This window comes from Flavobacterium sp. GCM10023249 (genome assembly GCF_042653365.1).
Lineage (GTDB): Bacteria > Bacteroidota > Bacteroidia > Flavobacteriales > Flavobacteriaceae > Flavobacterium.
Window position 1 is genome coordinate 173015 of sequence record NZ_JBHSHZ010000002.1, and the last position, 40389, is coordinate 213403.

A 40389-nucleotide genomic window follows, 5' to 3' on the forward strand; every position below is an offset into this window, starting at 1 on the left:
GCGCCAATTGAGTTACGAACAGAAACTACTTTGGATAAAATCGGTAAAAAAGTGGAAGAACTTTATCCAGATGCCTATGGTTATTCATTGGATTTTGGTCACAAACATATTGATGATCATGAACATCCCAATTATTCCGTTTTTGTGAAACAATTATCCTATTCCTATCATATTAATCACAGTCTCATTTTTGATGAAAATACCGGTGAATTACTACACATACATGATCACAAAGACAAAAATTTAGGAGAAAAAGCAATAGCAGCTAATTACGACACTCATATAGGCGCTATTTTAGGACTTCCGGGGAAAATTTTGGCCTTCGTTTTAAGTTTGGTTTGTGCTTCACTACCGGTAACAGGATTTTTAATTTGGCGCGGAAGAAGAAACAAAAAATAGCAAACACCATGAAATGCAACCATGTATTATTAAAAGAAACCGAAAACGGTCAGTTGGTCTACATAAAAAAAGAAGATCGTTATCAATTATCCTACAAGAACTTAAACTTCAGCTTGAGTCATCTTGAATTGGACACATTGTACAATTATTTAATATGCATAGATGCGGAATATTGGGAAGAAGAATATAAAAATTCGATTTACAAGCGTAAAATACCAATTCCAACCACACAAAAAAACTTTATCATTCTACTCGATCAGTTTGAACTTATAGAATTACAGTATTTATTGAGTATTGTAATTAAAGCTGAAACTGGAAGAAAGATTGTTATTAATCTGCCCTTTTTCTGGAATTGAAAATAGCCATACTATTATTTCGGTTTAGTTATATATAAAAAAAGCGACCAAATGGTCGCTTTTTTTATCTTGCTTTAAAATATTCTTCCAAATTTTCACAATTCGAAAGATCATTGTAAAATTCTGGATATTTAGAACGCAATTTAGCAAAGCCGTTACCTTCGTGCGAATAAAAATCCATCATCCTAACACATAACGCTTTAAACTTATCCGTTTTAGCATTTTCATACGCCAATTGATAATACTGTTGTGCCAATTTGCATTTATAGTACTCTGCTTCGTCCGCATAAGAATAATCTAAAATGGCATCATCATAATAGGAACTCGCTTCAAAACGTCGCATCATCCAAGAATGACCGGATTGTGTCATATTTGCATAGCAATTTGCTACTAGAAAATAATAATAATCCCTGTCTTTTGTTTTTGGATCATTCGCCAACTTTAAATACTTGATTAAATGCTGTGTTACCGAAAGTTTGGTCACCAAATACTTTTCATGATGTGGAATGAAACTTTCCGTATGTTTAAAATCATAAAACGGATTTTCTTCAAAGCTGTAACTTTCCCCATATACATCTCGCTCCCAGGCATTGTAATTCTCTTGCCAGTATTTCTCTCCTATCGAACGGAACGCTAATTCAGCAGCTATCAATCGGTTTTCGCGAATATATTTGGTACCCAGTAAATCCGTTAATTGATTTTTATCCTTTACCAATTGAGAATAGATTACTTTTTCAAAAGGATCGCGAACTTTTTTATTCTGATTGAGTGTATTGATTACTACCTGCATTTCTTTGGCACTATATACAAAGTCCAAATAATCGAAATACTTGTAAAAATATTTTAGATTTCCTGAATCTTTGATTCGATTTCCTTGCCATTCCACACCCGATGATCCTTCAAAGTCCAAATAATGCTTTGGCATACTGTTCCCTAAAGCAATCAAAGCCACACCATCAGCGATATTCCCTCTAAATTCCAATTCTCTTCCTACTGAAAACAAAAAGCGCTCGTCATGTTTATACTTTAGTAGTATAGGTTTGATTTCATTCTTAATAATCGCATTTCCAAAACTTTGGTCTGCTGTAATGCACAATGCTTTAAGTCTTTCGATTAAGGGAAGCACTTTAGTTTTGGAATGTTTTTTTTCAAATTCACCAATTTTACTTAGGCATTCACCATAGTTTTTGGTTGTAAAAAGCAGTTGAATTTGCGCAGCTTTCCATAAAACCGGATCTTTCACTTTGGTCAAATCTACTGTATTCACAAAATCTAAAACTTGCTTTGCATACAATCGGTCTTTCTCTGAACGATTCCGTAAGGCATTAGTAGATTCTGCATCCTTTTCATTGTACCAGCTATTCGCAAATGTAATAGATGGCAGATAATTTGTATAATACGGTGTAAATACCCAATCTTCAATTTTATTGATTTCACGCAATAATAAAAAATCCAATATTCTAGACTTATAACTATTCTCGTAAATTTTAACTAACGATTCTAAGTTCGGACTTATTTTCTGCACGGAAGCATACGCATAAACATTGGCAATTTCCTGTTTGGTTTTTGCCTTAGCCAATGCTTTTTGCAAGTTGAAATCATTGTGGAAATAATAGTAAACGGCATACTTTTTTTCTGGAGAATACGCCATTATATTGGCAATATCAACACTTTTATCGCCTTCATTAAAAGTATTGAAATACAAACTCCAATAATACAAATAGTCTTTTTTCCCGTTTTTAAAATAGTCATTAAACAGTTTAGTGATCGATTCAGCGTTCCCAGTATAATAACTCGTTCTAATGGCAAGGAATGCATATTTGCGTTTTAGATAATTGCTTTTCTCGTTCACTATGGTTTGGTTTAATTTTTTCAAGAAAGCGAGTTCGTGTGCGTTATTTTGTTTTGCACCTCTTTCCCAAACATCTTCATAAACAACCGAATTGATATCTTCGCAAAGCTTGGCCATTTTCAGATAATTGATTACGCCATCCATTTTATTCTGATACAAATAATGAACAAATCCATTTTCAGAGTTAGGATTAATATCTGAAAATGCCAAACCCATGCATTCACTAATTTCGTCAAGTGTTACTTTCTTATTTGTAAAATAATACCAATCATAAATATTGGAATCATAAGCAGGATCATACTCGTAATCAAATCCAAATAAAGAGCAATTATAATGGAACGCTTTAAAATCATTGTAATTAAAATACTCAGGTAAAAACATCGAATACCTGATATCTTCGCCATATGGAGAATAGCCACAGGCGAATGTTTTACTAAAACTACTTAGTAAAACTGCTGTAAAAACCAGAAATTTCTTCATCAGTGTAGTGTTTAAAAGTATTTTCATCCAAATCAAATAAGCTTATGGTTGTAGAAGCATCCAGGTCAACGTACTTTTTAATTAGTGTGATCGCTTCATTAATCTCTGATGCTTTCACCTCTTCACATTTTACCTGATCTCCCACTTTCAAATAGGTTTCACCATAGTTAAAACTAGTGTCTTTTTCGACTTGATACCAAAGGGGTTCTGTACTTTTGGCAAATGATTGAATATCGTTTGCGTTTAAATCCAATAATCCTGCAAAACGATTATTCTGATACAATTGTGTCCAGTAAAAAGCCGGTAATGCTACATCGATGTGCACTGGGTAAGATTTTCTTTCGGTAAGATACTTTTTCAGTTCATCAATATCCAAAATAGAATTCTTGGTTTTCTTGGTCAATGGTTTGATCAAGTTGTAGCACATCAGTGTTACTTTATCAACTGGTGGAACACCCATAATTTCAGGATACTTATACGGATACAATCGAAGCGTACAACTAAGTTCTTTTCCAGAAAGCGATTTGATTTTCTTTAGTAAATAGAAATACTTGTCTTTGGTTGTTTTCGTCCAATCACAATCGATTTGAATCTCTTTATAATCAAATATGTTATTCTTCTCATTGTATTCACTCTTACTGTATTTATCAATTAAGAAAACAATATTGTCTGCTAACTGATCCAACGATTTTTCATCATTGTATTGAAAGATGCTGTTCTTGATAAAAATAGTAGGAACAACTGTCACTGAATCAAGATCATCGAAAGTATAATGACTAAGTCTGTTCTTCTCATAAGGAAAATTGCCTCTGGTTTCTGTATAATCAACTTCAAATAATTTGACGTATAATTTCCTGACTTCTTGATCTTTTAGATGTTTAGCCTCCTCAGTACTGATGGAGTTATTGCTTTTCCAAAAATAGAAAGCACGTTCAACATGTTCAACCTTAGCGTCGTTGTTGCACGAAATAAGGGATAATACGCTTATCATCCCCAAAAAAATACGTTTCATAAAAGAAAGGAATTAAGTGAAGTTTTCTACGATAAAGCTATCAAAAATTATGCCTTATTTAACAAGAAAAATCCATTTATTGCTAAATGGATTTTTATTTTTTGTATTCCTTTAAAATTTAGGTAGAAATGGACTAGTTCAATGGTTTTTCCATGACGTAATCATCCATCACATACCCTTGACCAATATCAATAACTTCCTCATATGCTATGATAAATCCTTTAGCTTTATAGAATTCCTGAGCATTGTTGTATTTATTTACATTCAGGAATAAATGCGTATTCTGAGCGGCTTTGGCTCGGTTTTCCACTTCTGTTAAAAGCAATTTACCTAGTCCTTTACCTTGTGTTTGAGGCAAAACATAAATTTTATGCAATTTGGTTTTACCGGAATCTTTACAATTCACTTCATAAGCAGCAAAACCCAAATTTACGCCTTCATCTTGTATCAATAAGAAAACATGGCCATTGTTTATTTGTTCTTCCAAGGAAGAAATAGCATAAAAATTATCTAGCATGTATTCGAGTTGCTCTTTGGAAAGAATTTCTCCATAAGTAGCTGGCCAAATTGCATAGGCTAAATCACGAACAATTGCCAGTTGTTCTTTAGTAGCTTCAATTAATTGCATTCGTTATTTTTTTACTCTTTTTTGCTCTCTTGCCAACAACGTATTTTTAAGTAACATCGCAATTGTCATTGGTCCAACTCCACCAGGAACCGGGGTAATATGAGACGCTTTTTTTGATACATTTTCAAAGTCAACATCACCGGTAATGATATACCCTTTAGGATTGGTTTCATCCGCCACACGGGTAATACCAACATCAATCACAACCACATCGTCTTTCACCATTTCCGCTTTCAAATAATTCGGCACCCCTAATGCAGTAATAATAATATCAGCCTGTGAGGTAATCTGGTTGATGTTTTTAGTATGACTGTGTGTTAATGTTACCGTAGAATTCCCAGGAAATCCTTTACGTCCCATCAAAATACTCATAGGACGTCCTACAATATGACTACGACCGATTACAACAGTATGTTTTCCTTTGGTTTCTACATTATATCTTTCCAATAATTCCAGGATACCGAAAGGAGTTGCAGGAATAAACGTACTCATATCCAACGCCATCTTACCGAAGTTTTCCGGATGGAAACCGTCCACGTCTTTACTAGGATCGATAGCCATTAAAACCTCTTGCGTATCGATTTGATCAGGTAACGGAAGCTGAACAATAAATCCGTCTATGTTGTCATCTTCATTTAATTCTTTGATTTTTTTCAGTAATTCGGTTTCAGAAGTCGTGCTTGGCATTTTGATCAAAGTCGACTCAAAACCAACGCGCTCGCAAGCTTTTACTTTACTCCCTACATAGGTTAAACTTGCACCATCATTTCCTACAATTATCGCAGCCAAATGAGGTACTTTTTCGCCGTTGTCTTTCATTCGTTGAACTTCAGCAGCGATTTCATTTTTAATGTCTTCCGAAACTTTCTTCCCGTCTAAAATTTGCATTGTTTTTTTACTGTTTAAAGTTTAAAGTTTTTTAAAGTTTAAAGTTGTGTTGCAGTTCTTTACACTTTAAATTCATATATAAAAAAAGGCGCGTAACCACGCACCTTATCTATTCTTATCTCATTCCAGGCATTCCTTTCATTCCGCCCATCATTTTCATTAAATTCTTTCCGCCAGGACCTTGCATCATTTTCATCATTTTGCTCATTTGGTCGAATTGTTTCATCAACTGATTTACTTCTTCGATTTTACGTCCTGATCCTTTTGCAATACGTGTTTTACGTTTTACATCGATAATTGAAGGTTTGCTTCTTTCTGCAGGTGTCATTGAGAAAATAATAGCTTCCACATGTTTGAATGCATCATCTGGAATATCTACATCTTTCAATGCTTTTCCGGCACCCGGTATCATTCCAACCAAGTCCTTCATGTTACCCATTTTCTTCACTTGTTGGATTTGCGTTAAGAAGTCGTCAAAACCGAATTCATTTTTAGCAATCTTCTTTTGCAATTTGCGCGCTTCCTCTTCGTCGTATTGTGCTTGTGCACGCTCCACCAAGGAAACTACGTCACCCATACCTAAGATACGATCGGCCATACGATCCGGGTAGAACACATCAATCGCGTCCATCTTTTCACCTGTACCGATGAATTTGATTGGTTTATTTACAACAGATTTGATCGAAATAGCAGCTCCACCACGTGTATCACCATCTAACTTCGTTAGGATAACTCCGTCGAAATTCAATCTATCGTTAAAGGCTTTAGCAGTATTCACTGCATCCTGACCTGTCATGGCATCCACAACGAATAGGGTTTCGTTAGGTTGAATGGCTTTATGAACGTTTGCGATTTCGGTCATCATTTCCTCATCCACCGCTAAACGACCAGCAGTATCGACGATTACAACATTGAATCCGTTTGCTTTTGCGTGTTTAATCGCATTTTCAGCGATAGCCACTGCATTTTTATTTTCTGGTTCAGAATATACTTCTACACCAATTTGTCCTCCCACGACATGCAACTGATTTATCGCTGCAGGACGATAGATATCACAGGCAACCAATAATGGTTTTTTGTTCTTTTTGTCTTTTAAGAAGTTAGCCAACTTACCAGAGAAGGTCGTTTTACCAGAACCTTGCAAACCAGACATCAAAATAACAGTTGGATTTCCTGATAAATTCACACCAGAAACATCACCACCCATTAATTCGGTTAGTTCATCCTTAACGATTTTGATTAAAAGCTGACCTGGCTGTAAGTTAGTTAATACATCCTGTCCCATTGCTTTTTCTTTCACACGAGTGGTAAAATCTTTCGCAATTTTAAAGTTAACATCGGCATCAAGCAAGGCACGACGTACTTCTTTAAGGGTATCGGCAACGTTTACTTCGGTAATTTTACCGTGCCCTTTTAATATATGGAACGCTTTATCTAGCTTTTCGGATAAATTATTGAACATAGTTCTTCTTTTTTATGAAGTCGCAAAGATAGTGTAAAGTTTGAAAGTTGCAAAGACTTGTTAATGATGAATTATGGGTTATGAATTATAAGTTATGAGTTATGAATGATTAGTGGAAAGTAAATAATGATTAGTACCATTAAAAGAGTGTTTGGCACCCTACATTGAGTTCTTAGTACCACTTCAATAATCTTCGGTACCATTTAAAAAGTCATCAGTACCACCTAAAAAGTCTTCAGTACCACTTAAATAATCATCAGTACCACCTAAAAAGTCTTCAGTACCACTTAAATAATCTTCAGTACCACCTAAAAAGTCTTCGGTACCACTTAAATAATCTTCGGTACCACCTAAAAAGTCTTCGGTACCACCTAAAAAGTCTTCGGTACCACTTAAATAATCTTCGGTACCACTTAAAAAGTCATCGGTACCACTTAAAAAGTCATCGGTACCACTTAAATAATCTTCGGTACCAGTCAAAAAGAAGTCGGTAATGATTAGTTCCTAAACGAATAAACTGCAGGTTCCCTAAAAAATACTGGCATTCAAACACCTTTATAATTTCCTACTGCTTACCCGTCTTGACCTAGGACTCAAGGCCAACTAAAGGTCCTAATCATACCACTTCTCCCGCTTTATTGTACTTTAACTGCCTTTTTATTTTCATCGATAGCCACAAACGTAAATTCGCCCGTAATGGCTTTTTCTCGTGAGTTACTATACATTTCTTCAATAAAAATATCGACCCTAACCTTTAAACTTGTGGTTCCCAAATAAGTTACTTTTCCAATCAATTCGATTATGGTACCGTGCGGTATTGGTCTTTTAAAATCGATGCGATCACTACTAACCGTTACCATTTTTTGTCGGCTGTATCGAGTTGCGGTAATAAAAGCCACTTCATCCATGAATTGCATGGCGGTGCCACCGAAAAGCGTATCATAATGATTGGTTGTATTAGGGAAAACCGCTTTAAACACTCGGGTTATTGAATCGTTTATTTTTTCTTCTTGTGTTTTCATTGCGTTAGGATGCTATTCTTTCGAAAGCGATATAGTTTAAAAATGTTCCATTGCTACTGAATTTTGGGAAAGCCTCAATTTCACAGAAATAAGTCGAACCGTCTTTTTTGTAATTGAGAAGTACTTCTTTGAACGGTTTATGTTGCTTCATTGCATTTTTGATTGTTGCTTTCACCTCCTCTGATGTCAATTCTCCTTGAAACATTCTGGGGGATTTTCCAATAAGTTCATTGGATTCATAGCCGTTCATTTGTACAATGCCTTCAGAAGCAAATACAATTTCAAATTCAGCATTGGTAATAATGACTTCGCGTTGCTGAACAGTAACAATTTGATATAAATTTTCCTTCACCTTCCAATTTTTCTGAATCAATTCAAAAGCATTGGTTTCGATGGAAGCAAAAGAAAATTGGCCCCAAGAAACAATTGGTAAAAACCTAGTTCTTAGACCTTCTTGGTATTTTGCCCAGCTGGCATCAAATTCGTGTAACATGCGATTCCTGTCATATTCGTTTGTAAGTGAAGAAAGTGAATACAACAATAGTTTCATTCTTTTAAAATGAAACTTATCCCTGTTTGAGCACTTTCGTGATGCTTAAACAAAATCAATTCTATGTATCTGACTCATTTCCTTTTTAGGAAAAACACAGTTGCACGACAGTTCAGGATTTTCACCTGATTCCACATTAGAAGAAAATCTTCCGGAATTGATTTTACCATTAAGTGTTGCGAAGATACAACAAAGAATAATGCAAATAAAAAAAGTAACCCATTAGAGTTACTTTTTTTCTACTTTTTATATAGAATTAATTTTTCTCAAAAGTCAGATAGTCCGTTCCGCCATCACCGCCACTTACGTGTACCAATCGGATTTTAGTATCGGTTCTCTCTAAAATATTCCAATCTTCGGTTAATTCTGCAAAATTGGAAGGAGCGCTAAAAGCCATATTAAAATCCAAATCTTCAGTTGGACTATCATCACCACTACTATCATTTGTTACAGACCATGTTCCTGTATAGGTATTCGCTCCATTGGAAGCAGTCAATACCGCCGAATCTGCAAAAGTAAAATTATAACCTGTAAAATTTGAAGTCTCATTAGTTCCTGAATCCTCAAAAAAAGTGATTCTCCATGTGCCTGCTTTCACTGTATTAATTACGACGGTAGCATCCATCGACGGGTAGCTAGAATCATTATCATCACTACACATACCTGCGATATTGAACAAAGAGGCAAAAATCAGAATTCTAACAACAATTTTTTTCATATAGGCCTGATTTTAAGATTAATAAACACTAAAATTACTAAGTAAATTTACAACATTAAAATCAAGATAAAAAAAAATCCGCTTCTTAAAAAAAGCGGATTCGGTATTACATTCTTTCTGGAACATTAATTCCTAAGAGACTAAAAGCATTTTTGATCGTTTCTCCAACTTTCTTAGACAATTGGACTCTAAATACCTTCTTATTAGCATCTTCTTCTCCTAAAATTGAAACCGATTGATAAAATGAATTGTATTCTTTCACCAAATCGTAAGTATAGTTTGCGATTAATGCCGGGCTATGATTGTGAGCCGCATTCTGAATTACATCCGGGAATTGCGCAATTTGCTTCACTAATTCTTTTTCCTTTTCGTGAAGTTCCTCCACCGCTACTGAAGCTGTACTATCAAAATCCGCTTTTCTCAAAATCGATTGAATACGCGCATACGTATATTGAATGAACGGACCCGTATTTCCATTAAAATCTACCGATTCCTTAGGATCAAACATCATGGTTTTCTTCGGATCCACTTTCAACATATAATATTTCAATGCACCTAAGCCGATAATTTTATACAATGCTGCTTTTTCAGCATCGGAATAGCCTTCCAATTTTCCTAATTCTTCTGAAATTGATTGCGCAGTAGTTGTCATTTCCGCCATTAAATCATCTGCATCTACTACTGTTCCTTCACGCGATTTCATTTTACCTGAAGGCAATTCTACCATTCCATACGACAAATGGAACAAATCAGCTGCCCAATCGAAACCTAATTTCTTTAGGATTAAAAACAATACTTTAAAGTGATAATCTTGTTCATTACCCACCGTATAAACCATTCCTCCAACATCCGGATTATCCTTTACACGTTGGATTGCTGTTCCTATATCCTGCGTCATATAAACTGCAGTACCATCGGAACGCAAAACGATTTTTCGATCCAAGCCATCTTCTGTCAAATCAATCCAAACCGAACCGTCCGGATCTTTTTCGAAAATTCCTTTTTCTAACCCGAACTGCACCACTTCTTTACCTAACAAATACGTATTACTTTCGTAGTAATAGGAATCAAAATTCACCCCAAGATTTGTATAGGTTTGTTCGAAACCGTCATAAACCCACTGGTTCATTGTTTTCCAAAGCGCCACAGTTGCTTCATCGCCTGCCTCCCATTTACGCAACATTTCCTGCGCCTCAAGAATAGACGGCGCCAGTTTTTTCGCTTCATCTTCGGTTTTGCCTTCTTCCATTAAGGTTTTGATTTCTGCTTTGTAAGCTTTATCAAACTCTACATAAAAGTTTCCGACCAATTTATCACCTTTTAAACCAGTTGATTCCGGTGTTTGTCCGTTTCCGAATTTCTGCCAAGCCAACATTGACTTACAAATATGGATACCACGGTCGTTGATGATTTGAGTTTTGTATACTTTTTTACCCGAAGCTTTTATAATTTCGGCTACAGAATACCCCAATAAATTATTACGGATATGCCCCAAATGCAATGGCTTATTGGTATTAGGTGATGAATATTCGACCATAATAGCTTTTTCACCAGCTACAGGATTGACAAATCCGAAAGATGTATTACTTTGAATATCTTTAAAGAAGTTGACATAGTATGCATCCGAAATTACGATGTTCAAAAATCCCTGAACCACATTAAATTTCTCAACTTCCTGAACATTTTCAACCAAATAGTTTCCAATCTTAGTTCCAATTTCGGCTGGGTTTCCTTTAACCAATTTTAGGATTGGAAAAACCACCATAGTTATATCACCTTCAAATTCCCTACGAGTTGCTTGATATTCTACTTTATCAAGTGAAATAGCAAACAATGCCTGAACAGCTTCCTGGATTTTTGGCGTAAGAATTTGTGTAAGTGTCATAATTAATGATTTTTTAAAGGCGCAAAGATACTATTTTAAAAGAAATTTTTAGTAAATTTATAGAGATACAATTATCGTCCAATTCCTGAGGTTTTGCAATAAAAACCTACTTAATTACGGGATATCAAGTAGTTTGTCGGTATTTTTTTTGTGTAACTGAGATAAAGAATATTTTTGCAGACCCATGACAAAATCTATGAAAAAAAAACTACTTCTAACGCTGTTTTTGATTAACAGCTTTTTTATTTTCTCACAATCAATAACAGTAAACACGACTACTTACAACGATTTCGGTCTAGTCAACAGTGTATTAGTCAACAGTCCTTGCGTAAATATTACCAATGTAAGTTCTCGAACAGGTACTAATTTCGGTTCCACTAACGGAATAGGCTATTTTGAAAATACCAACCCGGCCTTTCCTTTTACTAATGGTGTACTCTTAACCACGGGAAATGTACTTAATGCACCCGGACCCAACACTTCCGATTTAAGCGATGGAAGTTCAGCTTGGCCAGGCGACGCTAATTTAGAAACAATTTTGGCGGCATCGGGCATCAACATGAGTTCTAGAAACGCTACAGTTTTAGAATTTGATTTCACATCGTACTCCAACTACTTTAATTTTCAATTTTTATTTGCTTCCGAAGAATACGGAACCTATCAATGTCAATCAACTGATGGCTTTGCATTTTTACTCACTGATTCAGGTGGAGTAACCGAAAATCTTGCTATTATTCCAAGCACTACTATTCCTATTTCCGTACAAACTATACGAGATAATCTTTACAATTCGGGATGTACTCCGGAAAACGTAGGGTATTTTGGTCAGTTCAATGGAGGATCAGCTGCAGCAGCATCTCCAACCAACTTTAACGGCCAAACCGTTTTGATGAATGCTACTAAAAACAATTTGATTCCTGGTCAAACTTACCACATTAAGATTGTTATTGCGGATGGTATTGACGAGCGTTTTGATTCGGCTTTATTTTTAGGCGGAAGTAGTTTTGATTTTAGTCAAGATGTACTTGGTCCCGACATTGTGGGATTATGCAATAATAATGGCGTTAATGAAAGTTACACTATAACTTCAGGTTTAGATCCCAATTTCTTTGATTTTGTTTGGAAAGATGCCAATGGAAATCCTATTCCGGGCGAAACTGGTCCAGATTTGACTGTCAATCAATCCGGCACCTACCAACTAACCTATTACATACAAGCAACTAATTGTGAAGTAGCTACCAATGATATTGTCATATCTTACCAACCTGCTATCACAGTACCCGATCCAGTCGATTTGTACAAATGTAACAATGCTTCGGCAAATTATACTTTTGAATTAGCTTACAACTCACCAATAGTTAATCCGTCAGGACAATACCAATTAAGCTATCATGAATCTTTGGCGGATGCACAGGGAAATACCAATCCATTAATATTAAGCCATAGTGTAGCTTCAGCAAGTTTACCCAAACAAATCTGGATTAGAGTTGTTGATCCAAGCACTGGTTGTTATACCATAGAAACTTTCTTTTTACGTTTAACTCCATCTCCGATAGCCAATAACCCCGGGGATTTAACCCGTTGTGAAACTACAGCCGGTTCAGGTTCAGGAGAGTTTGATTTAGCACTATTAACCAATACTGTTTTAAGTGGGCAATCCTCAAGTATTTACAATGTTAGTTATCATCTATCACAAGCGGATGCAGACAACAACGTAAACCCAATTGACACTAACTCCTCTTTAATATCATCAAATACAGTTGTTTATATCCGAATTGAAAACAACACTGACACCGCCTGTTATAACACAACAAGTATCAATCTAATTGTCAAACCGAGACCTATTTTAGACAATTTACAGGACCAATTTGTTTGCGCTCAATACATTTTACCCACACTCACAAATCCGGGCACCTATTATACAGGCCCTAATCAAACTGGATCAATACTAGCACCGGGAACCGTCATCACAACCGACACGACCATCTACATTTACCACGAAACAGGTGGCACACCAAGTTGTCCTTCAGAGCGTAGTTTTAATGTATTTATTATCGAACAATTAGACATTACACCAATTGATGTAATTAGCTGCGACAGTTACATTATACAACCCTATGCCTACAATGGGATGCAGTATTTTACACAACCAGGTGGACCAACTACTCCTGGAAATACAGAGGTTTTCCCTGGAGATATAATTTCAACTTTAGGCACTACAACACTTTATGTGTACTTTACCTTTACGGATCCAACTTGTTCACCTATTGCAAGCGACTTCGACATTACCATTTACCAAACACCAACCGTTAGCAATACATTTACCAATATTTTTGATTGTAATCCGGTAAATTCACTTCCAGTCATTATTACCAACGTAGGCACGGCCAACTATTATACATACGACGCAGCAACAGATACTTATACACCTCTAACATTCCCGATAACTACGACTACTGAAGTTCATGCTTTTGCAGAAAACAATAATTGTCGTTCAACAATTTCAACTTTCTCGGTATATATTGGGAGTTTAAACTTAGCCAATGTAGATATTTGTTCGGGTCCATATCAATTGAACGCTCCTCCGGTTGGTGAATTCAGAGATGCACCCAATGGAGGAGGTAATAGTATCAACACACCAATTGATATTAACCAAAACACTACTATTTATCATTATGTTCCCGGGGCAGCATGTACTAACGATGATTTCTTCAACATTACATTCCATCAACCAGCGCTAACTGCACCTATTCCCGTAGCAGCATGTGAAACCTATACTTTACCAACAAATCCAGACGGAGGAAGGTATTTTGTACAGCAAGGAGGGCCGGCAACAACCGGAAATATTGAATTGCTACCAGGAGATGCGATAACTTCAACCAATACGATATGGATATACAAGGAATCAACAATGGCATTGACTCCGGTGTGTTACAATGAAACGCCTTGGACAATTACGATCAATCAAAGACCAATAATTGATTCCAGAGGACGTCAAGAAGTCTGTTATAGTTATACCTTGACACCTTTGGCTAACGGTAATTATTATGATGATCCCAACGGTCAAAACCTAATCACAGATTTTGTGATTGACGCCACTGATTTAAATGCTAATGATGACATGACCAACCTTATCAAAACCATTTATATTTATGCCGTAAATCCAAACGATCCTAATTGTTTCAGTGAAAATTCATTCGAAATTGATTTTGACAGCTTCCGAGCCACTGTGTTTCAAAATCAAGTACACTGTGATAGCTATACTTTACCAGCTTTACCCGCGAACAATTTCTATTATGATGCACCAATGGATCCGAATCCCAATAATCCACATCCAGGTAATATAATTCCCGCTGGAACAGTTTATACTTCCGCAAATGTGGTTTCACCGCTTTACATTTATACCGAAACCAATGTGCGTTTCAGCTGTAGAGATGAAAGTACTTTTACTATTACGATTAATGATACTCCTGTCTTGGATTCTTCATTACCAACAGCATTTAATTTTTGCGACAGTTTTACATTACCTACTTTGAGTGTAGGTACTTATTACAACCAATCCATTACCAATCCTGATGGAAGAGTTGTAGTTCCAATTACAACTTATGATAATAATAATGTACCTCCTGTTTCAATTTTTGTATATGCCGAAACAGGAACTAATCCGAATTGTTTTATAGAAAGAGAAATTCCGATTAATCTATATAATGTCACCGAACTACCAGACGTACCAAATACTTGTAGCAGTTATCAATTAAACCCAGCTAGTCTGGGTGCAGGAGAAAACTATTACGACAATACTGGAAATGTATTGGTCTCTAATGCAACAATCACGACTCCAGGAGCAAATACTATCTACATTAGAGGAAATGCTCCTTTTTCACCAACGTGTCAAGACCAAAGTGAATTTATTGTCAATATTGTAGCAGAACCAATTGCCAACCCTGCAACAATCACACCTAAATGTGATGATTTTGGAATCAATGATGGAATTTATCGTTATGATTTAATTACTGAAGTCCAAAATCAAGTTCTAGGTACACAAACTCCAGCTACAGATTTCAATTTCAGTTATTATACGTCTGCAAGTGATGCAAATACAGGAACGAATGCAATTGCCAATCCTTCAGCTTATGAGAATGAAACGCCTTATAATGATACCATTTGGGTTCGCATTAACAATACAACTTCAACCAATGCCTGTTTTGACGTTGTGCAAGTAAGTTTAAATATCAATCCACTTCCTAATCCAATTTTAGATACGGAATACTTCATCTGTCAAGATTATGAAACAGGAACGATTTTAAATAGTGTTGTTTTAAATACTGGATTAAGTTCAGGATATTCTTATGTTTGGACTCATAATGGAGCTCCATTTGGGAATAATTCGGGTGCGGTTTCCACCAACTTAGAAGGTGACTATTCCGTAACGGTTACCAATACTACGACAAACTGTACTAAAACAATTACTACAAAAGTTACCATGTATGCGCCTTATCTGGAAATTGTATACAGTGATGCCTTTGAAAATCCAACCTTTATCGAAGTGAATGTTTTAGGTGTCGGTTCAGGAAATTATGAATACCAATTAGACAACGGACCTTATCAGGACAGTAACATTTTCTATAATGTAGCTGCTGGTGAGCATACTATTTCAGTTAGAGACAAAAACGGTCATTGTTCTCCAGCGCCTTTAACTGCGGTAATCATTAATTATCCTAAATTTTTCACACCAAATGCAGATGGTTATCATGAAACCTGGAATATTCCTGATTTAATTTCGACCAATCCGAATGCTGCTATCAGTATTTTTGATCGTTATGGCAAATTTTTAAAACGAATTACTCCTTCTTCTCCAGGATGGGACGGAACCTACAACGGAGAACCGCTACCCTCTACTGATTATTGGTTTACTGTAGAATTTACAGAAAAAGGAAGTAACAAAACGTTCAAATCGCATTTTACTTTAAAACGATAATCTTAGAAAAAAATCAACAAAATGGGCTTGTTTCAGAACAAGTCCATTTTTTTTTGACGCAAACTGTAACAAAATATTAAATTTCAATACTACTATGCAAACAAAAGTTAAGTGAAAAAAAAGGTACTTTGTTTTGCATAGTTCTAAATTATTTATACATTTGTCCCATAAATCATCATCAATCAAATTTAAAATCATGAGATTAAAAGCAATCATCATTTGTTTATTGGCACAAATTGCCAGTTTACAAGCACAAACTTCCACTCCTCCGTCAAACCCATTGGCTCAAGGAACTATTAGTGGAAAGGTTATCGATAAAAAAAACAATGAACCCTTATCGTATGCTTCTGTAACCATTAAAGAGGACGGTAAAGTGATTACCGGAAGTATGACCAAAGACAACGGAAGTTTCTCAATCGGAAATTTACCATTAAAATCATTATCTGTTGAAGTAGTTTTTATGGGTTATAAAAAATACGAAACCATGATAACTTTAGATAACGATAACAAATCTCTAAATCTAAAGAACATTTTACTTGAAGAAGAAGCCAAAATGCTTAACGAAGTAAGTGTTGTACGTGAAAAATCATCAGTAGAACAAAAACTTGATCGAAAAGTAATTACCGTTGGTAAAGACTTAGTTTCGGCAGGAGCTACGGCTGCAGAAATCATGAACAATATACCTTCGGTATCTATCGATCAACAAAACAACACAGTAAGTTTAAGAGGAAACGAAAACGTAAAAATCTTCATCAATGGAAAACCTTCCAACCTAACTGCTTACCAAGCTCTGCAACAAATCCCTTCCACGTCAATCAAACAAATTGAATTAATTACCAATCCCTCAGCAAAATACAATCCGGAAGGAATGAGCGGTATCATTAATATTGTATTGAATAAAAACGCAAAATTAGGTTTTAACGGAAGCTTAAATACTGGAACTACTTTTGGTAAAGCCCCAAAATTCAATGGTTCAATCGATTTGAATTACAGAGTAAACAAATTTAACTTTTACACCAATTACGCTTTGAACCACGGTAAATTCATCAACAGTGGTAAAATTCAGTGGAGAAATTATGACAATATCGATAATTATGATGCCTATTTTGACATCAGAGAATTCAACAAAAATCATTTCACAAAATCGGGTGTAGATTTTTATATCAACGACAAAAACACATTATCTTTTTATACGATACAGTCATTTGCAAATCCTTCTATGGTTTTTGGAAACCGAATCGATTACATTACCGGTGCGTCTAGCGATGTCACTCAAATACAAACAGCAAGATCAAAAGACAAAGACCAGACCTACAATTTAGCCTACAAACATCAATTTGAAAAACCAGAAAGAACTTTAGATATTGAATTGAATTACAATTTGAGTAAAAGTCCTGAAGACAGTGAGTTCAGAGATGAGAACAACAACTTAACCAAAACAAATGATGTAACTAAAGACGGTACGAATTTTATAGCCAATGTTGATTATACAAGTCCGTTATCAGAAACTTCAAAAATTGAATTAGGATTAGAAAGCAGAATTGACGGAACAACAAACAGATTCGTAAACAATAACACGTTCGATTCCGATTTTGAATTCAACAGAAATATTCAATCGGCGTACACCAATTACAGTAGCCAAATTGGAAAATGGAACTATCAATTGGGTTTACGCTTCGAAAGCTATGACGTGAATGGTACGTTCAAAAAAGCAGGTCAGGCTGATGATCATTTCAAAGATTATATTTTCACAGTATATCCATCGGCATTTGTAACCTACACCCCTTCTGAAAACAATTCATTCAATTTCAATTATTCAAGAAGAGTGGACAGACCCAACATGCAACAGGTAAATGAAATTAGACAATGGAGCGGACCAACCGTAGAACAAATTGGTAATTCAGAATTGAAGCCACAATTTACCAACTCAATTGAAGCAAATTACACCCGAAAAGTAAAAATGGGTTCGATCACATCCGGAGTTTTCTTCCGATACATTAAAGATGATATATCACAGGTTTTAACTACAAATCCTTACGATGCTAATAAAAGTCTTTTAACTTTTACCAATTTCGATCACAACACAGAATATGGTGTGGAAGTTTCAGGAAACTTAGATTTCGACAAATGGTGGAATGTAAACTTTGGTGTGGACAGTTATTTTAAAAACAATAAAGGAATCATTGAAGACCGTAATGGTGATTTAGTAGACAAAGAAATCAATGCTGTTTTATTCAACGCAAGAATGAACCACACGTTCAAAGTAACCAAAGATTTCCGATTGATCTGGTTTACCATGTACAGAGGCGGAGCAAGACATTTACAATTTTCAAATAAAAGCATGTGGAAAACCGATTTAGGTGCACGTTTGAATGTTTTAAAAGGAAAAGGAACAGTGAGTGTACGTTACAATGATATTTTCGATATTATGCGTGAACGTTTTAACAGTGAAGATCCGGCGAAAATCAATGGACAGTTCCGTTGGGAAAACCAAACAGTCAACGTGAACTTCAGCTACAATTTCGGAAGTGGAAAAGATAAAGCGTTACAACGCAAACAAAGAGAACAAAACGAATCAAAAGGAGGCGGAATGTTCTAAAAATATTGGGTTTGGTTAATTAGTTGATTGTCCTCTGGAGTTTTTACTTCAGGGGATTTTCTTTTTTAGCATGTTAAACATTTCTTAAAACTGTAACAAACCGTGTTCGTCAGTGTCTACTAGATTGTAAATTTGTCACCGATTTTACTTTCCAAAACACAAAAAATCAATCATCAATCGTAATCAAACTTATTTTAACGATGAAATTTAAAATTTTAATCATTTGCTTATTAGTGCAGTTGACTAATTTGCATGCACAAACTTCCGCACCTACCTCATTACTTCCGGGTAGTATCAACGGTAAGGTAATCGAAAAGAAAACCGGCGAACCTATTCCTTATGCAACCATTTCGGTAAGAGATGAAGGAAAAGTTATTTCCGGAGGAATTACAAAAGACAACGGTAGTTTCACCGTAGGGAATCTTCCTTTAAAGCAACTTACTGTTGAAGTACAATATATTGGCTTCAAAAAATACACGGCATCATTTACCCTTTCAGAAAGCGATAAATCGATTGCGTTAAAAACGATTGCATTAGAAGAAGAAGCAACTCAACTTAACGAAGTTTCTATTGTAAAAGAACGTTCGACCATCGAACAGAAAATAGACCGTAAAGTAGTTAACGTAGGTAAAGATTTAGTGGCATCGGGAACTACAGCTTCCGAAATGCTGAACAACATTCCAACATTAAGTGTGGATGCTCAAACCAAAGAAATCTCTTTGCGCGGAAACAGCAATGTAAGAGTATTGATTGATGGAAAACCTTCTAACATTGAAGTAGGTCAATTATTACAACAAATTCCATCTTCTTCAATCAAACAAGTGGAATTGATCACCAATCCATCTGCCAAATACAATCCGGAAGGAATGAGTGGTATCATCAACATTATTTTACATAAAAATGCGAATACAGGTTTTAATGGAAGCATTAATACCGGTGTAACTTTTGGTATCACGCCAAAAACCAACTCGGCTCTAAACTTGAATTATAAAGTGGGTAAAGTAAATTTGTACACCAATTATGGTTTCAACCACGGTTTGAATGCTAACCACGGATTTGTGAATTCAGAAAACCCATCAAAAGAAAGCGAGCAAGATTTCAGATTCCGTAATAAAAACAATTCCCATTTGTTTAAAATTGGAATCGATTACTATATTGACGAAAAAAATACGCTATCTGCTTATACCAATCAAAATTTAACCCATTTGGATGGTAACAGTGAAACCGAAGTTGATTATTTAACAAACCCTGCGAATCGCGATTCTTTTCAAACTTCAATCAATGAAAACGAAAATAAAAATCAAACTTATGATTTAGTTTTCAAACACGATTTCGATAAAAAAGGAGAGAACATCGAGTTTCAAGCCAACTTTTCAAATACCACCAATGAAGAAAACACAGATTATGTAGACACCTTTACAGATCCAGCGGAAACTTCATTCACCACCAACGATATTCAAACGGAAACCAATTATACGCAATTCAATATCGATTATACCAATCCGTTAACTGAAAAAACGAAATTGGAAATTGGATACGAATCACGATTCCAAGACACTTCAAGTGATTTCGATAATACTCGTACACCTGGTTATTTAGCAGAAAACGAGTTCTCATTCAAAAGAGATATTCATGCTTTATATACCAATTACAGTAAAAAATGGGACAAATGGAGTGCACAGTTAGGATTTAGAGCTGAAATATACAATTTGGACGCCGATTTCGAAACGGTTTCAACTGAACCTACCGAAAATGATCAAAGAAAAGTAGAAGACGATATCTTTACTATTTATCCTTCGGCATTCATCAATTATACTCCAAACGAAAAAAACTCATTCAATCTGAATTATTCAAGAAGAGTAGACAGACCAAGTATTGGACAAATCAATCCAATTCGCGAATGGACTACTCCTACTATTGAATCTAGAGGTAATCCAGCTTTGGTTCCTCAGTTTACTAATTCATTCGAATTGAATTATACGCGTACTATGAAACTAGGAACCGTAACTACAGGCGTTTTTTACAGAAGAATCAATGATGAAATCTCTAGAGTAACCTACATAGATCCGAACAATATCAACCGAAGAATTTTATCTTGGGATAATTTCAAAGACAACAATGCGTATGGTATTGAGGCTTCTGCCAATTTAAAATTCACTAAATGGTGGGGAGCAAACATCAGTGCCGACTCGTATTTCAAAATAGTGAGAGGTATCGTGCAAAATGGTATTACGGAAGAATACGAAAGAAAAGAAATTGATGTTACCACTTTCAATGCTAGAATGAACAACACATTCACAGCAAGTAAAAACCTACGTTTACAATTATTTGGTATGTTCAGAGGCCGTGATATTAGCTTACAAGGTGAAAGAAAATCAATGTACAAAGCAGATATCGGTGCTACTTACAACATCCTAAAAGGAAAAGGAACCATCACGTTACGTTACAACGATATTTTCGAAAATATGCGTTTTGCCTTCGATGGAAAAATTCCTTACAGACAATACGGAGCATTTTACTGGGAAAGTCAAACATTCTATGCTGGTATCAACTACAACTTCGGTGGTGGAAAAAACAGAGCATTACAACGCAAGCAACGTGATCAAAACGAAACACAAGGCGGTGGCGGAGGATTATTCTAAAACCTGTTGAATACAACCCATAAAAAAACCTCGATAATCGAGGTTTTTTTTTATTTCACTATGTACGCTTTTTTAATCGAGTCTAATTTTGGAAACTTCTTCATAAATTCTTTTCGTTTCACTGCTAAAGTATCGTAAACATTCATTGTTTCATTCCCATAACCCGAATAGAGTTTTTCGACAACCTCCATTCCTTTGGTTACTTTACCCAATGTCGGAAAACCTTTTACTCTATTAAAGGCTACCGTATCCAACCGTTTATTATCTTTTAAATTGATAAAAAGATGATTACCCCTTGAATTAGGCCCGGAACGCGCATAACTAATCGTTCCTTTCACATTACTACCTTTCACTGGTTCGTCTTCTACTTTATAGCGGTCCCAATTGTTTGCCGTTGCGGTCGAATCCATATGTCCAAATTGCGCTACAAAATTTGGAACAACTCGGTAGAAAACAATTCCATCATAAAATTTATGGTTGATTTGCTGATAAATTCGATCGACCGCTTTCGGTGACAAATCTCTAGTAAATTCAACTTCAAAATCACCTTGGGAAGATTCAAAACGCGCCTGAAACGTTTCCGGCGCTTTTTCTTCCATCCATTTTGTACTGAATGAAGGTTTCCCGCAACTCAGCATTAAAACAGCTAAAGCAATGAAAGGTTTTTTCATCAATTACCACTTAATAATGGCGCTCGCCCAAGTAAAACCTGATCCGAAAGCCGCCAATACCACTGTATCTCCTTCTTTTATTTTTCCTTGTTCCCAAGCTTCCGTCAAAGCAATAGGAATAGACGCCGCAGTGGTATTACCATATTCCATGATATTGTTGTATACTTGGTCGTCTGTCAATTGGAATTTTTGTTGGATGAATTGAGAGATTCTCAAATTCGCCTGATGCGGAATCAACATATCGATATCCGAAACCTGAAGATTATTCGCTTGTAAACCTTCCATAATCACTTCACTGAAACGAACCACTGCATTCTTGAATACAAACTGTCCGTTCATATGAGGATAATAACTTTCGTCATTAGGATCGTTATCTTTCAAAATATCCAATACCCAACGTTTACCCATTCCCGGAGCAATCAATGCCAATTCCTCAGCATGTTGTCCTTCGGAATGCAAATGCGTTGATAAAATACCTTTGGTAGTATCTTCTTCTCTTGATAAAATTGCCGCTCCCGCTCCATCTCCGAAAATAACCGAAACTCCACGACCACGGGTAGTGAAATCCAATCCTCTAGAATGTACTTCGGAACCAATCACCAAGACATTTTTATACATACCGGTTTTGATATATTGATCGGCAATAGAAATTGCGTACACGAATCCTGAACATTGATTACGTACATCCAATGCACCTACTGTCTTTAAGCCCAAATCTCTTTGCACTAACACACCCGGCCCAGGAAAATAATAATCGGGACTTAACGTGGCAAAAATGACAAAATCAATATCTTCTTTTGCTATACCTGCTCTATCGATGGCAATTTGAGCTGCTTTAACACCCATTGAAGTAGTGGTGTCTTCGGCTGTATTTACGTGTCTTCTTCTTTTAATACCGGTGCGTTCCTGAATCCATTCGTCATTCGTATCCATTATTTTAGACAAATCATCATTTGTCACTACATTGTCCGGAACGTAATAGCCTAATCCTGTTATCTTTGAATGATACATCTTTTTATTTATTAATTAAAAATAGTCTGCAAATTTACGTTTAATGCAAAAATTAACAATACAAAATACACAAAATTTCCGAATTGACAATTGTAATACTATTATATTTGAAAAAGATTAGTAAAAGAATATGGAATACCTCATCATTTGTCTTGTCGCTTTATTTGGTGCCGGATTGACACTTTTCTCCGGTTTCGGATTGGGAACGCTTCTATTACCTGTTTTCGGATTGTTTTTTCCGATTGAAATAGCTGTAGTACTTACTGCATTGGTTCATTTTATGAACAACACCTTCAAATTAGTTCTTTTTGGTAAAAGCGCCGATAAAACTACCGTTCTGAAATTCGGAATTCCAGCAATTCTTTTTTCTTTTTTAGGTGCTTATCTATTAAGTTTGCTAAGCCACCTTCCTCCTATTTATTCTTATTATTTTAATACCCATCTAATTGAAATAAAAGCCATTAAACTAATCATTGGCTTACTGTTGATTGTATTCGCACTATTCGATGTGATTCCACAACTTAAAAATCTGGAATTCGATAAAAAACATTTACCGATTGGTGGTGTTTTAAGTGGGTTTTTCGGAGGATTATCCGGCCATCAGGGTGCCTTGCGAAGTGCATTTTTAATCCGTGCTGGTTTATCAAAAGAGGCATTTGTTGCCACTGGAGTTGTAATTGCCTGTCTCGTGGACGTTTCTCGTTTGAGTATTTATATCCCTAAAATTATTCGCAACGAGGTTGAACTTGACTTCACTTTGTTAGGTTTAGCATCACTTTCGGCATTCATAGGCGTATATTTCGGAAACAAACTATTACAAAAAACGACCATTACCCTAGTCCAAACTATAGTTGGTGTAACATTATTGGTCTTTGGAATACTAATGATGGCAGGAATTATATAAAAATTTGTTAACGAACTTATCGAATAAAATTTCTCCACCTATTTTTATACCATAGAAGAACCTATTTATGAGAAAACTACTTTTTTCCGCTTGCTTTCTAATTGCAAGTCATGTTGGTAGTGCACAAGAAAATGTGACCTACCAAAAACCTTCCGCACCCATACTAACACTGGCTGATTTCGAAAGAGCGCCTTCGGTTACTATGGATACCAAAAAACAGTATATGTTGTTTACCTATCGTGACACTTACAAAACATTAGACGACTTGAATCAGGACGAAATGCGCTTGGGTGGATTACGTATTAATCCCGTAACCAATATCTCGAGTACGCTGACCTACACCAACAACATCAAGGTTCGAAAAATCAAAGACAAAGTAGAAACACAAGTAACCGGACTTCCGCAAAATCCAAAAATTGCCTATTTGAATTGGTCTCCGGACGAAACCAAAGTAGCTTTTACTAATACCACCGCAACCGGAGTAGAACTTTGGTTACTGGATATTGCAACGGCAACAGCCAAAAAACTAACCGATGCTACTTTGAACGCCAACACCGGATCACCAATCAACTGGTTCAGAGATGGGAAAAGCATTTTGGTGAAACAGCTGATCAAAAACAGACCGGCTCTAATCGATGCTAAAAAAGAATTACCAAAAGGTCCGATTGTTTCAACTGCAGATGGAAAAGTATCCCAAAACAGAACATATCAAGATTTATTAAAAAACCCAACCGATGAAGCTAATTTTGAAAATTTAGTCACTTCGGAATATTATAAAGTTAATTTGGACGGTTCTTCCTCATTATTCAAAAAAGCCAATTGGTATTTGAACGAATCATTTTCACCCGACGGAAATTATTTACTAACCAACGTTTTAAAAAAACCGTTTTCCTACATTGTTCCATTAGGTCGTTTCCCAATTACTGTAGAAGTATTTGATTTGAACGGTAACCCGGTTCAATTAATCCATGAAGCACCATTGGCAGAAGTGATGCCTAAAGGTTTTATGGCGGTTAGAAAAGGAAAGCGTTCAATTGCATGGAGAAATGACGAACCTTCAACTTTATTCTTTGTTGAAGCGCTAGACGAAGGAGATCCAGCGAACAAAGTGGATTTCAGAGATGAACTATTCACCTGGAAAGCACCTTTCAAAGACAAACCCGTTTCGATTTTGAAAACTCCACAACGTTATAGCGGGATTATTTGGGGTAACAGCACCACTGCAATTGCTTATGATAACTGGTACGATACCCGAAACATCAAAACTTATTTATTCAACCCTTCACAACCGGGAACAACGCCAACTGTTATAAGCGACCGAAACCAACAGGACATTTATTCGGATCCCGGGAATTTTGAAACCATTAAAAACCAATACGGTCGTCAGGTATTGGCCATCGAAAATGACAATGCTTTTTTGATTGGCGACGGATATACCAAAGACGGTCAATTCCCTTTTGTGGATGAATTCAACCTAAAAACGCTGAAATCAAAACGTTTGTACCAAAGTACTTATAAAGACAAAAAGGAGGAAATTTTATCCATTGAAGATTTCAAAAAAGGAGACGTTTTAGTATCAATTCAATCGAAAACAGATTTCCCGAATTACTATTTCCGAAACATTAAAGCGAAGGATAAAATCACTCCAATCACGACTTTTAAAAATCCTTTCGAAAGTATCAAAAATGTATACAAAGAAGTAATCAAATACAAACGCAAAGACGGTGTAGAATTGTCAGGAACATTATATTTACCGGTAGGTTACGACCGAACTGCCAAAAAAGAAAAATTACCCCTATTAATTTGGGCATATCCTGAAGAATTCAAAGACAAAAACTCTGCGGGACAAAACAATAAAAACCCGAACGAATTTACATTCCCTTACTATGGTTCATTCGTTTACTGGGTAACCAAAGGTTATGCAGTATTGGATGATGCTTCATTCCCTATTATTGGTGAAGGAAAAACAGAACCGAACGACACTTTCATTCCGCAATTGGTATCGAATGCAGAAGCCGCTATCGATGCCTTGGACAACTTAGGATACATCAATCGCAAAAAAGTTGCTGTGGGTGGGCATTCCTATGGGGCGTTCATGACAGCCAACTTGTTGACACACTCTAATTTATTTGCGTGTGGTATTGCCCGAAGTGGTGCTTACAACAGAACACTAACTCCATTTGGTTTCCAAAGTGAACAGCGCAATTATTGGGAAGTTCCTGCAATTTACAACGGAATGTCTCCTTTCATGACTGCCGATAAAATGAAAACACCAATGCTTTTGGTACATGGTGAGGCTGACAACAATCCGGGTACCTTCACCTTACAAACAGAACGTTACTTCCAAGCTTTAAAAGGTTTGGGCGCTCCGGTAAGAATGGTAATCCTTCCGAAGGAATCCCATGGATATGCTGCCAAAGAAAACATCTTCCATTTATTATGGGAACAAGAGCAATTCTTAGACAAATATTTGAAGAATTAATTTCATAAGATTAAAAAAGCCTCATTGTATGAGGCTTTTTTATTGTACTATTGAATAATCAGCAGTAGGAATCTCAATTAATTTAGCTTACCGCTTTACTTCCAAAGTCACATCCAATTGCAATTCCAATTCTTTTTCATGTTGAAAAAACAACGGACGACCGTTGAAAGCTGCCTTAATCAAATAATGATTCCCTTTGAAATAACACTGCTTTACAGTTACTTTCAGCGGACCGTTTTCACAGATTTTCAACTGGTGTGGATAAACTAAAATAGTTTCAGACTTTCCATCTTTATTCATTATCAATTCATTTACTTCACCAAAAAGTGAAGCAATATATTTTGATGCGGGATTGCCATAAATCTGTTTCGAAGGCGCTTTCACCAATAATTGTCCATCTTTCATGATCATGGTTTCATCCGAAAACGAAAGCGCATCAGTACTGTCGTGTGTAGCAACAATTACTGTAATACCGCGACTTTTCAAATAAGCAAACAGATTACGGCGCAAAGCATTTTTTCGGAAGTTGTCGATGTGGCTAAACGGTTCATCCAGCAGCAAAATTTCAGGCTCTAGCGCCAATACCCTTGCCAAAGCAATACGTTGTTGCTGACCACCACTCAATAAATTTACTTTAGTTCTAGTAAACTCGGTCATTTCAACCAAATCCAGAAGTTCCTCAATGCGCAATTTTTTAATCGCTCGAAACGCATTGGATAAATATTTCCCCACACTTTCGCCAGCGGTTTCATAGGGCATTAGACCGAAATCCTGCGCCATAAATTTCATGTAATCCATTCCGGGTACCAAATTGTACTTCGGTCCGGTGACCAACTTATCATTCCAAGTAATTTTCCCTTCGTCAAGATCATGCAAACCATAGATCAATTTCAACAAAGTACTCTTTCCGCAACCACTTTCCCCCAGAAGTGCGATATTTTGTCCCTTTTCAATCGAAAAGCTGATATTGTGAATTATTCTTTTTTCGGTATAACCGAAGGATATATTATCAATTTGAAGCATAGTCAAAATTTAGATTACAAAGCTACAAACTAAGCCAATAAAAAAGCCGTTCCAACGAACAGCTTTTTTCAACAAATTTGTATTTTTTTTTCAATTATTTCCCTGCTTCTTTCTTTGCATCTTCCACCATTTTTTCATTGGCAGTAATGGCAAACTCCACACGGCGGTTTTCTGCACGTCCGGCATCCGATTCATTAGAAGCAATTGGGTCATTTTCACCCATTCCAGTAATATTGAAACGCGAAGATTTTACCCCTTTGGCTACCAAATACCCTTTCACCGCATTCGCTCTTAGCTCCGACAATTTCAAGTTGTAATCGTCAGCTCCTTTACTATCGGTATACCCATAAATTTTAATATCCGTATCGGCATATTCTTTAAAAACCGGCACCAATTTATCCAAATTGGCTTTCGCTTTAGGCGTTAGTGTTGCTTTATTGAAATCAAAATTCACCGAGTTCTCACCCAATGTCAGTTTAATTCCTTCTCCAACTCTTTCCACTTTAGCACCCGGTAAGGATTCACTGATACTTCTAGCCTGTCTGTCCATTTTGTTCCCGATTACACCACCAACAACGCCACCAACAACGCCACCAAGTACAGCTCCCAAAGCACCATTTCCACCTTTACCTATATTATTGCCCAAAATTCCACCAACAACCGCACCTCCAACAGCGCCAATGGCCGCTCCTTTTTGTGTATTATTGGCATTCTTTATAGACTCACAACTTGTCAAAACCATTCCTGTTAGAAATAGTGACACTGACATATATACGATTGATTTTCTCATGATCTTCTTATTTATTTTTTCTGAATAGGTATACAATTTCGGTGTTTTTACCACCAATATTTACTTTATCCACCAACTGAAACGTTTCCATGGTTTGACTTCTAAGCAACAATATATATCCCTCTTTTACTTTTCTGGCCTTATCACCTGCATCCAACATTTTTAAAACAAACTGCTGGTCCTTATTCACAAACCATTTGATATTCGAACTGAACTGAGGACAACCCGCTTTTTCAATGGCCATTTTTCCGGAATCATTATTCGAAACGAAAGTCCATTGACTCCCTTCAAAACACTGACTATCCGCTATCTGAAAAGAATTTACTTTAATCACTTCTTCCCCAGGGTAGCTAACATCCGTTAACGTCCAATTTCCTTTAATAGCAACTTGAGCGCGTCGGTCTACCGAAGTGGAAGTGGCAGCATCTTTTACCTTACAGCTGAATAATGATAGCGTTATGCCTAAAAATAGAATTACTTTCTTCATGTTTGCATGTATTTGATTTGATTCTGTACAAAGTTACAATTGTCTATTCAATTCTGCTTATATAATTTTTCTTATTAATTATAGAATTGCAATCGGTCAATTTGTCATTACGAATGGGTTTGGTATTTCTTTTGACAGATAAAAGGATAATAAATTTACTAATAAAATCTCAAATACTATGACAACAGGAAAAATTAATGTTTCAGTAGAAAACATCTTTCCCTTAATCAAAAAGTTTTTATACAGCGACCATGAAATCTTCCTTCGCGAATTGGTTTCCAATGCTACCGACGCCACACTAAAGCTAAAACATCTGACCAGCATTGGTGAAGCTAAAGTAGAATATGGCAACCCAATCATCGAGGTAAAAATCGACAAGGAAAATAAAAAGTTGCATATCATTGACCAAGGTTTGGGGATGACCGCAGAAGAAGTAGAAAAATACATCAACCAGGTAGCCTTTTCTGGCGCCGAAGAATTCTTAGAGAAATACAAGGATTCTGCCAAAGATTCAGGTATCATTGGTCACTTCGGATTAGGATTTTACTCCGCTTTCATGGTAGCCAATAAAGTGGAAATCATCACCAAATCCCACAAAGACGAACCTGCCGCTCACTGGACTTGCGATGGTAGTCCGGAATTCACTTTGGAACCTCATACCAAAACTGAACGAGGAACCGAAATCATTTTACATATTGCAGACGATTCTTTAGAATTCTTGGAAGAGTTCAAAATCCGTGAATTGTTAACCAAATACAACAAATTCATGCCGGTGCCTATTAAATTCGGTACCAAAAAAGAAGCGTTACCAAAACCCGAAGACGCAGGTGACGATTACAAAACAGAATTTATCGATGTAGACAATATCATCAACAACCCTACTCCAGCTTGGACAAAACAACCAACAGAGTTGACCGATGAAGACTACAAAAATTTCTACCGCGAATTGTATCCAATGCAGTTTGACGAACCGCTATTCAACATTCACCTGAATGTGGATTATCCGTTCAACCTGACCGGTATTTTGTACTTCCCGAAATTGGGCGATAATATCCAAATTCAAAAAGACAAAATTCAATTGTACCAAAATCAGGTATTTGTTACTGACAACGTAGATGGAATTGTACCAGAATTCCTAATGATGTTGAAAGGTGTGGTGGATTCTCCGGACATTCCGTTGAACGTTTCCCGTTCGTATTTACAAGCCGACGGTAATGTGAAGAAAATCTCGAATTACATTACTAAAAAAGTATCCGACAAACTAAAATCGTTGTTCAATGAAAACCGTGAGGATTTCGAAGCCAAATGGAACGACATTAAGTTGGTACTGGAATACGGAATGCTTTCAGAACCGAAATTCTACGAGAAAGCCGGCGCTTTTGCACTGTATCCTTCAACGGAAGGCAAATACTATACTCTTGAAGAGTTAAAAGAGGCGATTACAGCCAATCAAACCGACAAAAACGGTAAAGTGGTTGTATTGTATGCTTCCGACAAAGAAGCACAACACAGCTATATCGACATCGCCAAAGACAAAGGCTATCAAGTCATCGTGTTGGATTCTCCAATTGTATCGCACTTGATTCAGAAGTTGGAATCGGATAACGAGAATTTAACGTTTGCTCGTGTCGATGCCGATCATATTGACAAACTAATCCAGAAAGAAGATACGCAAATCTCGAAACTTTCAGACGAACAAAAGGAAACCCTTAAAGGAATTATTGAAAACACGGTTCCAAAGGAAAACTATACCGTTCAATTGGAAGCCATGGATAGTAACTTGGCACCTTTCATGATTACACAACCCGAATTCATGCGTCGTATGAAAGAAATGAGTGCTACAGGCGGCGGCGGAATGTTTGGCATGGGGAATTTCCCGGACATGTTCAATTTGGTGGTCAATACGAATTCCGATTTGGCTTCGGTGATTTTAAACACTGAAAATGAAGCGACAAAAGCCGATTTGGTAAAACAAGCTTTGGACTTGGCAAAATTATCACAAGGTTTGCTTAAGGGAGAAGAACTGACTTCTTTTGTAAAACGCAGTTTCGAAACTTTGAAATAAGCTTTTCAAAACATCCTAAAAAAACCTGCAGGGAGACTTGCAGGTTTTTTGTTTTCACCCTTGTCAGCTTTACCTACTTGTGGCCTAAATAGTTTTCCAAAAAAACCACCTTTTTATGGTTGTAGCTCTATTATGTAGCACGAAAAACATTGTAGGCAGTATCGTTTTACATTACTTTTCATTCTCTTACTATTGTGGCAAAAAAATATTTAAAAAAAAAGTTGCCACGAAAATCGTGGCAACTTTTTAAATTAAAAAATTTTTGCCACAGTAAAACCTGTGGCAAACAATTTTTTTTATTTTTATTTGCCACAGCTTTTTTTGGCTGTTGTTTCTATTCTTTGTGGGGATTGATTACACCTGAGGGTAGCGAACTGACGTAGTAAATCCATTATCAGTTTGAAGATTCCTTTTTCTTCATAAAAGTCTTATACTCCATTGTTTTTGATGAATATTGACCATCAATACTTGAATTTTGATACCCCTCTTTTTCTAAATCAATCCAAAGAAAAGCACTTTTCCCTATAACTGTCGAATAATGGCCTGATTTATCAGTAATCAATTTAATAACATCGTGTCCAAGATATTCGTCATAATTGGAAACTCCATTATCACTTTCATATCGCTCATTAATAATTATCACAGTCGCTCCATTGATAGGTTGTTTAGTAATCTCATCATAAACGTACCCATCAATCTTAACATCTTTAGTATCAATTACCGATAGATAAAATGCAAACAAATAAATTATCACTCCTAAAACTAGTGCAATACTTCCGTAAATAAATAGTTTCTTAATTTCTTTACTACTCATATATATATTTTTTATTTCAAGAACATATATATCAAGAATTTACACTCAAGCACAGAGACCTGACGAAGTAAATCTGTGCTATCGAGAACTCCGTTACCCTTTTATTAAATAATCCCTAGCATCAATTTTATAAAAATTAAACTTCTTATTTGCAAAAACGCTAACTTCATAAATAATTCTTGGATGACCTTTTGGTTCCAAATCAATTTTCGTATTCTTTAGATGCATACCATTTTTAAAACAATTGTAAATTTCTTTTACATCTCTATTTCGTAATAAATCTAACGTATTCTTCTGAAACTCTACAAATTCATTACTCTCCTCAAAACTAAATACATCCAAATAATAATAAACATACTCTTTACCAGTAAAAATATAAGTTTCTTCGTATGTCCCTGTAAACTTATGACTATGTAGTTGAACAATAATCCAGTTATCTTTATCTAACAAATTAATTGAATCTAAAACTTTGTTTTTATAATTTACATATAAATCGAACTCTGCTTTATTATCCTTATAAAATTCATTATAAGGCTTTGGAATAAATTCGCCATGTTCATTATAAGACTTTAATACACCTTTTTTAAAATCTTTGTAAATAGGTTTGTTTATTTCATTAAGTGTCATCCTTTGAGAACAAGAAATAATAATGAAAAACAATAAAAGTAGTATTTGTAGAGAACACTTTTTCACACTAAAATCATTTCATTTTAAATAATATTGGCATAAGGCATTGCATTATTGAACAATCCTATACTTAGTTACATTACTTGCATTCACATTTTGGAATTTTACCCATTGTATCAAGGGTATATGATTTATCATATTTTCTATAATTCACGATTCTATTTTTTACTAGTTCTGAATATTGTAACTCATTGTTTTTATTGACAAATTCGAAAACATCCTCAATTTTATTCAAACTGTTTATGCAATTTACACCTTCAAAAAAATAAAGCTCTCCATCTAATACTATCAATAGTATAGAAGTTTTAAAATAATTATTTAAAGAGGCAATATGGTAAATATGTTTATCAATAAACTCAATGCGAGTATCATTTTTTTTAGGTACTACGTTAGTAGTATCAACTAAATCATAAACAAAAAAATTATAAAAACTATCATTAACAACTGAATATTTTCTAGGATGATTCAGTACATATTTTTCATCTAGTTCATTCAATTTTGATGCAATTTTTTTTAAAATTTCCAACCTATTGTAAGAAATACTATTATTACTTAAATCTGAATTTGTATTATTATCTTTTTGTGCATAGCAAGAGCTGATTACAAAAAATAAAATCATCAAAAATGTCTCTTTTTTCATATATTCGAATTATATACTTTATCCCTCTGCGCAAAGTTTTACCATATCAAATCTTTCATTTTTTTATTTAGCAAACTCAATAGCTCAAATTTGCATAATCCAGATTGCAATAAATTTTATTCTAGATGTAGTTATTTGTGACAATCTAACCCATATTACTGCAGTGTATCCAATCCTATAAAAGACAAAAAACTAAAATCATACGTTTGTATGCCTCTACCTAATTTTGATTCAAGAACACTAGGAATGTAATTGAATCCTAATTTAGGAACTCCAACTTGTCCAACATAATCAAGTCTCGAATTATCAGATTCATGACTTACTTTACAGAAACAAAACGCCCCATTAACAGGTGTCAAAAAAATAGTAACTCTAATTTTCTTACCGGAACCCCATTGTTTTTTTATGGTTTGAATTTTCTTTCTTTTATCCTTAATGATATCTTGAAGCGCTTTTCGGGAGCTCAAATTTTCTTTAGCATACTCGAAACTTTCTGTAATAGTAGAGTTAAACAAAATCATATTTTTATCTTCACAACACTCTTTATAATCAGTAGCGGAGAAACCAGATAAATAAAGTGGATATATAACATCTTCTTCATTCATTTTTGTATAATCATCTACAGCAAATATCCAATTGTCAATTTGAATTTTATGCCCCCCCTTTTTATTGATTGATTCAATTGTTACAATAATATAATCTTTGGGGTTTTGGGCCTTAACACTTAATACACCGACAAACAACAACACAATTAACAATAGTCTATTTTTCATATTTTTATTAACTTCAACTAAATCTAGAACATTTTATCCGATAGCGTGGTTGGACTCTAGCGTAATGACAGCCTAAGGAACCCCGATAGCGCGGAATTGTAATCCGAACGCGCAATTAACATCAAAACAAATCTAAAAAAACAAAACTACACCTTTTTATGTTGTTGTTTCTATTCTTTGTGGCATGGAAAACATTTACGTATTATGTTTTTTTTAAATTGAGTTTAATGGAGATTCCTTTTATAAAACCATTGCTTCACTCCGACTTTTTCTTATAAATAAAATTGTTCTTTTCTTACCTTTATAAAATAAAATTTATAACCATGACACTCCAACAGTTGAAATACATAGTGGCCTTAGATGAAGAAAGACATTTTGCAAGAGCAGCGGAAGTCTGTATGGTGACTCAACCCGGCTTAACCATCCAACTCAAAAATCTGGAAGAGGAAATAGGCATTAAAATTTTTGACAGAAATAAAGTACCACTTACACCAACTGCTCTCGGGGTGGAAATAATCAACCGTGCCAAGAAAATCCTTAGAGAAGCTGATGAAATTCGTGATTTTGTGATCAATGAGAAAAATGTGTTGGAAGGCGAACTGAAACTGGGTATTATCTCAACTTTATCGCCATATCTCATTCCCTTGTTCATCAAAGCCATGAAAAAAGCCGCTCCAAAAGTGCATTTCATCATCAAAGAGGCCAATACAGGTCAATTACTAAAAGAAGTGGAAAACGGAACGCTCGATGTAGCCATCATGGCCACTCCTACCGGACATGCTGCGCTTATTGAACACCCAATATTCCGGGAACCTTTTGTGGCTTACCTCAACGAAGAACATCCTTTGGCAGGTAGCGATTTTTATGAACTACAGCCCAATGACAAAACCGAATTGCTATTACTCCAAAGTGAATTTTGCTACAATGCCCAACTGCTGGATATCTGTGGTATAAAAGATCCCGGGAAAATAAAAGAACAATTTACGTACGATATCAGTTCTATAGAAACACTGAAAAATTTAGTCCGAGCACAATTAGGCTTCGCTATCCTACCCGAGCTCTCTATCCTCAATGAAAAAAATACAGGTCTCTTCAAACCTTTCAAAGAACCCAAACCGGTAAGGGAAATCAGCCTGGTTGTTTCGGACTCCTTCTCTAAAAAACTACTACTTGAAAAAATGAATGAAGCCATTTGGAATTGTCTCCCTGAGAATCTAAAAAAGGATTTCGCCTACCGCAAAATCAAATGGAATGGTTCGCCTTATTTCACCAAAGCGGTTAGTCGGTTTTTATAACATACAAAAGCCCGACATCAATGCCGGGCTTTGTATTATCCTGAAGTAACTGCTTACTTTTGCTTATGCATCGATTATACTAAAGTCGCTGCCAAAGTAATTTCTGTATTCAACAGTTTAGATATCGGACAGATTTCTTTAGCCTTTTGGGCTGTTTTCTGAAAATCTTCTGCTGAAATTCCGGGAACTTTCCCAGTAAGTTCTAAATGAATTAAGGTAATGGTACCGTCTTCAAAAGTAACTTTTGCCTCTGTATTCAAATCCTCAGGTGTAAATCCAGCTTCGCTTAAAAGGAAACTCAATTGCATGGTAAAACAGCCTGAATGTGCTGCGGCAACCAATTCTTCCGGGTTAGTTCCCACTCCTTGTTCAAAACGGGTTTTAAACGACAATTGCGCATTGTCTAAAGTAGTGCTTTGTGTACTAATGGTTCCTTTTCCTTCCATTCCTGTACCTTTCCAATTGGCATTCGCTTTTCTTGTAAATTTCATAATCTTACTTTTTTTTAAATGAGTATCTTTTTAGAATTCAAATCGTTATCCTGATTTGATGAGACAAATTTAGGACGACGCTTATTATAAATCAAATTAATAATTTTTTACACCTATTAAATTTATTTATAACACATACCTAAGAACAACTGTTTCCCCATTTATCGAGTTTTCAAAAATCGGCAAAGTATATTCTCCAACTTTACCAACCAACAAAACCCTGTAAACTAGGTTCACAGGGTTTCTGATTGTAACTACTTTTAAGGAAATTATCTATTTCTGAAGGAAACGCCACAAGAACCTGAAACTTTCTTGCCTGTATACTGAATTACATTCAAATCAAACTCTTCCTGGAATCTCTTTTGCCTGCCTAGTCCAACAATCATTGGCATCAATCCTGTAGTTGGCATCTCAAAAACAGTTTTCACGGTAGGATCAATCCAAACCACAGTTCTTCGCTTGTACATTTCAACGCGTGCTCCACGAATATGCTGCTTCGCATAAGCCTGGAAGTATTCATTTATTTTCGGATCCGGGAAATAGATGAAATAAGGCGTTTTGACTTTAGGCGTCGGAAATACCTCAACTGTGATACTTTTGGATCTACTTCTCGCAGCATTCCCCAACATGATAAAGCTGGCGTTGTCTGCACCGGAATCGGAATACACAATCGATATATTCTTTTGGGCCAAATTATTGTCGTCCCAAACATGATTCCCTGTTGGTGTAAATCCATCATGTGGTGATACTTCCACCAACAAACACGGATGCCATTTCACCGCAATACCATCAACAAGAACTGTTTCAGGCGGGATCAAATCGGCTGTCCATTCTAAAGTAATAAATCCATCGGCACCTGCCGCCACCGGATTAACCAATTGCTCACCAATCAGATAAGTTCCAAACGTAAGCGGATTCGGAATAACACCATTCGGGCGTACCGTCGGAATGAAATTATCCGGATAGATAAACTCCGCTCCCGCATAATGCACAATATAGGTTCTGATATAAAACGGATACGAAGCAACGGTTCCTCTGTTTTTATAACGTACGTTCAAATAGTTGTTTTGTCCTGCTATTGGCGACTGATGTACCGTATTGGCATTGGTAGCATAACTGGCCGGAGCAATGCCGTCATTGGCGTTTCGTACCCAGATATCAACTCCATGCCAATGTGGAGAAGAAGCGGCACCTGCTCCCGTATCGGCCATATTGTCTCTCACGAAGATATCTCGTGACGATGGATAAGTATGCGCAGTGCTCACAGCTAAAGCGGCGTTGATTCTGCCGTAACCGTAAAACTCACTGAAAAAGGGTCCAGTATATCCCGGATCGGTTGAAATTCTATTCATGGTATCTTTCCATCTTCCAACGGCATTAGTATTACCCGGATCAATCTTAGTAGCCGTTTCACGCATAATTTCACGAACTTCAATCCATGTCAGTTTGTTGTTAACCGATAACATCAAAGCGGCAACCCCGGCACAAACCGGTGTAGCATACGAAGTACCACCAAATCCGTTCTTGTAATCTCTGTTCCCAAACAATACTGCGGTTCCATTGGCTTTATTGTTAAACAAAGCCGGTGTAAAGGAAATTGTATTCCCTGCAATCCCTGTAATTCTTTTGGCTTCGGAAGGAGAAACATTCATAGTCGGATTACCAATAAAAATAGCTTGTCCATTGACAAAACCAGCTGCAGAAGCCACAGTAATCGAAGTGGCACCTGCCACAGCCGCCGCAGAAAGTGTCGTTTGACTTTCTCTATTACGAGGAACATTTCCATCATCATCACTCACCCCGTTAAGCACCGTAGCGGTAATGGCTCCATAATTTTGTGAAGGATTGTGCAACGGTAAACCGCCAACATACGCGTCATGGCTAGGTGCACAAAAATCCAATAAGGTACCTGAACCACTATAAGCCGAAATGATTTCAGTCGTTCCATCATTAGCCAATGTCGAGGCACCACAAGCAAAGGTTTTCTCATAAGCCGCCCAAGGTCGTTCCAAATGGAAATTAATATTGGATCCATAATTCCCTACTGAAAAAGTCAAGATAATTCCTTTTCCTCCTCTTCCATAAGTCGTCAAATGATCGAAAGCATCTTGCATAAAACCGGATATAGGCGCTGTAAAACCTGCTCCATAGCTGCTGGTGATAATATCTGCTCCTCGAGCCAATTGCGTAGGGAATCCCATTCTGGCACTATTCGGATCAAATCCTCCAACCCAAATGTACATATCCGAATAATCCGCTTCTGTTCCACCTCTTCGGATACCCATCAACCTACAGTTTCCGGCAACACCAACATTCCCGTCGGGAACACCTCCCATTACGGAAGTGGTATTGGTAAAACCTACCGAAGCACTGGCACAACAAGTACCGTGACTTCCGCCCAACGCATTGTTATTGGCTACCATACTGACAAAATTGAACGAATTAATCATCTTAGGTTGCCCATTGGATACTGTACCGTTGAATTGCGGGTGATTGGTATTTACGCCACTGTCAACCACCGCAACTACCACATCCGGACTTCCGAAACGTTGTGAAGCGCCTAAATTATCGCTTAGTACTTGCCATGCATCGGGTGTATTGATCAACGGATGATCCCACTGCTCCGGAAATAAGAAATTAGTTGGTATAATAGCATCTTCTTCATACGTATGAAACAAATTCGGCTCGGCATAATGCACCAAGTCCATCGCTACCAATTGATCGCATATCTCCAGACTTTTATAGCTATTGCCATCGGAACGGACTTTAAAATGGTAGGCATTTCCAGCATAAGGAATCGTTCTAAGTATCGTTAACCCCAATCGCTTGGCAATCACCCTCACTTCTTTTTCAGCAACGCTACCTTTAAAACGAACAATGATTTCATCGGTCAAAAGGGTAACGTTCTTCTCATTTTGTTTTAAAATTGGTCCCGTAGACAAAACACCTTTGAGCCTTTGAATGGTGACCAGTAGTTTTTGTCTTTCCTCTTCCGATGCTCCCTTAGGATAAGCAAACATCCCCAATCCGTTTTTAAGCAAATTGCGGTGGGCTTTCATCGGTTGCAATTGGTAGCGTTGAGCAATAGCATTCAACTGTCGTTCAACCATTCTATCTTCATCGGCCTGAACAGCCACTCCGAAATACTCTTTAATCGGCTCAAATGGTACTTTTACAGTACCTCTATAGTAAAATGGCATTCCTTTTTTGCCTAAAATAAACAATTCATCAATGGCGTTTTGCCCCACAAAAACGCTTCTTGTCTGTGTTTCATAGTTTTTTTCAGCAACGGTAATAACATACCGGTCTGATTTGATTTCCCCAGTTACATACGCTCCAACCTGCTTGTCAAAACGCAATGCAATTACTTCTCGATTGTTCGAAATGGAAACCGTAGCGGTACTCACCGGCTTTTTGTTGAAATCAACAACCGTAATCTTAATCCTACTTCGATTTTTCATAAACATTAATTCTTTAAGAAAAATTACCCAACTCTTTCTAGTTTGTTTATTCGTTTGTGTAATTTTTATTGTAACACCTACTCTTTTCTGGCTTTTCGGCTTCCTCCATGCGCATTCGCTTCCAGTTTATTAGAATGGAGTAAAATTAGGAGCACTTTAAAAAGGAATACCGAGGATAAACCCCTTTTTTGAAAGGTATTTTTCCTGAGAAAAACAAAGTATCGAATTAATTATCAGACAATTAACCAAAATAAACCATTAATTAAGCAGCATTTGCTTTTATTTAGTGTATCTTTATAAAATCTGAATAATTGATGGTTCATCACTTTCTGATTATTTTGGTCTTTAAAGAGTGTGCAAATTATATTGTATACTCTTTTTTGGTTGAAATGCATTGGGCCATTCTATTGAATACTTAATGAAATACATTGTAACAGACTGATTATCAAAAATAAAATCAATTTAATTACACCACTTGACTTAATTTTTTGTATCTTTAATGGACTGAAATGATTGGAGGTTCATATTTCTAATTGTTAGGTTCTTAAAGAGTGTACAGTTCATTTTGTACACTCTTTTTGATTGAATACAATCGCTCTGTACAGAATTGTGATTTGACGTATCTCGACCTTATACAAGATGAAAAACAAAAGGATGGACACCTATTGCGCCCATCCCTGTATCTTGAATGCCGTTGGAAACGGATTTATGATTTTAACTAAATTCAGATTCCAATTTGTTTTTAACTTCACTAAACTGAGATAAAACTTCTGGAACTTCTTCAAATAAATCATCGTGAAAATATTCTTTATAAAATTCATTTGGCCAAAGGCGCGTTGTAGAATTTGCATAAGAAACTAACCAATATTTTGAAACTCTTGAATCAATTATTTCAAATAACTCCACTGGTATGCTAATTAGCTTATTATCTAAATATATTTGTACATACGTCATAGTTTTTTGAACTGTAACTGCATAAACAGTATGTTCATCTCCTACAACCAGATAGCGCGGATTTGCAATCCGTGCCCGCAATCCACTTCAAAACAAATCTAACAAAACAATCTCTAAATCATTTTCCAATCCCGCATAATTCCTTGCTGAACTATAATAATAATCCTCTGGATGAACTACGATTTTATCTTTGACTGGATTGTTATGAATGTAATTTATTTTTTGTTTAATAAACCCGATAGCGCGGATTTGCAATCCGTGCCCGCAATCCACTTCAAAACAAATCTAACAAAACAATATCTAAATCATTTTCCAATCCCGCATAATTCCTTGCTGAACTATAATAATAATCCTCTGGATGAACTACGAT

General features: G+C 36.1%; 31 protein-coding genes, 1 pseudogene and 1 riboswitch (1 of these 33 running past the window's edge). Of the genes and pseudogenes, 9 read left to right on the forward strand and 23 right to left on the reverse strand.

The genetic code is table 11. The features are described 5' to 3' along the window. Both ACFO7M_RS00825 and ACFO7M_RS00830 read left to right on the forward strand, forming a co-directional pair. A protein-coding gene (locus ACFO7M_RS00825) for a PepSY-associated TM helix domain-containing protein (RefSeq protein ID WP_379733518.1) crosses the window boundary here: on the forward strand, window positions 1-399 show its final stretch. It extends 774 nt beyond the left edge of the window; the window shows 399 of its 1173 coding nt (coding positions 775-1173); its start codon lies beyond the left edge, outside the window; its stop codon occupies window positions 397-399. Window positions 400-407: 8 nt separating this feature from the next. Then, window positions 408-755, forward strand: coding sequence for a DUF6686 family protein (locus ACFO7M_RS00830; RefSeq protein WP_379715398.1), 348 nt, complete (start codon window positions 408-410; stop codon window positions 753-755). A gap of 64 nt (window positions 756-819) precedes the next feature. Here ACFO7M_RS00830 and ACFO7M_RS00835 read toward each other — a convergent pair whose 3' ends face one another. From ACFO7M_RS00835 to argS, 10 genes are all read right to left on the reverse strand, one after another. Then, a complete protein-coding gene (locus ACFO7M_RS00835; RefSeq protein WP_379733520.1) occupies window positions 820-3087 on the reverse strand; it encodes a hypothetical protein in 2268 nt (755 codons plus the stop codon). Next, on the reverse strand, window positions 3047-4099 hold the full coding sequence (locus ACFO7M_RS00840; RefSeq protein ID WP_379733522.1) for a hypothetical protein: 1053 nt from the start codon (window positions 4097-4099) through the stop codon (window positions 3047-3049). The genes ACFO7M_RS00835 and ACFO7M_RS00840 overlap by 41 nt, the downstream gene beginning before the upstream one ends. Window positions 4100-4232: 133 nt before the next feature. Beyond that, entirely contained in the window at window positions 4233-4727 is a 495-nt protein-coding gene (locus tag ACFO7M_RS00845) for a GNAT family N-acetyltransferase (RefSeq protein ID WP_379733524.1), read from the reverse strand. A gap of 3 nt (window positions 4728-4730) precedes the next feature. Continuing rightward, the gene (locus ACFO7M_RS00850; RefSeq protein WP_379733526.1) at window positions 4731-5615 is read right to left on the reverse strand and encodes a bifunctional 5,10-methylenetetrahydrofolate dehydrogenase/5,10-methenyltetrahydrofolate cyclohydrolase; all 885 of its coding nucleotides are present in this window, start codon (window positions 5613-5615) and stop codon (window positions 4731-4733) included. Window positions 5616-5730: 115 nt separating this feature from the next. Further along, complete coding sequence (gene ffh / locus ACFO7M_RS00855; protein WP_379733527.1) at window positions 5731-7077, reverse strand: signal recognition particle protein; 1347 nt, start codon at window positions 7075-7077, stop codon at window positions 5731-5733. A gap of 183 nt (window positions 7078-7260) precedes the next feature. Then, window positions 7261-7557 carry a hypothetical protein gene (locus ACFO7M_RS00860; protein ID WP_379733529.1) on the reverse strand — a complete coding sequence of 99 codons (297 nt, stop codon included), beginning with the start codon at window positions 7555-7557 and terminating at the stop codon, window positions 7261-7263. Between the two features lie 155 nt (window positions 7558-7712). Then, window positions 7713-8099 carry an acyl-CoA thioesterase gene (locus tag ACFO7M_RS00865; RefSeq protein ID WP_379715419.1) on the reverse strand — a complete coding sequence of 129 codons (387 nt, stop codon included), beginning with the start codon at window positions 8097-8099 and terminating at the stop codon, window positions 7713-7715. 4 nt (window positions 8100-8103) lie between these two features. Then, window positions 8104-8649 (reverse strand): PAS domain-containing protein, encoded by a 546-nt coding sequence (locus ACFO7M_RS00870; RefSeq protein WP_379733532.1) that lies wholly within the window; start codon window positions 8647-8649, stop codon window positions 8104-8106. A 42-nt stretch (window positions 8650-8691) separates the two neighbouring features. After that, window positions 8692-8823: riboswitch (cobalamin riboswitch) on the reverse strand. Between the two features lie 82 nt (window positions 8824-8905). Continuing rightward, complete coding sequence (locus tag ACFO7M_RS00875; protein ID WP_379715425.1) at window positions 8906-9367, reverse strand: hypothetical protein; 462 nt, start codon at window positions 9365-9367, stop codon at window positions 8906-8908. Window positions 9368-9473: 106 nt separating this feature from the next. Beyond that, the gene (argS, locus tag ACFO7M_RS00880) at window positions 9474-11252 is read right to left on the reverse strand and encodes an arginine--tRNA ligase (protein WP_379733534.1); all 1779 of its coding nucleotides are present in this window, start codon (window positions 11250-11252) and stop codon (window positions 9474-9476) included. 196 nt (window positions 11253-11448) lie between these two features. On the opposite strand from argS, the gene ACFO7M_RS00885 reads away from it, so the two are divergent. The 3 genes from ACFO7M_RS00885 to ACFO7M_RS00895 all read left to right on the forward strand — a co-directional run bounded on the left by ACFO7M_RS00885 (window position 11449) and on the right by ACFO7M_RS00895 (window position 21471). Next, entirely contained in the window at window positions 11449-16230 is a 4782-nt protein-coding gene (locus tag ACFO7M_RS00885) for a T9SS type B sorting domain-containing protein (protein WP_379733536.1), read from the forward strand. Between the two features lie 196 nt (window positions 16231-16426). Beyond that, window positions 16427-18829 carry a TonB-dependent receptor domain-containing protein gene (locus tag ACFO7M_RS00890; protein ID WP_379715434.1) on the forward strand — a complete coding sequence of 801 codons (2403 nt, stop codon included), beginning with the start codon at window positions 16427-16429 and terminating at the stop codon, window positions 18827-18829. Window positions 18830-19029: 200 nt separating this feature from the next. Next, window positions 19030-21471: a TonB-dependent receptor domain-containing protein gene (locus ACFO7M_RS00895; protein WP_379733538.1), complete on the forward strand. Its 2442-nt coding sequence runs from the start codon at window positions 19030-19032 to the stop codon at window positions 21469-21471. A 50-nt stretch (window positions 21472-21521) separates the two neighbouring features. Here ACFO7M_RS00895 and ACFO7M_RS00900 read toward each other — a convergent pair whose 3' ends face one another. Next, window positions 21522-22142 carry a peptidylprolyl isomerase gene (locus ACFO7M_RS00900; protein WP_379733540.1) on the reverse strand — a complete coding sequence of 207 codons (621 nt, stop codon included), beginning with the start codon at window positions 22140-22142 and terminating at the stop codon, window positions 21522-21524. Between the two features lie 3 nt (window positions 22143-22145). After that, window positions 22146-23153, reverse strand: a complete 1008-nt coding sequence (locus ACFO7M_RS00905) for a 3-oxoacyl-ACP synthase III family protein (protein WP_379715442.1) — start codon at window positions 23151-23153, stop codon at window positions 22146-22148. Window positions 23154-23283: 130 nt separating this feature from the next. On the opposite strand from ACFO7M_RS00905, the gene ACFO7M_RS00910 reads away from it, so the two are divergent. Continuing rightward, window positions 23284-24057, forward strand: coding sequence for a TSUP family transporter (locus ACFO7M_RS00910; protein ID WP_379715445.1), 774 nt, complete (start codon window positions 23284-23286; stop codon window positions 24055-24057). Between the two features lie 67 nt (window positions 24058-24124). After that, on the forward strand, window positions 24125-26539 hold the full coding sequence (locus ACFO7M_RS00915; RefSeq protein WP_379733542.1) for a prolyl oligopeptidase family serine peptidase: 2415 nt from the start codon (window positions 24125-24127) through the stop codon (window positions 26537-26539). Between the two features lie 87 nt (window positions 26540-26626). Here the strand turns inward: ACFO7M_RS00915 and ACFO7M_RS00920 are convergent, their stop codons facing one another. The 3 genes from ACFO7M_RS00920 to ACFO7M_RS00930 form a co-directional block, all read right to left on the reverse strand. Then, the gene (locus tag ACFO7M_RS00920; protein WP_379715450.1) at window positions 26627-27562 is read right to left on the reverse strand and encodes an ABC transporter ATP-binding protein; all 936 of its coding nucleotides are present in this window, start codon (window positions 27560-27562) and stop codon (window positions 26627-26629) included. A gap of 94 nt (window positions 27563-27656) precedes the next feature. Next, entirely contained in the window at window positions 27657-28352 is a 696-nt protein-coding gene (locus tag ACFO7M_RS00925; RefSeq protein ID WP_379733543.1) for an OmpA family protein, read from the reverse strand. Window positions 28353-28359: 7 nt separating this feature from the next. After that, a complete protein-coding gene (locus tag ACFO7M_RS00930; protein WP_379715456.1) occupies window positions 28360-28839 on the reverse strand; it encodes a lipocalin family protein in 480 nt (159 codons plus the stop codon). Between the two features lie 178 nt (window positions 28840-29017). Here ACFO7M_RS00930 and htpG point away from each other — a divergent pair, with 178 nt between their 5' ends. Beyond that, complete coding sequence (gene htpG / locus ACFO7M_RS00935) at window positions 29018-30904, forward strand: molecular chaperone HtpG (protein ID WP_379715459.1); 1887 nt, start codon at window positions 29018-29020, stop codon at window positions 30902-30904. Between the two features lie 394 nt (window positions 30905-31298). Here the strand turns inward: htpG and ACFO7M_RS00940 are convergent, their stop codons facing one another. The 4 genes from ACFO7M_RS00940 to ACFO7M_RS00955 all read right to left on the reverse strand — a co-directional run bounded on the left by ACFO7M_RS00940 (window position 31299) and on the right by ACFO7M_RS00955 (window position 33818). Next, window positions 31299-31718: a hypothetical protein gene (locus tag ACFO7M_RS00940; protein ID WP_379733545.1), complete on the reverse strand. Its 420-nt coding sequence runs from the start codon at window positions 31716-31718 to the stop codon at window positions 31299-31301. A gap of 93 nt (window positions 31719-31811) precedes the next feature. Further along, window positions 31812-32345, reverse strand: coding sequence for a hypothetical protein (locus tag ACFO7M_RS00945; RefSeq protein WP_379733546.1), 534 nt, complete (start codon window positions 32343-32345; stop codon window positions 31812-31814). 139 nt (window positions 32346-32484) lie between these two features. Continuing rightward, entirely contained in the window at window positions 32485-33045 is a 561-nt protein-coding gene (locus tag ACFO7M_RS00950) for a hypothetical protein (protein WP_379733547.1), read from the reverse strand. A gap of 155 nt (window positions 33046-33200) precedes the next feature. After that, complete coding sequence (locus ACFO7M_RS00955; protein ID WP_379733549.1) at window positions 33201-33818, reverse strand: hypothetical protein; 618 nt, start codon at window positions 33816-33818, stop codon at window positions 33201-33203. A gap of 323 nt (window positions 33819-34141) precedes the next feature. On the opposite strand from ACFO7M_RS00955, the gene ACFO7M_RS00960 reads away from it, so the two are divergent. Next, window positions 34142-35113, forward strand: coding sequence for a hydrogen peroxide-inducible genes activator (locus ACFO7M_RS00960; protein WP_379733551.1), 972 nt, complete (start codon window positions 34142-34144; stop codon window positions 35111-35113). Window positions 35114-35187: 74 nt separating this feature from the next. Here the strand turns inward: ACFO7M_RS00960 and ACFO7M_RS00965 are convergent, their stop codons facing one another. From ACFO7M_RS00965 to ACFO7M_RS16295, 4 genes and pseudogenes are all read right to left on the reverse strand, one after another. After that, on the reverse strand, window positions 35188-35604 hold the full coding sequence (locus ACFO7M_RS00965; RefSeq protein ID WP_379715468.1) for an OsmC family protein: 417 nt from the start codon (window positions 35602-35604) through the stop codon (window positions 35188-35190). Window positions 35605-35873: 269 nt separating this feature from the next. Next, window positions 35874-39065 carry a S8 family serine peptidase gene (locus tag ACFO7M_RS00970; protein WP_379733553.1) on the reverse strand — a complete coding sequence of 1064 codons (3192 nt, stop codon included), beginning with the start codon at window positions 39063-39065 and terminating at the stop codon, window positions 35874-35876. Window positions 39066-39779: 714 nt separating this feature from the next. Continuing rightward, entirely contained in the window at window positions 39780-40019 is a 240-nt protein-coding gene (locus tag ACFO7M_RS00975; protein ID WP_379733555.1) for a hypothetical protein, read from the reverse strand. An 87-nt stretch (window positions 40020-40106) separates the two neighbouring features. Continuing rightward, window positions 40107-40259 (reverse strand): annotated as a pseudogene (locus ACFO7M_RS16295) (transposase); the annotation flags it as partial. Window positions 40260-40389 lie beyond the last annotated feature (130 nt).

What these genes read in the sequence shown, in the direction of transcription:
- ACFO7M_RS00875 (WP_379715425.1), bottom strand. Translation starts at nt 9,367, where the DNA reads ATGAAAAAAATTGTTGTTAGAATTCTGATTTTTGCCTCTTTGTTCAAT.
- ACFO7M_RS00965 (WP_379715468.1), bottom strand. Translation starts at nt 35,604, where the DNA reads ATGAAATTTACAAGAAAAGCGAATGCCAATTGGAAAGGTACAGGAATG.
- ACFO7M_RS00950 (WP_379733547.1), bottom strand. Translation starts at nt 33,045, where the DNA reads ATGAAAAAAGAGACATTTTTGATGATTTTATTTTTTGTAATCAGCTCT.
- ACFO7M_RS00920 (WP_379715450.1), bottom strand. Translation starts at nt 27,562, where the DNA reads ATGCTTCAAATTGATAATATATCCTTCGGTTATACCGAAAAAAGAATA.
- htpG (WP_379715459.1), top strand. Translation starts at nt 29,018, where the DNA reads ATGACAACAGGAAAAATTAATGTTTCAGTAGAAAACATCTTTCCCTTA.
- ACFO7M_RS00890 (WP_379715434.1), top strand. Translation starts at nt 16,427, where the DNA reads ATGAGATTAAAAGCAATCATCATTTGTTTATTGGCACAAATTGCCAGT.
- ACFO7M_RS00905 (WP_379715442.1), bottom strand. Translation starts at nt 23,153, where the DNA reads ATGTATCATTCAAAGATAACAGGATTAGGCTATTACGTTCCGGACAAT.
- ACFO7M_RS00835 (WP_379733520.1), bottom strand. Translation starts at nt 3,087, where the DNA reads ATGAAGAAATTTCTGGTTTTTACAGCAGTTTTACTAAGTAGTTTTAGT.
- ACFO7M_RS00925 (WP_379733543.1), bottom strand. Translation starts at nt 28,352, where the DNA reads ATGAGAAAATCAATCGTATATATGTCAGTGTCACTATTTCTAACAGGA.
- ACFO7M_RS00945 (WP_379733546.1), bottom strand. Translation starts at nt 32,345, where the DNA reads ATGACACTTAATGAAATAAACAAACCTATTTACAAAGATTTTAAAAAA.
- ACFO7M_RS00910 (WP_379715445.1), top strand. Translation starts at nt 23,284, where the DNA reads ATGGAATACCTCATCATTTGTCTTGTCGCTTTATTTGGTGCCGGATTG.
- ACFO7M_RS00960 (WP_379733551.1), top strand. Translation starts at nt 34,142, where the DNA reads ATGACACTCCAACAGTTGAAATACATAGTGGCCTTAGATGAAGAAAGA.
- ACFO7M_RS00940 (WP_379733545.1), bottom strand. Translation starts at nt 31,718, where the DNA reads ATGAGTAGTAAAGAAATTAAGAAACTATTTATTTACGGAAGTATTGCA.
- ACFO7M_RS00865 (WP_379715419.1), bottom strand. Translation starts at nt 8,099, where the DNA reads ATGAAAACACAAGAAGAAAAAATAAACGATTCAATAACCCGAGTGTTT.
- ACFO7M_RS00830 (WP_379715398.1), top strand. Translation starts at nt 408, where the DNA reads ATGAAATGCAACCATGTATTATTAAAAGAAACCGAAAACGGTCAGTTG.
- ACFO7M_RS00840 (WP_379733522.1), bottom strand. Translation starts at nt 4,099, where the DNA reads ATGAAACGTATTTTTTTGGGGATGATAAGCGTATTATCCCTTATTTCG.
- ACFO7M_RS00900 (WP_379733540.1), bottom strand. Translation starts at nt 22,142, where the DNA reads ATGAAAAAACCTTTCATTGCTTTAGCTGTTTTAATGCTGAGTTGCGGG.
- ACFO7M_RS00955 (WP_379733549.1), bottom strand. Translation starts at nt 33,818, where the DNA reads ATGAAAAATAGACTATTGTTAATTGTGTTGTTGTTTGTCGGTGTATTA.
- ACFO7M_RS00930 (WP_379715456.1), bottom strand. Translation starts at nt 28,839, where the DNA reads ATGAAGAAAGTAATTCTATTTTTAGGCATAACGCTATCATTATTCAGC.
- ACFO7M_RS00885 (WP_379733536.1), top strand. Translation starts at nt 11,449, where the DNA reads ATGAAAAAAAAACTACTTCTAACGCTGTTTTTGATTAACAGCTTTTTT.
- ACFO7M_RS00970 (WP_379733553.1), bottom strand. Translation starts at nt 39,065, where the DNA reads ATGAAAAATCGAAGTAGGATTAAGATTACGGTTGTTGATTTCAACAAA.
- ACFO7M_RS00975 (WP_379733555.1), bottom strand. Translation starts at nt 40,019, where the DNA reads ATGACGTATGTACAAATATATTTAGATAATAAGCTAATTAGCATACCA.
- ACFO7M_RS00870 (WP_379733532.1), bottom strand. Translation starts at nt 8,649, where the DNA reads ATGAAACTATTGTTGTATTCACTTTCTTCACTTACAAACGAATATGAC.
- ACFO7M_RS00850 (WP_379733526.1), bottom strand. Translation starts at nt 5,615, where the DNA reads ATGCAAATTTTAGACGGGAAGAAAGTTTCGGAAGACATTAAAAATGAA.
- ACFO7M_RS00915 (WP_379733542.1), top strand. Translation starts at nt 24,125, where the DNA reads ATGAGAAAACTACTTTTTTCCGCTTGCTTTCTAATTGCAAGTCATGTT.
- argS (WP_379733534.1), bottom strand. Translation starts at nt 11,252, where the DNA reads ATGACACTTACACAAATTCTTACGCCAAAAATCCAGGAAGCTGTTCAG.
- ffh (WP_379733527.1), bottom strand. Translation starts at nt 7,077, where the DNA reads ATGTTCAATAATTTATCCGAAAAGCTAGATAAAGCGTTCCATATATTA.
- ACFO7M_RS00845 (WP_379733524.1), bottom strand. Translation starts at nt 4,727, where the DNA reads ATGCAATTAATTGAAGCTACTAAAGAACAACTGGCAATTGTTCGTGAT.
- ACFO7M_RS00895 (WP_379733538.1), top strand. Translation starts at nt 19,030, where the DNA reads ATGAAATTTAAAATTTTAATCATTTGCTTATTAGTGCAGTTGACTAAT.